This window comes from Nocardioides albus (assembly GCF_014648255.1).
Classification (GTDB): Bacteria; Actinomycetota; Actinomycetes; order Propionibacteriales; family Nocardioidaceae; genus Nocardioides; species Nocardioides albus.
In genome coordinates, this window is sequence record NZ_BMQT01000005.1 from 324748 (window position 1) to 381239 (window position 56492).

Consider the following 56492-nt stretch of genomic DNA (forward strand, 5'->3'; position numbering starts at 1 on the left):
GCCGTTGTCGGAGCCCCGGACCATCTTGTAGACCCGCACCGCGATCCAGGCCACGACCGCGAGAGCCACGACCACGATCACGATGTTCTGGAAGCGCCCGACGATCGGCTCGACCTTCTCCCAGTTGTCGCCGAGCTGGTAGCCGGCGACGACGAAGATCGTGTTCCAGATCGCGGAGCCCACGGTGGTGAGGAGCAGGAACTTCCAGATCGGCATCCGGGTGACGCCGGCCGGCACCGAGATCAGCGACCGGAAGATCGGGATGAAGCGGCCGAAGAAGACCGTCCAGGCGCCGTACTTCTCGAAGAACGCCTCGGTCTTCTCCAGGTCGGTGGTCTTGATGAGCGGCAGCTTCTCGCCGATCCAGTAGACCCGCTCGCGGCCGATCAGGGCACCGACGAGATAGAGCGCGAGCGCACCGACGACCGAGCCGAGCGTGGTCCAGATCAGCGCCTCGGCGATCGTGAAGCGGCCCTGCGCGGCGGTGAAGCCGGCCAGCGGCAGGATGATCTCCGAGGGCAGCGGCGGGAAGAGGTTCTCCATCGCGATGCCGAGCCCTGCCCCCACCGGGCCGAGCTTGTCCATCAGATCGACCGCCCAGCCGGCGACGCCGGTGAGCTCCTCGGGCTGGGTGGAGGTCAGGATCATGAGGCTCTCTTCGAAGTGTGTGGGTGGGCCGGGCGGCCGAAGCCTAGGAGGCTGCGTTGACCGCGTCCAGGTCGGCCCGGGTCAGCACCGACCGGATCTCCAGCTCGACATCACGCAGCGACTCGCCGGGCGTCGGCGACCGGTCGATCGCACACACCACAGTGTCCACGACCGCACCAAGCGGACGGAGCGCATTGACCGCGTCGCGCACGGCGCCGCCGGACGTGATCACGTCCTCGATCAGCGTCACCCGCTTCCCGGAGAAGGAGGGCCCCTCGGCGAGCTTGGCCGTGCCGTACTCCTTCGCCTTCTTCCGGATGAAGATCGCCGGGATGCCGGTCTTGGCCGACACCATGGTCGCGATCGGGATGCCACCGAGCTCGAGGCCGCCGAGCAGCTCGGTCCCCTCGGGCAGCAGCTCGACCATCTGAGCGGCGACCCGCTCCAGCAGCGCCGGGTTCGCCTCGAAGAGATACTTGTCGAAGTAGGTGTCGCTGACCTGACCCGAGCGGAGCGTGAACTCCCCGTGCAGGCGGCAGGTGGCGTCGATGTCGGCAGCGAGGGCGTCGTCCGTGGTCACGGGTCCTAGCCTAAGTCTTATGACTGCAGCACGACTTCATGGCATCCCGCCGACGATCTTCGCCGAGATGTCGGCGCTGGCCGCTGCCACCGGCGCGGTCAACCTCGGTCAGGGTTTCCCCGACGTGGACGGCCCCGAGAAGATCATCGAGGAAGCCGTCTCAGCGCTGCGGAGCGGCCGCAACCAGTACGCTCCGGGCCCCGGCATCCCGGCGCTGCGGGAGGCGGTCGCGGCCCACCAGGAACGCCACTACGGCCTCACCTTCGACCCGGCGCGCGAGGTCGCGGTCACCACCGGCGCCACCGAGGGGATCGCAGCGGCGATCCTCGCGCTCGTCGACCCCGGCGACGAGGTGATCCTCGTGGAGCCCTACTACGACAGCTACCCGGCCATGGTGCAGTTCGCAGGAGGCGTACGCCGCCCGGTGACCCTCAGTCTGGACCCGGCCGCGCCCGGCGGCAGGCTGCCGCGCGCAGCCCTCGAGGCCCAGGTCTCCTCGAGGTCCAAGGTGCTCCTCCTCAACTCCCCGCACAACCCGACCGGCACCGTGCTCACCCGCGAGGAGCTGGAGACCGTCGCGGCCTTCGCGCGAGACCACGACCTGACGGTCGTCTCGGACGAGGTCTACGAGCGCCTCACCTTCGACGGGACCCCACACATCCCGATCGCCACTCTCCCCGGGATGCGTGAGCGCACGCTGACCCTGTCGAGCATCGGCAAGTCCTACTCGTTCACCGGCTGGAAGGTCGGCTGGGCGACCGGCTCCGAGCACCTGGTCCAGGCACTGATCGGAGCCAAGCAGTGGCTGACCTTCACCTCGGGAGCACCGTTGCAGCCCGCCGCGGCGTACGCGCTGGAGCATCTCGACCACTGGCCCAAGGAGCTCGCTCTCGACCTGCAGGAGCGGCGCGATCTCCTCTGTGCCGGATTGAAGGGGATCGGTCTGGACGTCACGATCCCGGAGGGCACCTACTTCGCCGTCTCCGACATCGCCGATCTCGGCTGGAGCGACGGGCTCGAGTTCTGCCGGGCGCTGCCCGAGCGTGCCGGGGTGGTGGCCATCCCGCTGCAGGGGTTCTACGACGGCGACGCCGGAAAGCACCTGGTCCGGTGGACGTTCACCAAGCAGCGGGACGTGATCGAAGAGGCCCTGGAACGACTCGGCAAGGGTCAGCTGGCCCGTTAGGGCCTAATGCTCGGCAGGCGTCTCGGCGTCATCCGCTGGTTCACGAGGGCGGACCGACATTCCGGTGATATCGCGGTCCGGCTGTCCGTCGTGGTCGACGTCCGCGGCCAACGGTGAGGTCGTACGCCGCCGGCGCCACCACTCGACCACCGCCGGCGCGAGCGCGAGCGCGAAGAGCAGCAGGATCAGGTAGTCGATGTTGTCGGCCAGCCAGGGCCACCGGGATCCGACGAAGAAGCCGAACAGCGTCACCGCGAGCACCCACAGCACGCCGCCGACGAGGCTCCAGAAGTAGAACCGGCGCCGGTCCATGTGGGTGACCCCGGCGATGACGGTGACGTAGGTGCGGACGAACGCGATGAAACGCCCGATCACCAGGGCCTTGTTGCCGTGCTTGTCGAAGAACGCGCGGGTCTGGTCGATGTGGCGTCGCTTGATGAAGCGGTTGTTGCTCTCGTAGAGCCGCGGACCGATCCGCCGGCCGATCTCGTAGCCGGTCACGTTGCCGGCGAAGGCGGCCGCGACGAAGAAGAGCATCGCGATCACGATCTCGACGCCGCGCGGGCCGGGGAAGATGTCGATCTTGCCGGTCGCGATGAAGATCCCGAGCGCGATCAGGAGGCTGTCGCCTGGCAGGAACGGGAAGAAGAGACCGCACTCGATGAAGATGATGATGAGGCTGATCCAGAAGAGCGGCTCGCCGAAAGTGACCAGCAGAAAGTCCGGACTCATCCACTCCAAACCGGCCATCATCGGCGCAAATGTCCCCGCACCTGTCACGGCCCCTACGGTACCCATAGGTAACAACTATTGTTGTCGAATATTCTGATCGGGCGATGAACGAGACACAGCCGTCCAAGGGTGATCCCCGAGCACCGTACGACCCGATGCCCCACGGCCAGCCGGAGGTCGGCGTGGGCCCGTGGCCAGGCGAGTGGCCCGAGGGGGACCACTGGGACCCGGAGCTGCTCGCCGGCGGCGACCGCCGCAACGTGGTCGACCGCTACCGCTACTGGACCCTCGAGGCCATCGTCGCCGACCTCGACCAGCGCCGCCACGGCTTCCACGTCGCGATCGAGAACTGGCAGCACGACTTCAACATCGGCACCATCGTCCGCACCGCCAACGCCTTCCTCGCCGCCGAGGTCCACATCGTCGGCAACCGGCGCTGGAACCGCCGTGGCGCGATGGTCACCGACCGCTACCAGCACGTCCATCACCACCCCGACGTGCCCGCGCTCGCGGCCTACCTCCACGACCGCGACGTACGCCTCCTCGGCATCGACAACCTGCCCGGCTCGCTCCACCTGGAGACCATGCAGCTCCCGGAGAAGGTCTGCTTCCTGTTCGGGCAGGAGGGTCCCGGCCTCTCGGAGCAGGCCCGCGAGAGCGTCGACGGCACCTTCTCGATCGCGCAGTTCGGCTCGACGAGATCGATCAACGCCTCCGCCGCCGCAGCGATCGCGATGCACTCCTGGGTCGTCCAGCATGCCGATCTGGGCTCAGACGAGGCCTGGCGCGGTTGATGTCGTAATCCATTTACGGACCGGTGTCATGGGTGCGGCAGCGGCCCGCTAGAGTTGACCTCGGGTCGCCCGGATGTATCACCCCTACCAGGGTGCATCGGCCTCGGGGCCGGGCGACAGCGGGGCTCATGGCCTCCCGTCGACCGCGAGCCTGATCCGGCCCCGACGCCGTCTGCTGACCGGGCTCAGGCGATCTCGGAGGCCTCCAGCCGTCTCCGGAGCGCGTCCAGGCCGCGCGAGGAGTGGCTCTTGACGGTGCCCTCGCTGATCCGCAGCTCGAGTGCGGTCTCGGTGACCGAGAGCTGCAGCCAGTGGCGCAGGACGACCACCTTGCGCTGCATCTCCGGCAGAGCCTGGAGCACCTCGAAGAGCTCGGACCGCTCCTCGATCTGTGCCATGGGACCAGGCCGTTCCGGCAGGTCACCCGAGCGCTCCCGCTTCCACCACGGCCGCCGGGTCTGGTCGATGTGGGCGCGGACCAGGATCGTCCGGACGTACGCCTCCTCCGACCCGGGCTCCACGCGCCGCCAGGCGACGTACAGCTTCAGCAGGGCCGTCTGCACCAGGTCGTCCGCCCGGTGCCAGTCGCCGCACAGGGCGAAGGCGGTACGCAGCAGGTGCGGGCGTCGTGCGGCGACGAACCCGGAGAACTCCTCATCGCGTGCGCTCACGGGAACAACGACCTTCCGCCACCCGTCTCGTCGTCGGTCTCGGTGGCCTTGACCATGGCCAGCACGTCCTCGAGGGAACGTGCAGCGCGGTCCTCGGCTCGGGGTTCGGCTGCCACCTCGATGACGTAGACGAGCGTGAGGCCGTCCTTCTCGCGAGCGATGGCGAAGCGTTCCTTCCCCTTGACGGTGATCCGCGCGGCTGCGGACCGCGTGGCGCCTTCGGCGAACCCCTTGCCGAGATCGGGGTCGGCGACCTGCTCGACGATCTTCACCCCCTTCTCGGCCGGGACCAGCTCCGAGCCGCCCCCGAACTCGACCGCCTCGGAGGTGCCCGCGCTGTAGCCACCCGTCGACGCGGTCATCTCCGCGTCCATCTGCTCGTTCCGGTGAGCGACGTATTCGTCGATGCTCTGTCCCGGAGCGGCGTACGCCACCCCGTAGCCTTCACCGCCGCCACCGCTCTCCGGCTTGTCCCCGGAGAAGAGGATCCAGACCGCCATGCCCTCGCGCTCGGCCACGGCTGCCTCCGAGTCCCAGGGCAGGTCATAGTCGAGCGGGTTGTCGATCCTGCGGGTGATCGTCCAGCCGTCGCCGACCCGGATCGACCCGCCGACCGACCATCTGGGCTCGACGTGGTGCGTGGCCACGTCCTGGGCCCATTCGCTGAGGTTCTTCCCGTTGGTCCGAGCCGCGTCGGCGTAGGCGATCTCGGTCGGGTTCATGAAGTTCGCGTAGATCGTCTTCTCCCCGTCGGTCGCGGCGAGGAACAGCTGGGAATAGTCGGGTCCGAGGAGCTGGCTGATCTCCTTCCGCCCGAGCCGGTCGGCCTCCTCCCAGCCGTCGTGGAAGGTGACCTCCTTCGACTCGAAGTCGTACCTGAGTGGGGAAGCATCGCTCAACGGTGGCTGTGTCGGATAGACCTCAGGCACCTCGTCGGCCTTCGACTGGGTCGCGATCGGTGGGGTGGGTGCCGCCCGGTCGCGCCACGGCGCATACCCGGAGCCCAGGCCGATCACCCCTGCGACGATGAGCGCTGTCCCGGCTGCGGCGAGGGCCTGCCGGCGGCGTACGGCCTTCTTCCCGGCTGCCACCAGGGCAGCCGGATCCGCGGACCCGGGTGGGGGGTGCGGGATCGCCCGCTCGAGCGTGTCGTGCCAGTCCATGGTGCCTCCAAGGTGAGTGTCACCCGTGGATACGGATCTCGTGGCTGATCGGTTGTCCTGGTTGATCGATCCAACCCCGAGCGTTGGGCGGGGTGGCCCGGGGGCCCATTACGCTGGCCACCAGCGCACCGGTCGACAACGGATCTTCAAGGAGACCCCCAGATGCCCATCGCCACCCCCGAGAAGTACGCCGAGATGCTCGCGACCGCGAAGGAGAAGGGGTTCGCCTTCCCCGCGATCAACGTCTCCTCGTCGCAGACGCTCAACGCGGCGCTGGCAGGCTTCGCCGAGGCCGGCTCGGACGGCATCATCCAGATCTCCACCGGCGGCGCGGAATACCTCTCCGGCCCCACGGTCAAGAACATGGTGACCGGCTCGGTGGCCTTCGCGGCGTACGCGACCGAGGTCGCCCGGTCCTACGACGTCAACATCGCGCTCCACACCGACCACTGCCCCAAGGACAAGCTCGACGGCTTCGTACGTCCCCTGCTCGAGCTCTCCGCCGAGCGCGTCCAGCGTGGCGAGGCGCCGCTGTTCCAGTCGCACATGTGGGACGGGTCCGCAGTGCCGCTGGACGAGAACCTGCAGATCGCCTCCGAGCTCCTGGCGTTGGCCAAGGCCGCCCACATCGTGCTCGAGATCGAGGTCGGAGTGGTCGGCGGCGAGGAGGACGGCATCGTCGGTGCTATCGACGACAAGCTCTACTCGACCCCTCAGGACGCCATCGCGACCGCCGACGCGCTGGGCACCTCGGGCTATCTGACGGCGCTCACCTTCGGCAACGTGCACGGCGTCTACAAGCCGGGCAACGTCAAGCTCCGTCCCTCGATCCTGCGAGACGCCCAGGACGCGGTCGTCGCCAAGCTCGGCCTGCCCGCCGGATCGAAGCCGTTCGACCTCGTCTTCCACGGCGGCTCCGGTTCTTCGGCCGAGGAGATCGCGGAAGCGGTCTCCTACGGCGTGGTGAAGATGAACATCGACACCGACACCCAGTACGCCTACACCCGCGCGGTCGCCGGCCACATGCTCGCCAACTACGACGGTGTACTGAAGGTCGACGGCGAGGTCGGAAACAAGAAGCAGTACGATCCTCGCGCGTGGGGCAAGCTCGCTGAGGCCGGAATGGCCACTCGGGTCGTCGAGGGTGCCCAGCACCTCGGTTCTGCGGGCAACTCCATCGGCTGATCGACATGCCGAGGAAGGCCAATGGTCCCGATTCGGAAAACGTTGTGGCACACGGCATAGCAAATACGCGCTTATGTCGTTGTGCCGGTCATTGGTAAAGCGATTCAATGCCCTAGCTGGACGGCGACCCTCGGGTAGGCAGGTCGAACCGTCCCTTCGGCGTTGATTCTTGGGAGGGACATCCTCGGTATGGAAACCACTGCGCGAAACCGCACAATCGGCGGGATCGTCATAGGCGCGATCATCCTGATCCTGCTGCTCGTCTTGTTCTCTTGCACCGTGAGCGGCGGCGACCCGAACAGCTCGCCGCAGAAAGACCCGACAGCAGGGGAGTCTTCTTCGCTCCCCAGCGACCCGGACACCATCGAGCCCGACGAGGACCCGTCGGAGTCCGAGTCGGACGAGCCGGAGGAGATCGACGACGACGACATCGTCCCCGCGGCCAACACCGGCGTGACCTTCATCCCGGCGGGCAACATCCCCTCGGGCAGCACCCCGACGTGTGAGCTCGACCCGAGCGCTTGCGAGCCCAACCGCCCGCCGGGTGCCGGTGTCGACATCTGTGAGATCCGTCCGGATCTGGCTCAGTGTCAGGTGCCTGACCCGACGCCGACCACGCCGGGAGATGGTGACGACGGCGACGGAGACGGCGATGGCGACAACGGCGGTCCCATCTGTGGCATCTGGCCACTTCCCGATTGCGACAATGGTGAGACGGTCCCGCCTGCCTGCCCGACCGTTGATGTGAACAAGATCGGGAGCAAGGGCGCAACCGTTACTTGGTCGCGCGTGGCCAAGGCCGATGCGTACGTGGTCGTGGTTGATCCTGGACTCTTCGAGCGGCGTGAGACCTTCGGCCCCGACCAGTTCGGCACGCGACTTCGATTCAACTTCGCGGGTGGAACGCATGACGTGGCCGTCCGCGCGGTCAACAACGGCGTGTCAAGCGAGAACTGCGGTTCCAAGACCTTCACCCTCAAGCCGGGCGAGGACAACGAGCCGCCGGCACAGCCGCAGCAGTTGACCTGCGTGACCGGTAAGGAGACGACCACTTCGATCGACCTCGATTGGGCGGATAACACCGAGGACGACTTCGCGGACTACAGCGTGAGCGTGTCCGGTCCGGGTCAGGACGACAGGACGGAAACTGGGCTCAAGAAGTCCGAGGCGAAGATCGACAACTTGCTTCCCGGTTCCGACTACACCTTCACGGTGAGGGCATGGGACGAGAACGACAACGGGTCCCAGGCCAGCGAGATCGAGGAATGCTCGACTCTCGAGGATGTGGAGAAGCCCACCGTTCCGGAGATCATCTCGGTTGGTAACGCCACTGGCGACTCCCTGACAGTTACTTGGAAGCCCTCGACGGACGACTCGGCGATCGCCGAGTACATCGTCCGCCGCGATGGGGTTGAGGTCGAACGCACCAGCGAGACCGCGTTCGTCGACGAGAACCTGGAGCCGGAGACGCCCTACAGCTACACAGTGGAGGCGGTGGACATCGCGGATCCGCCGAAGCTGTCCGGTGAGTCCGCAGCTAAGTCTGGGACCACCACGAAGGACGAGGCGCCGTCGCAAGCACCGACCGAATTGACGGTAAGTGGTGGACTGCTCGGCAGGTACACGGTTTCCTGGAATGCGGGTGAAGACCGGGAAGACTCTGCGGATGAACTGCGCTACCAGGTGTTTGTCGACGGAGACACGCTGACGGCGACAACCGCCGCTGGCGACACGGAGTGGAGTTCGGCGATCGGCCAGACCGGTGAGCACACGGTCTACGTCAAGACTCTTGACACTGAGGACCAGGCGTCCGCAGCGTCGGAGCCGCTGAAGTTCGACGTCACTCTGTTGGGCACCACCGAGGAACCCGCTGGCAACCCTGCTGTTCGCTCGAACGCCCCGGGCGAGGCCACGTCCGACGCTCCTGCCGACAAGCCGGGCCTGCCCGAGGCGCCGGTAGAGGCGCCCTCGGACAAGCCGAGCGACGAGAAGTCGCCGGAGCTCCCGGGTCTGGACGACCTGCTCCCGGGTGGCGAGGACGCCGCCGAGGAGCCGGCACAGCCCGAGGCTGAGCCGAGCGAGTCGGAGGCCCCGGCTGAGCGGCCGGTGACCGAGGAGCCTGCTGAGGCCCCTGCCGAGGAGCCCACGGAGAAGTCGACCGAGGACGCTCCGGCTGAGGAGGAGAAGGACGGTCTGCTGGAGAACATCGGTGACGCGCTGACCAGCGCCGTAGCCGCGGTGTTCTAGCCGACACACGCCGAGAGACAGGGCGGGGAGAGCCGAGAGGCTCTCCCCGCCCTGCTGTGTCTTCTGAGGTGGTGGCACATGCCCGACTGGTCGGAGGAGTCGCGGCCGGTAACCCGGGCCGTTGAGCCCCAGCGAGATCGGACCGCGGGTGATGGTTCCGATCGGCCGAGTTACCTCGGTGAGCATGCACTCACGTCGCGGAGTTCGCCGAGGTCGGTGACCGAGTTACCTCGGTGAGCGCACTCCTACTTCGTGGAACTCCACGAAGTCAGTGATCGCTGACCGAGTTACCTCGGTGAGCATGCACTCACGTCGCAGAGCTCGCCGAGCTCGCCGAGGCCGGTGACCGAGTTACCTCGGCGGGCACGCACCCACTTCGTGGAATTCCACGAAGTCAGTGATCACTGACCGAGTTACCTCGGTCTGCATCCACCACCCGGCCCCCACAACGACCCCAAAACAAGGAGTCGGATGCCCAGCGCCCCCCACAAGCCCTGGACATCCGACGTTCTTGGGTGACCGACACCAAGTCTGCGTCAGCCGTGCGCACAGGTTAGGCATAGAAACGCCCGTAGATCCAGATAGTTAAGCCGAAGTTCATGAAGTTCCTGCGCCGATTCGAACAGATTCGAACAGACCTGAAGGGTCAAATCATCTAGATCCATACATTAGGATTTCGGCGTGCGTGTGATGACGTCCCGAGCTCGCGCGGCCATCTTCGCCCCGATCGGCGACGAGGGCCGGGCAGCGCGCGTCGAGAATCGGCTCGCCGAGGCGATCCGTTCCGGCGTGCTCGCGCACGGCGAACGGCTCCCGAGCGAGCCTGAGCTGGCCCAGATGCTCGGCGTCGCGACGGTCACGGCGCGGGAGGCACTGGTCGCGCTGCGCGCCAAGGGGCTGGTGGTGACGACGCGCGGGCGTGGCGGCGGCTCGTTCGTACGCGCCCCGGAGAGCGCCGACCTCGTCGAGGACCGGCTCGCCGCGATGTCGCGGATCGAGCTGCGCGACCGGGCGACCGTCTACCTGGTGGTGCTGACCGGGTGCGCGGAGATCGCTGCGGAACGTACTGACCCGGATGAGGTCGAGGACCTGCGCGATCTGCTGATCCCGCTCAACGTCAGCGACGTGGCCCGCTGGCGCAGCGCGGACAGCGAGCTCTACCTGTCGGTGGCGGCGCTGACCCAGTCGGCCCGGATGACCCGCGAGGTGGTCCGCCAGGAGGCCGAGTTCGGTGCGCTGCTCCGGATCCCGCTCAACGAGCCGGGCTTTCGAGAAGCCACCGCGACCCGCCACCAGGAGCTTGTCGAAGCACTCGCGTCGGGAGATGCTGTCAGGGCCCGGGAGAGCGTACGCGAGCACATCACCCACTCCCTTGAACGCTTGGCCGAGATCCATGAGGCGGTGCGACGATGACCAAGACCGTGACCCCCATCGACTGCGTGAGCCAGGTCGAGCAGCATTTCGGCCCGATCGTGGCCCATCTCGAGCGCGTACGCAGCGAGGTGGCCGCGCTCTTCGAGGCGGGACCGGTCACCTCCGGGTCTCTGCGGGAGCGGCTCGAGCCCGGGTCCTTGGAGCTTCTGCGCAACCCCAACCTCATCGGTGGTGGCTTCGTGGTCGCGCCGGACGTGCTCAGCGACCGTCGGCTCTACCTGGTCTGGTGGCAGGGCGAGGACCGAGACTTCCTCGGCGACGCCGACGCCCCTGCCACCGGCGAGGCGATCGACTACACCCGTCAGCCCTGGTATCGGACGCCGGAACGCACGGGGGAGCTGACGCTCGTCGGGCCGTACGTCGACTTCGTCTGCACCGACGAATACGTCATGACCACGACGATGCCGGTCTACGCCGGGGGCCGCATGGTCGGCGTCGCGGGGGCGGACACCCTCGTCGAGACGCTCGAGACGATGCTGCTGCCCGGGTTGCGCGAGGCCGGCGCCACGCTGGTCAACGGCCACGGCAAGTCGATCGTGTCGGCAGACCCGCAGCTGGCCACCGGAGATCCGCTGACCACCGCGCGCGACATGATCCCGTGCCGGGGTCTGCCGCTCTCGGTCGCGCTCTCCTGAGCCTAGGCAGCCGAGGGCTTCGCCATGTGTCGCGGCGTGGTGAAGAAGAGCACCGCCACGAACCCGACCGCGAGCGCGGCCGCCGGCAGCAGCATCACCTCCGACATCGCCTCGGCGAACTGGGAGACGACGGCGGGCGGGACCGACGAGCCGGAGGCGGTCTCGTGGTTGCCCGAGAGCGACTCGCCCAGACCGTGGGCGTTGAGCCGAAGGTCGATGAGCACGGCGACCGCCGCGGAGCCGACGACGGAACCGACCAGCCGGGTGGCGTTGTAGATGCCCGACCCTGCCCCGGCCTGCCGCATGGGCAGGTTGCGGGTGGCGGTGGCGGCCAGGGGTGACCAGACGGCAGTTGAGCCGAGGCCGAAGAAGGCCATCGGCACGAGCAGCTGCCACAGCGGGGAGTCGACGGTCATCGGCACCGAGACCCAGAAGAGCGAGACCGAACAGAGCAGGAACGCGACCCCGGTCAGCAGCCGTGGGTGCATCCGGTCGGTCATCCTGCCCACGATCGGCGCGGCGAAGAAGGAGACCAGGGCCATCGGCACCAGCAGCATCGAGGCCTCGAGCGCGGTGTAGCCGCGGACCAGCTGGGCGTACAGCATCAGCGGGAAGCCCATGGCGACCGCGGCGAAGCCCATGCACGAGATCGCCAGGCTGGAGACGGAGAAGTTGCGGTCGGCGAAGATGTGCAGCGGCACCAGCGGCTCGTTGCGGTTGCGCGCCTGCCACCAGACGAAGAGCCCCATGATCGCGATGCCGCCGATCACGAGCGCCCAGGTGACGGCGTCCCAACCCCGCTGTTCACCGTTCTGCAGCCCGAAGACCACACAGAACATCCCGACGCCGCTGAGCCCGACGCCGAGCCAGTCGAAGGAGTGCGAGTGGGTCTCCAGGACCGGCACCAGCCACCAGTTGAGAGCGATCGCGACGATACCGATCGGTACGTTGACGAAGAAGATCCACTCCCAGCCGCCGATCGCGACCAGCGCGCCGCCCGCGAGCGGGCCGACGAGCGTGGCCAGGCCTGCGGTCGCGCCCCACAGCGCCATCGCCGAGCCGCGCCGCTCGGACGGGAAAATCCGGGTGATGGTGGCCATCGTCTGCGGCGTCATCATCGCCGCGCCGAGGCCCTGCACCGCCCGCGCGGCGATCAGCGATTCGATGCTCCCGGCGAGCCCGCACCACAGCGACGAGACCGTGAACACGGCCAGCCCGGCGAGGTAGACCCACTTCGGCCCGATGCGATCGCCGAGCCGACCCATGATCAGGACCGGCACGGCGTACGTCAGCAGGTAGGCGCTGGTCACCCACAGCACCGCGTTCGCGCTGGCGTCGAGGTCGGCCATGATGTCCGGCGTCGCGACGGTCACGATCGTCATGTCGACCAGCAGCATGAAGAAGCCGATGCACAGCGCGAGCAGCGCGCGCCACGGGTGCTCGGTCGGGACTGCCGAGGACGTGGCCGTGGGCTGGGTCATGACACACAGTGAACACCTGTCGGTGCAGGCAGGCACAATGGCTCACATGACACACCAGGACCTGCTCGCCGGACCTCCTCCCACCCATCTTCCTGTCGACCCGGCCAGGGCCGAGCTGGCCGCCGGCGCCGAGCCCGCCGACGTCGTCCGCCGTCACCCGGCATCGCCCGTCGCCTGGGCCGCCCTCGCCACCGGTGCGAAGGAGACCGGCGCGGACGATGTGACCATCTACGCCTACGCCCGCGTCGGCTACCACCGCTCGCTCGACATGCTGCGCCGCAACGGCTGGAAGGGCCACGGTCCGGTGCCGTGGGAGCACGAGCCCAACCGCGGCTTCCTGATCAGCCTCGCGGTCCTCGCCCAGCAGGCCAAGGCGATCGGTGAGACCGAGGAGTGGGAGCGCTGCTCGGAGTTCCTGCGCGACAGCAGCCCGACGGCGTACGACACGCTCCTCGGCTGAATTACCGAATCGCGTCGCACCAGCGATTTCGCCTAGCCTTGCCCTGTGACTGAGCAGACCACCGCCAACGCCCCCGAGCCGGACCTCAACGAGCAGATGTTGGTCCGGCGCGAGAAGCGTGAGCGACTGCTGGCCGAGAAGAAGAAGGCGTACGCCATCGGGGTCGGCCGCACGCACACGCTCGCCGAGGTGCGCGAGGCGTACGAGGACAAGCTCGAGGCCGGCGAGGAGACCCAGGACGTGGTCACCGTCGCCGGTCGGGTCATGTTCGTCCGCAACACCGGCAAGCTGGCCTTCGCGACGCTGCAGGAGGGCATCGGCACCCGCCTCCAGGTGATGCTCTCGCTGGCCGAGGTGGGCGAGGAGGCGTTGGCCGAGTGGAAGGCGCTCGTCGACCTGGGTGACCACGTCGCCGTCACCGGTCGGGTGATCTCCTCGCGCCGCGGCGAGCTCTCCATCATGGCTTCGAGCTGGGAGATGGCGTCCAAGGCGCTGCGGCCGCTGCCGGTGCTCCACAAGGACCTCTCCGAGGAGGCCCGCGTGCGGCAGCGCTACGCCGACCTGATCGTGCGCCAGGAGGCGCGCGACATGGTGCGTACGCGCGCGAAGATCACCCAGGCGATCCGCCGCCGTCTCGAGGACGACGGCTACCTCGAGGTCGAGACGCCGGTCCTGCAGCTCATCCACGGTGGTGCGCACGCGCGGCCGTTCAACACCCACATGAACGCCTTCGACCAGCCGATGACGCTGCGCATCGCGCTCGAGCTCAACCTCAAGAAGGCGGTCGTCGGCGGTGTCGACAAGGTCTACGAGATCGGCCGGATCTTCCGCAACGAGGGCGTCGACTCCACGCACAGCCCCGAGTTCACGATGATCGAGGCCTACCAGGCCTACGGCGACCAGTTCACCATCGCCGAGCAGATGCGGCAGATGTATCTCGCCGCCGCCGACGCGGTCGGCTCGCGTCAGGTGGAGACGGACGCCGGTGTCATCGACCTCGACGGCGAGTGGAAGTGGCTGCCGGTCTACGAGGGTGTCTCCGAGGCCGTCGGCGTCGAGGTCACCCCCGACACCGACGTCGAGACGCTCAAGACGCTGGCAGACAAGCACGACGTCGAGCTCGACCCGGCCTGGGGCGCCGACAAGATCGTCATGGAGCTGTGCGGTGAGCTGGTGGAGCCCCACCTCATCCAGCCCACCTTCCTGTGCGACTTCCCGGCGATCGCCCAGCCGCTGGCCCGGATCAACGACGAGGAGCCGGGCAAGGTCCTCGCCTGGGATCTGATCATCGGCGGTGTCGAGCGCGGCACCGGTTTCACCGAGCTGATCGACCCGGTGGTCCAGCGCGACGTGCTCACCCAGCAGTCGCTCCTGGCCGCCGGCGGTGACCCGGAGGCGATGCAGCTCGACGAGGACTTCCTGCGCGCGCTGGAGTACGGCGCGCCGCCGATGGGCGGCCTCGGTCTCGGTCTGGACCGGGCGATCATGCTCTTCACCGGCGCCGGAATCCGCGAGACGATCCTCTTCCCGCTGCTCAAGCCGGAAGCCTGATCCAACCGCTGGTCGAGCCGCCGGAGCCGCTAGGCGAAGGCGTGTCGAGACCAACACGGTCCCCTCGAGCGCTGACGGGACCGTGTTGGTCTCGACACCCGCTCGCTAGCGCTCGCGGGGCTCGACCGACGGGGCGGGCACTAAGGTGCCAGGTATGGAGAACGGCCGGTCACAGACGCTGATGACCGCGCTCGGGTTCGACCCGGGCGCGGCGCAGCTCTACAGCCGTCTCCTCCCGCTCAACGGATGGCCGCTGGTGGTCGTGGCGGCCACGCTGTCGACCTCCGAGGAGGAGCTGAGGCAGGAGGCGGCGCCGCTGATCGAGAGCGGCGTCATCTGCATCAACGAGACCTTGACCGTGCGCAGCCCGACCGCAGTGGTGGCGCACATGCTGGAGCGGGCCGCGACCAGAGCCCAGGACGCCCACGACCACCTCCTCAAGATCTCCCAGTCGGTGCCGTACGTCGCGGGCACCGCCGCGCGCCTCCCCGCGACGATCGGCGAGGAACATCCGATCGACGGCGAGGTGATCGCGACCGAGTTCACGCCGGAGACCTTCGAGCGGCTCGTCTCGACCACCTCGGGGGAGATGGTGTGGCTGCGGCCGGTGGTGACCGTCCACCCCTCGGAGATGCGGTTCATCTCGGCGATCGAGACCGCGATCCGGTCGGGGCGCCGGTGCCGTGGCATCTACCCGGTGGCCGCCCTGAAGCACTCGCCCGACGTGCTCCGGATGCGGATCGAGGTCGGTGAGGAGATCCGCATCCTGCCGCGCGTCGCCACCCACATGATGGTCGTCGGCAGCACGCACGCGATGTTCCCGGACCCGCTCGGTCCGGTCGAGCAGCCGATGATCAACGTCCGTCAACGTGGCATCGTCGAGGTGGTCACCAGCTACTTCGAAGAGCTGTGGCGCCGCGCCCTGCCCGCGGCCGAGCTCGAGGATCTGCCGAACGCCGAGCGCCGCCTGCTGCTCGCCGAGCTGGCCAGCGGAGCCCAGGACGAGCAGATCGCCCGGAGGCTGGGTGTCTCGCTGCGTACGGTCCGACGGCGGGTCGCCGAGCTGCTCGAGGAGCTCGGCGCGACCTCTCGGTTCGAGGCGGGAGTCGAGGCTGCGCGGCGCGGCTGGCTGTGACGTACGGCCTCGGATTTGCTAGCGTGTGGTCGCAAGAGCCCTGGTCTTGCCAGGGTTTTCTGCATTTTTAGATGGAGCACACACTAGGTATTGGTGCGTTGAGCAGCCGCCTCAGGGCGGAGGGACTCCGTCCGGAGCGAAGGAGCAACACATGCCCGCGATCACGATCATCGGCGCCCAGTGGGGCGACGAAGGCAAGGGCAAGGCAACCGACCTTCTCGGCGAGCACGTCGACTACGTCGTGAAGTTCAACGGCGGCAACAACGCCGGCCACACCGTCGTCATCCGCCAGGAAGACGGGCAGAGCGAGAAGTACGCCCTCCACCTGCTGCCCAGCGGCATCCTGACCGCAGGTGTGACGCCGGTGATCGGCAACGGCGTCGTCGTCGACCTCGCCGTCCTCTTCGAGGAGCTGACCGGTCTGGAGGAGCGCGGCGTCGACATCTCCAAGCTGAAGCTGTCCGCCAGTGCCCACGTCATCGCCGACTACAACCGCCAGCTCGACAAGGTCACCGAGCGGTTCCTCGGCTCACGCAAGATCGGCACCACCGGCCGCGGCATCGGGCCGACCTACGCCGACAAGGTCAACCGGATCGGCATCCGCGTCCAGGACCTCTTCGACGAGTCGATCCTGCGCGGCAAGGTCGAGGGCGCGCTGGAGCTGAAGAACCAGCTGCTCTCGAAGGTCTACAACCGTCGTGGCTTCACCGTCGACGCGGTCGTCGAGGACCTGCTGTCCTACGCGGACCGGATCGCGCCGATGGTCTGCGACACCGGCCTGCTGCTCAACGAGGCGCTCGACCAGGGTGAGACCGTGCTGCTCGAAGGCGGCCAGGCGACGCTGCTCGACGTCGACCACGGCACCTACCCGTTCGTGACCTCCTCCAACGCCACCTCGGGCGGCGCCTGCACCGGTTCCGGGATCCCGCCGACGCGGATCGATCGCGTCGTGGCCATCGTCAAGGCCTACACCACCCGCGTGGGGGAGGGGCCGTTCCCGACGGAGCTCTTCGACGCCTCGGGCGCCTACCTGCGCGACAACGGTCACGAGTTCGGCACCACCACCGGGCGGCCGCGCCGCTGCGGCTGGTACGACGCGGTCATCGCCCGCTACGCCGCCCGTGTCAACGGCGTCACCGACTTCGTCCTCACCAAGCTCGACGTGCTCGACGGCCTCGACGAGATCCCGGTCTGCGTGGCCTACGACGTCGACGGCGTCCGCCACGACGAGATGCCCGTCAACCAGACCGACTTCCACCACGCCAAGCCCATCTACGAGATGCTGCCGGGCTGGAAGGAAGACATCTCGGGCGCGCGGTCGTTCGACGACCTCCCCGCCAACGCGCAGGCCTACGTGAAGTACGTCGAGGAGATCTCCGGAGCCCCGATGTCCGTGATCGGCGTCGGCCCCGCCCGCGACGAGACGGTCATCATCAACTCGCTGACCTGATGGGTGAGCTGAGAGTGGTCCCACGGGCCACTCTCAGCTAGGTCATGAGCGGCGGATCGTGACCCGCCCGGCCTTCAGGTCCACCCCGTAGGGCGGGTCGTCGCCGTCTGGAGATGGGACGACATGACCGACGTTGTCCTGCTCCTTGAGGTCGCGCGCGGCGCGCGCGTTCCCGGGGTCGAAGACGTCGATGAAGTTGCCGAGCCCGTCGCCGATCCCGGAGGAGACGCCGCGTCGCGAGGAGCGCAGCGCCTTGTTGCAGGCCGCGATGATCAGGCCCAGCACGACAACGACGGCGACGCCGAACACGACCCAGGTCATGTTCGGCAGATTACGCCCAGGCTCAAAGCAGCGACGCGCCCTCGACCACACCCAGCGGCTCGGCCGCGATGTCGGAACGCCGCTGGAGGCCGTCGAAGCTGATCAGGTCGGCGGCGGCGTACGCCCGCGAGCGCGCGTCGTCGATGTCGTAACCCTTGGCGCGCACCGCCAGGACGCGGCCGCCAGCGGTGACCAGGTGGCGGTGGGCGGGCTCCTCGGGGGTGGAGGCGTCGATGATCGCCGTGCCGGCGTGGATCACGTCCACGTCGTTGATCGAGTTGGCGTTGCCGGCGCCGGTGATGACGTCGCCCTTCGAGGAGGACTCCGGATAACCGGCCGAGGCCAGCACAACCGTCACCGAGGCACCATCGGAGAAGGACGGCGCCTCGACCGTGTCCAGCGAGCCCGTGGCCGCCGCGAGAAGCAGTTCGCCGAGGGAGGACTCCAGCAGAGCGAGAACCGGCTGGATGTCGGGATCACCGAATCTGCAGTTGAACTCGATCACCTTGGGACCCTTCGCGGTCAGCGACAGCCCGACGTAGAGGCACCCGACGAACGGCGCGCCACGCTTCTCCATCTCCGCGAGGGTCGGCTCGACGACCGTCTCCAGCACGACCGAGGCCAGGTCTGGCTGAGCCCACGGGAGCGGTGAGTAGGCACCCATCCCGCCGGTGTTGCCGCCCTTGCCACCGTCGAAGATCCGCTTGAAGTCCTGCGCCGGCTGCAGCGCGTGGGCCCGGGTGCCGTCGCAGATCGCGAACAGCGAGACCTCGGGGCCGTCGAGAAACTCCTCGATGACGACCCGTTCGCACGCGGCCGCGTGCGCCAGGGCCTCAGCCCGGTCACGCGTCACGACGACGCCCTTGCCCGCGGCGAGAGCGTCGTCCTTGACGACGTACGGTGCCCCGAACTCGTCCAGCGCCGCGGCCGCCTCCTCGGGAGTGGTCGCCACTCTCGAGCCGGCGGTCGGTACGCCGGCGACCGCCATCACGTCCTTGGAGAACGCCTTCGACCCCTCGAGCTGTGCGGCAGCCTGCGACGGCCCGAAGACAGCGATCCCGCTGTCGCGGACGGCGTCGGCGACCCCGGCCACGAGCGGCGCCTCGGGTCCGACCACGACCAGGTCGATGCCGAGCTCGCTCGCGAGCGAGGCGATCGCGGGGCCGGACATGATGTCCACGTCCCGGAGCGTGGCGAACTCCGCGATCCCGGGGTTCCCGGGTGCGGCGTACACCTCGTTCCCTTCCTGAGAGAGCTTCAGAGCGAGCGCGTGCTCACGACCACCGGTGCCGACGACGAGGATCTTCACGGAGCCACCTTATGCCGCGACCTGGTTGTGAACCTGAGCGTGGTCCATAGGTCACTCTCGGCTTCACAACCGGGGCGCTCACTCCGGGGTCGGCGGAGTGACCGCCTCGTCGGGGCGGTGCTGGAGGACGTCGGCGTAGTAGGACTCGGCGGCGTTGATGAGCTTGACCCACTCGCCCGCGAACTGGGAGAGCACCCAGCGGTGCTCGAGGATCTCGTGGAACATCTGCGCCGGGGTGAGCTTGGCGGCGGCGCCGGGCGGACGCATCGCGACGATGGGCTCGTAGACCTCGCGCAGCCAGCGGCCCGCGGCGACCTCGATCGGCAGGTCGCCGATCTCGCGGGTGGCACGGAAGGCGGAGATGTCGTTCAGGATCCGCCTCGCCTGGGCGTCCTGGACGTCCAACCCGGTCAGCGTACGCAGCTCGCGACGGTGGTGGCCGAGCTCGACCACCCGCGGGCGGAGGGCGACGGTGTCGCCGTCCTCGCTGGTGGTGATGTCGAGCTCCTCGACGTCGAAGCCGAGGTCGTGGAGACGCTCGATGCGCTGCTCGATGTGCCACATCTCCTCGGCGGAGAAGACCTGCTCCTCGGTGAGCTCGCGCCACAGCGCGTCGTAGCGGCTCTGCAGCCGCTCGACGATCGCGTCGATCGGGAAGGCCTCCGGCAGCGCCTCGCTCGCCTGGAGGTCGAGCAGCTCGCCGAAGATGTTCTGGCAGGCGACCTCGATGTCGTACTCGCGTAGCCGGTCGGAGAGCTCCGCCTTGAGCTCCCCGGTCTCGGCGTCGACCAGGAAGGCGGCGAAACCGGCCGCGTCGCGCACGAACAGGACGTTCGACAGCGAGACGTCGCCCCAGTAGAAGCCGGCCAGGTGGAGGCGGACGAGCAGGACGACGAGGGCGTCGATCAGGCTGGGGAGGCGGTCGGCGGCCAGGCCCCGCTCGAAAAGCGCCCGATAGGGGAGCGAGTAGGTCAGGTGGTCGGTCATCAGCGCGGCGTTGAGGTCGTTGCCGTCGTGGTCCTTGCGGCCGGTGACGACGCTCTTGGCGACAACCGTCGGCAGGCCGAGACGCTGCAGCTCGCGCAGCATGTCGTATTCGCGCTGGGCGATGTCGGCCTGGGTCTCCTTGACCGCGTAGACGTTGTTGCGCACCCGCACGATGCGGACGACGTGCCTGCTGAGGCCACGGGTCAGCGGCACCACGACGTCATCCGGCCACTCCTCGAGAGGAATGGACCAGGGGAGTGTGTAGATCGCCGGGTCGGGTCGACTGGCGAGGATCCGCAGGGCCATACCGCCACGTTAGTGGGGTGAGAGATCGCGCGGGTAGGGGCGTCGCTCGTGACGGCCGCCCCTACCCGCGCGATCTCTACGCCTCCGACGTGGGAGGATGGCGACCGTGACTGTGGTGCCCAACGTCCTCGCCAACCGCTACGCCGCTGCCGACCTTGCAGCGATCTGGAGCCCCGAGCACAAGATCGTGCTGGAGCGACAGCTCTGGATCGCGGTGCTCAAGGCCCAGAAGGATCTCGGCATCGAGGTCCCCGACGGTGTCGTGGAGGCGTACGAGAAGGTCGTCGGCCAAGGCGAGGCCGGCGTCGACCTCGACTCGATCGCGGCCCGTGAGCGGGTGACGCGCCATGACGTGAAGGCGCGGATCGAGGAGTTCGCCGCGCTGGCGGGTCACGAGCACATCCACAAGGGCATGACGAGCCGCGACCTCACCGAGAACGTCGAGCAGCTCCAGGTGCTCTCGTCGCTGAAGCTGATCCGCGACCGCGCCGTCGCGACGCTGGCGCGCCTGGCCCGGCTGGCGACCGAGCACGAGGCGACGGTCATGGCCGGCCGCAGCCACAACGTCGCGGCTCAGGCTACGACGCTCGGCAAGCGGTTCGCGACCGTCGCCGACGAGATGCTCGTCGGGATCCAACGGCTCGAGGAGCTCATCGCCCGCTACCCGCTGCGCGGGATCAAGGGCCCGATGGGCACGGCCCAGGACATGCTCGACCTGCTCGACGGCGACGCCTCCAAGCTCGCCGCGCTCGAGGAGCGGGTCGCCGCCCACCTCGGCTTCGACAACGTCTTCACCTCGGTCGGCCAGGTCTACCCGCGCTCCCTCGACTTCGACGCGATCTCGGCGCTGGTCCAGCTCGTCTCCGGCCCCTCCAACCTCTCGACCACGATCCGGCTGATGGCCGGCAACGAGCTGGTCACCGAGGGTTTCAAGGAGGGCCAGGTCGGCTCGAGCGCGATGCCGCACAAGATGAACTCGCGCTCCACGGAGCGGGTCAACGGCCTCGCGGTCGTGCTGCGCGGCTACCTCTCGATGATCTCCGAGCTCGCCGGCGACCAGTGGAACGAGGGCGACGTCTCCGACTCGGTCGTGCGCCGCGTCGCGCTCCCGGACGCGTTCTTCGCCGCCGACGGCCTCTTCCAGACCTTCCTGACGGTGCTCGACGAGTTCGGCGCCTTCCCGGCCGTGATCCAGCGTGAGCTCGACCGCTACCTGCCGTTCCTGGCGACCACCAAGGTGCTGATGGCCGCCGTCCGCAACGGTGTCGGCCGCGAGGAGGCGCACGAGGCGATCAAGGAGGCCGCCGTCGGCACCGCGCTCTCGATGCGCAAGGGCCAGGCTGAGAACGACGTCTTCGCCAAGCTCGGCGCCGACTCCCGCCTCGGTCTGACCGAGGAGCAGATCCAGTCGCTGGTCGCCGAGCCGATCGAGTTCACCGGCGCGGCCGTCGCGCAGGTGCAGGAGGTCGTACGCCGCGTGGAGGCCGTCATCGCCCGCCACCCCGAGGCCGCTGCGTACGCTCCTGGCGAGATCCTCTGAGCATGGTTGCGGGCCCCGTCATCACCGTCGCGGCGGTGGTCTTCAGAGATCGTGACGGGCGGATGCTGACCGTCCGCAAGAACGGCACCACGAAGTTCATGCTCCCCGGCGGGAAGCTGGAGCCGGGGGAGTCGGCCGCGGAGGCGGCCGTCCGCGAGGTGGTAGAAGAGCTCGGCGTACGGCTCGGGGTCGAGGACCTCGCGCTGCTCGGTGAGTTCGAGGCCGACGCCGCCAACGAACCGGGTCACCTGGTGCGCTCGACGGTCTTCACCTGGGCCGGCGAGGTCACGCCGGACGCCGCTGCCGAGATCGCGGAGCTGCGCTGGGCGACCCTGGCCGAGATCACCGAGGGCGCGGAGTTCGCTCCGTTGACCAGGGAGTACGTCGTCCCGGCTCTCGAGCCCGCCTGAACCCTCGCGGCCGGCCGCCGTGCGGTGTCAGACTGTCGGTGTGTCCGGGTACTTCGCCGCCGACTCGATGGTCGTCCGTGCCATGCGTCAGCGGGTCGTCGGGCTGAGCTGGGGACAGCGGGCGCTGGTGATCGGTGGCCTGCACCCGCGGCTCTTCGTCGGCACCGCGCAGCACACGGTGCACCGGGCGACGCCCTACACGCGTCTCGCGCTGACCGCTCGGCTGATGGAGACGGTCTTCCTCGGCACCAAGGAGGAGGCCGACCGGGCGCTCGCCTTCACGGCGAAGCGGCACGTTCCCGTCGAGGGGACGATGGAGGTCCCCGGCGGCCCCGCGCACCCCGTGGGCTCGCCCTACTCCGCCGCCGACCCCGGGCTGATGTGGTGGACGGCGGCGTTCGCGCTCGACTCGGTCGAGTTCATGTACGACGCCCTGGTCCGCCCCCTCCGCCCGGACGAGCGCGAGGAGCTCTTCGACGACTTCGTGACCTGGGCCGGTCTCTTCGGCATGCCGGCCTCGGCCGCGCCGGCGTCCTATCCCGACTTCCGCCGCCGCTTCGACGCCTGGCTCACCTCGGACGAGCCGTATCTCGTGGACGAGGCGCGCCTGGTCGGCCGCCACATCGCCGGCACCGCCGGCTACCACCTCCCCGGCGGGCCTCCGACCTCCGAGACGCTCCGGACCGTCGTCCAGGGCAGCCTCCCGGCGCTCGTCCGCGAGCACTACGGCATCCCGTGGTCGGCCGCCGCCGAGAGGAGGTGGCGGGCCGTACGCACCGCCAGCCGTCTCGCCCACGGCCGCCTGTCGCTCCTCGGACCCACGCCGTTGCTGCGCGGGCGGAGCGAGCACTTCTACAAGATCGTCCAGCAGGGCGAACAGGCGTTGGTGCGTCGAGGAGGCGTCAGCATCCCCGGCGTCTCCGACGTCTCTGCTCTCAGGCGGGCTTGACGTCCAGCACGACCTCGAACTCCAGCAGGTCGGCGCCGGTGGCGACCGGCTTGCGCGGCGCCTCACCCGGCGGGGTCGCGTGCGCGGCTCGAGCGTCCCCGTCACGCCAGGCCGCGAAGGACTCCTCGGAGTCCCAGTGGGTCACGACGAAGTAGCGGTCGTCGCCGGAAACCGGGCGCAGCAGCTGGAAGCCGAGGAACCCCGGCGACTTCTCGACCGACCCGGCCCGCGCCGCGAACCGCTTCTCGAGCTCGGCGCCCGCCTCGGCCGGAACCTGGATTGCATTGATCTTCACCACAGACATGCCGTAAACCTATGCGAGGGCTGGGGAGCCGGCGTACGTGGCTGAGACGATGGACGGCATGTCCGATCCGGTAACCGTGACCATCGCCCGTCGAGTCTCCGTGGAGCGCCGCGACGAGATGGTCGCCTGGATGCAGGCGGGGATCCGGCTGGCCAGCGAGTTCCCGGGCTTTCTCGGAGCGGGATGGGTACGGCCGGCGCCGGAGTCCGACCAGTGGCACCTGCTCTACCGCTTCGACTCCCACGAGACCCTGGGCAGGTGGGACAACAGCCGCCAGCGCGGCTGGTGGCTGGGCGCGGGGGAGCCGTTCGTCGAGGAGACCCGGATCGAACGGCGTACCGGCATCGAGGGTTGGTTCGACCCGCCGAGCACCTATGACGTCGAACAGATCTCCGGGGTCGCGACGGCGCCGCCGCGGTGGAAGCAGACGATCACGATCTTCCTGATGTTCTACCCGGTCAGCCTGCTCGCCAACTGGCTGATCGGACCGCTCACCGTGGACTGGGTGCTGCCGCTGAAGGTGCTCGGGGTGATGGTCGTGACGCTGCCGTTCATGACCTACTTCGGGCTGCCGTGGATCACCCGCAACATGGAGTGGTTCCTGCACGGCCGCCCGGCGCCCTGGCGCCGAGGCTAGGACTTCGGCGCGCCGTCCTCGGCGGAGAGCACGGCGTCGAGGAGCCCGGGGAACCGCGCGTCGAGATCCTCGCGACGCAGCGAGAGACGCCGGGCGCGGCCGTTGGCCTCGTTGCGGACCACGCCCGCCGTACGCAGCACCTTCATCAGGTGGGACTTCGTCGACTTCGGTACGTCCGGGTTGCTCAGGTGGCACTCCGCCATGTCGAGAGGTCCGTCGACCAGCTGACGGGCGATCGCCAGGCGCTCGGGGTCGCTGAGTGCGAAGAGCACGGTCGTCAGTGAGAGCTCTGACCGATCAGGATGCGGAAGGTCCGGGGAAGAACTCATGGTTCGATAATAGTTGCACAGTCAGCGGAAGGCACGTACTCTCCACAAAAGGTTCGAAATAATTCGAACGATGGATGGAGTGGTGATGTCGGTAGAAACGGTGAGCGCGACGACGACGACGGACGCCGTCGCCGGGCGGCGGCTCGGCGCGGGCGTTGCCCTGGTGGCGGTCGTGCTGATGATGGCCGGGGCCAGCGCGCCCTCGCCCTTCTATCCCGACCTCCAGGTGGGCCTCGGCCTCGATCCCTGGGTGATGACGGCCGTCTTCGCCGTCTACGCCGTCGCGCTGCTCGCCACCCTGCTCGTCTTCGGCTCGGTCTCCGACCACGTCGGCCGACGCCCGGTGGTGACCGTCGGATTCCTGCTGCTGGCGGCCAGCTTCGCGCTCTTCCAGGGTGCAGACACCGCCGCCATCCTCTTCGAGGCCCGGATCCTGCAGGGGATCGCGAGCGGTCTGCTGCTCTCGACCCTGTCGGCCGCCATCGCCGACTTCGAGCGGCCCTCGCGGCCGGGCTCCGCAGCGGTCGTCAACGCCATCGCTCCGATGGTCGGACTGGCGATCGGTGCCATCGCCGCCGGCGTGGTCCTGCAGGTGGCGGCGGACGCGCAGCTCATCGTCTTCGACGCCCTCGTCGCGCTCTCGCTCCTCCTCGCGGCCGGCGTGTGGCTGGTCCCGGAGACCGCGCCCCGTCACGAGGGGCTGCTCGCCTCGCTGCGTCCGCGGATCGCCGTCCCGCCGGCCATCCGGGGCCTGCTCGCCCGCAGCGCCCCGGCGATCTTCGCCGGCTGGGCGACCGGTGGACTGTTCCTCTCCCTCGGCGCTGCGATCGTACGCACCGAGCTGGGCGCCACCAGCCACGTTCTCCAGGGGCTCGCGATCGGTGCCCTCGCCGGGTCCGGTGCGGTGGCTGCGTACGTCTTCCGGAACCGCTCGGCACGGGCGACGACGCTCTACGGCACGGCCGCGCTGGCCGGCGGCACGGTGCTGAGCCTGCTCGCTCTCCCGACCGGCTCGGCGCCGGCGTACCTCGTTGCGGTGGTCGTCGCCGGCTCCGGCTTCGGGACCGCCTTCTTCGGCATCCTGCGCACGATCATGCCGCTCCTTCCCGCGGATGAGCGGGCGGAGGTCTTCGCGGTGATCTTCATCGTGTCCTACCTGGCCTTCGGCATCCCGGCTGTCGTCGCCGGGCTGCTGACGCCGCAGATCGGCCTCACGACCACGACGTACGTCTACGGCACCGCCGTCGCGGTGCTCTCCGCCGCGGCCGGGTTGCTGCGCTGGCGTAGCGGCGACTGATCCGTCAGGCCAGCGCCTCGCCACCGTGGGTGGCGAGCTTGCGGGCGACCTCGGCCAGATCTGCGCGCCAGACGTCCTCGGGGCCGGGCGGCAGGATGTCGTCCCAGTCGGGCGAGAAGCTGCCGCGTACGGAGGGCAGGTCCTTCGGTCGGGCCAGGAACCACATGTGCAGGTGCTCGGCGCCGTCGCCGATGCGCATCGCGTGACAGCGGGCGATGTTGGGCAGGCTCTCCACGATCCGGGCGAGCCGCACGGTGAGGACCCCGAACTCGGCCGCCTGGTGCTCATCGAGGTCGGGTAGGTCGTAGTGCTCGAGCGGCTCGAGGACCAGCACCAGCGGCAGCCCCGACTGCGCCAGGTGCTTGACCCGCCAGCTCTCGTCGCGCCAGATCACGCCCGGCAGGTCGGCGCCGCACAGGCTGCAGTCCGCCCCGTCCTCGCCGCTGCGGGGCTCCTCCGGCGCCGGGGGCGCGAGCGGCTTGGGCGCGATCTCCCCGTCGCGTACGACCCACGGGAACACATCCCACTCCGTCACCCTCGGTGCGGGCAGCTCGCCGGCGGCCTGGACGCGGGCGTAGATCTGATCAGCTGTCTCGGCCATGGCTGGAACGATGCCACAGCGAGCAAGCGTGTAACACGCTGTTTGTGGGTCTATCCGGTCGTTATAACAGGCGAGAAGAACTACGAACGACGTGTTACATGTCGTGGGGCCACCGCGCGGCCTACTTAGTCGAGTGAATGACTCGACTATCATGGCCTCCATGACCATCGCCGCGCTCTCGTCCCTGCCTTCCTACGACGGTGCTGAGCTGGTGATCCCGGCGCCGGGGGCGGGGCCGGGCAACTGGGCGGGCGCAGCGAGTGCGGTCCTGGTCGACGGGGTCTTCTGGCTGACCTGGCGCAACCGGCGGCCGCTCTCCGACGGACGTGGAGTGACCGTCAGCGTCGCCCGGTCGACCGACGGGGTGCGGTTCGAGACGGTGACCGAGGTCCACCGCGACCAGTTCGGCTGCGAGTCGCTGGAGCGGCCGGTGCTGGTGCCGCTGCCCGAGGGCGGCTGGCGGCTCTACCTCTCCTGCGCCACCTGGGACTCCAAGCACTGGTGGGTCGACAGCCTCACCGCCGACACGGTGCCCGGCCTTCCCGAGGGAAACCGCCAGGTCATCCACCCCGGCAGCGACGCTGTCGCGGTGAAGGACCCGGTGATCGCGGTCGACCCGGTGACCCAGACCTGGCAGATGTGGCTGTGCTGCCACCCGCTCACCGAGCCGGGCCACGAGGACCGGATGACGACCCGCTACCTCACCTCGACCGACGGCCTGGAGTGGCACGACGGCGGTGAGGTCCTCGCCGGACGGCCGGGCCGGTGGGACGCCCGTGGGGCCCGGGTCACGACGGTCGTCTCCCGTGACCCGCTCGTCATCCTCTACGACGGTCGCGCCGACGCCGAGTCCAACTGGTACGAGACCACCGGCGTCGCCCGCTGGGACGGGAGCCGACTGGTCGCCGACGCCGAGGCCGCCCCTGTCACCAGTCCCCACTCCGACGGCGCCTTCCGTTACGCCAGCGCCGTGCCCCTTCCCGACGGGGGGACCCGCTACTACGTGGAGGCCGCCCGCGAGGACGGCGCCCACGACCTGATCACGCTGGTTCGCTGAGGCGCTCGGCGCGCTCCTGGAACGAACCACGGCTCGAGGTGGAGAGCCAGTCGGAGAAGTCCTGCCCGCTCACCTTGGTGAGCAGCTCGATGTCCTCGGCGAACGCCGGCAGGAGCTGCTCGCGCTGCTCCGGAGTCAACCGGGGCCGATGGTGGTCGCCCGGTCCGGAGAGCCGCCGCAGCAACGGCGGGTAGCTCTTGCGCCAGACCTCCGGCGGCGCGAACTGGGCGAGCCAGGCACCGCCCCTGACCACAGGCCCGAGCACCTTGGGCCGCCAGCCGGGCTCGACGTACGTCCTGCTGTTGTCCTTCGGGATGTGGCCGACATGGCCCTGCTCGATGCCGAGGAAACGGCAGGCGCGGTCGACGGTCGCGGCGGGCTCGTCGACGATGTCCCGGTAGCGCACCACCAGCACGCGGTCCTCGCCGACCAGCCCGTAGAGGTGGTCGAGCTGCCGGCCGTAGAGCCCGAGCTCTCGGTAGCGCCAGAACGGCGCCCAGCCGTCGTGGGCGCGCTTGTCCTGGAGGCGGAACGCGGTCGGGAAGTCGGCGACCGGCTCCAGGCCGTCGCACCACAGATGCATCCAGTTGGAGTACGCCCGGTCGATCGGGTCGCGCACGACCGCGATCAGCTTCACGCCCGGAAGCTCCTGGGCGATCCGCCGCTGGGCGCTGGTGGAGTAGAGGTAGAAAGGCGTGCTCTCGCCCCTGATCGCGTGCGCGGGGGCGACTTCAAAGAGCCGGTCGTAGTCCGTACGCCGCCAGACCCACTCCTTCTGGGAGTGCTTGTCGCCCGGCCCGCGCCAGTGCGGCGGGGGAGCGTCGTCGCAGAGCCAGTACTTCGGCTCCTTCGGGGTCGTGGCGAACACCTGCGGATGCTGCGCCAGCGCAGAGTGCAGGGCGGTGGTCCCAGCCTTCGGGGCCCCGATGATCAAGAAGTCCGGTTGTGGCCGGCGTCGCTCCATGGACACCCTCCTCGCATAAGTTGATCAAAACAGTCTACTTAAGCGAGAACGCGATCCGGAAGGCCATCTCTTAGGCTGATCCTCGTGGCTGACCTCAACATCCCGCCGGCGCCGGCGATCCCGGGCGCGAAGCACCTCCACTCCGGCAAGGTGCGCGACCTCTACGTGCTCGAGGAGGGTCCGTACGCGGGCCAGCTCCTGATGGTCGCCAGTGACCGCATCTCGGCCTTCGACCACGTCTTCGACACGGTCATCCCGGACAAGGGTGAGATCCTCACCAAGCTCTCGCTGTGGTGGTTCGAGCAGTTCGAGGACCTGGTGCCGACCCATGTGCTCTCGACCGACGTCCCCGAGTCGGTGGCCGGTCGGGCGGTGGTCGCGCAGAAGCTCCACATGCTGCCCGTCGAGTGCGTCGCGCGCGGCTACCTGACCGGCTCGGGCCTGCGGGAGTACGAGACCACCGGCGAGGTCTGCGGCATCCGACTGCCGGCGGGCCTGGTCGACGGCTCCCGGCTGACCCCGCCGATCTTCACCCCGGCGACCAAGGCGGAGCTCGGCGACCACGACGAGAACGTCACCTACGAGTACGTCTCGAAGCTGATCGGCGAGGACGACGCCGCCGCGGTGCGCCGGCTGACCCTGGCGGTCTACCAGCGCGCCGACGAGATCGCCCGCGGCTGCGGCCTCATCCTGGCCGACACGAAGTTCGAGTTCGGCGTACGTCAGGACGACCTGGGCATCCGCACGATCGTGCTCGCCGACGAGGTGCTCACCCCGGACTCGTCGCGCTACTGGGACGCGAGCCAGTGGCACCCCGGCAGCGCGATCCCCAGCTTCGACAAGGACGTCATCCGTCGCTGGCTGCTCTCGCCCGAGTCCGGCTGGGACCGCGCCGCCGGTGGTCCGCCGCCGGAGCTGCCCGCGGAGATCGTCGAGCGGACGAGGGCGAAGTACGTCGAGGCGTACGAGAAGCTCACCGGCCACCGCTTCTGAGCGGTTTCTGGGCGGTCCAGGTAAAGGTTCGATGACACGTGTCGCACTAAATCGTGACCTGGTTCACGGAGAAGGCTACGCGCGGGTAAGTTGTGACGCGTAACACGCACATAACTGGAGGCCACGTGTCCACGTACAACCTTGCTTCGCTGCTGGAAGACTCCACGGCGAACTATCCCGAGCGCACTGCGATCGTCATGGGCGACACCCGTCTGAGCTACGCCCAGATCAACGGCGCCGCGAACCAGGTCGCGAACCTGCTGGCGAGCAAGGGCATCGGCGCAGGCGACCGGGTTGCCCTGATGAGCCCGAACCTGCCCTACTTCACGATGATCTACTTCGGCATCCTCAAGGCCGGTGCCACCGTCGTACCTCTCAACGTGCTCCTCAAGGGCCGCGAGGTGGCCTACCATCTCAAGGACTCCGACGCGAAGGCCCTCTTCGCGTTCCAGGGCACGCCCGAGCTGGCCATCGGAGCCGAGGCGCACGCCGGTGCGCAGGAGGCCGGTGTCGAGGACTTCTTCCTGATCACCGCCGACCCGGCCGCTCCGTCGCCGATCGAGGGCGTCACCACGCTCGGCCAGGGCATCGGGACCCAGCCGCCCACCTTCGAGACGGTGGCGACCGACGAGGACGACACCGCTGTCATCCTCTACACCTCCGGGACCACCGGGCAGCCCAAGGGCGCCGAGCTGCGCCACCGCAACATGCGCGACAACGCGATGGCGGGTGCTGACCTCTTCGCCGCCGACGCCGAGCGGCCGGACACCTACCTCGCGGTGCTGCCGATGTTCCACGCCTTCGGCCAGTCCGTCGTGCAGAACGGTGCCTTCGCCTTCGGTGGCACCGTCGTGCTGCTGCCGCGCTTCGACGCCGCGGCCGCGCTGGCGACCATGATCAAGGAGAAGGTCACCTTCTTCGCGGGCGTCCCGACGATGTACTGGGGCCTCCTCGGCGCCCTCTCCGACGACGTCGACGTCGCCACCCTCGCCGAGAACCTCCGGCTCGCCGTCGCCGGCGGTTCCGCGCTCCCGGTCGAGATCCACAAGGAGTTCGAGAAGCGCTTCGGGGTCTCCATCCTCGAGGGCTACGGCCTCTCCGAGACCTCGCCGGTGGCGTCGTTCTCGGTCTACGGCCAGCCGGTGCGTCCCGGCTCGATCGGTGTCCCGATCCCCGGCGTCGAGATGAAGCTCATCGACCCCGCGTCCTGGGACGAGGTCGACTGGACTCCCGACACCATCGGCGAGATCGCGATCAAGGGCCACGCCATCTTCAAGGGCTACTACAACCGCCCCGAGGCGACCGCCGAGGTCCTCACCGAGGACGGCTGGTTCCGCTCCGGCGACCTCGCGAAGCGCGACGAGGACGGCTGGTACTACATCGTCGACCGCGCCAAGGAGCTCATCATCCGCGGCGGCTTCAACGTCTACCCGCGCGAGATCGAAGAGGTCCTGCTCACCCACCCTGCGGTCTCGCTGGCCGCCGTCATCGGCGTCCCGCACGACTCCCACGGCGAGGAGATCAAGGCCGTCCTCGTGCTCAAGCCCGGCGCCTCCGCGACCCCCGAGGAGATCGTCGACTGGGCCAAGGAGCAGATGGCGGCCTACAAGTACCCGCGCATCGTCGAGATCGTCGACGCCCTGCCGATGACCGCCACCGGCAAGATCCTCAAGCGCGAGCTCAAGTAGTTCTTTTCGTACGCCGGCGGCAGCCGTAGCTCGAAGATCGCAGTCACCAGGTGGCTGCGATCTTCGAGTTTGTGAAGGTCCGATCTGGGGTAGAACGGTTTCGTGAAGCACTCGGGGGACGCGAAGCAACCGTTCGACCAAGACGGCATGGTGCGACTGCGCGATGAGATCCAAGGCGGCGTGATCTCGCGGCGACAGCTGCGCGAGCTGCATGCCCGCGACCATGACATCCGTCGCCTCGTACGCAGCCGTGAGGTCGCGGTGATCCACCCAGGCGTCTACGTCAATCACACCGGCAACCCGACCTGGGGGCAGCGAGCCTGGGCGGCGGTGCTGGTGTGCTGGCCGGCGGCTCTCACAGGACGCTCGGCGCTGCCGAGTCCCCCGGAGCGAGGTCCGATCGAGGTGATGGTCCCGATGAGCCGCACCGTGCGCGCGCCCGGCGGTGTAGTCATCCGGCGTCGCGCTCGATTCGACGGGTACGTCGACTGGGCCGCCTACCCTCCGCGACAGCTTCTCGCGGAGGCAGCGATCGATGCGGCTGTCGACGCGGGCGATGCTGGGGAAGCGTTCTCGATGCTCGCCGACCTCGTTCAGACCAAGGTCGTGCGGACGTCGGCGCTGCTGGAGGCGCTGCGTCGTCGCCCGAGGATGCGCGACCGTCGCCTTCTCAGAGAGCTTCTCGAGGACCTCAAGGACGGCGCCTGCTCCGTGCTCGAGCGCGAGTACCTCCGCCGCGTCGAGCGCGCCCACGGCCTGCCGGCGGGGGAGCGGCAGGTCGCCGACTCGATCGCGGGGGTATTCGTCGAGCGGGACGTCACCTATGTGGCGTACGGGGTGGTGGTGGAGCTCGACGGCCGCGCATTCCATGGCAGCGCTGCCGCTCGGGACGCCGACCATGCTCGCGACCTCGACGCCGCCGTCACCCGCAACCTTCGGACCGTTCGGCTCACCTACGGGCAGGTGCTCGGTGATCCGTGCCGGACAGCCACCCGAATCGGTGAGCTGCTCGGTCACGGCGGCTGGCCGGGCAAGGTGACACCGTGTATCGACTGTCTGGCCGATCGTGACTAGCTCGAAGATCGCAGTCACCTGGTGGCTGCGATCTTCGAGTCAAGCGGCCGCGCGGTCCGTACGAAACGCGAGCATCTGGCGCGAGGTGGCGCCGACGGCGGCCAGGGCGAGGAGGCAGGTGATGCCACCGCTGACCAGGGCGAACGAGCCCGAGGTCAGCTGGGCGACGGCGCCGCCGCGGAGGTTGCCGACCTCCGGGCCGCCGGCGCCGACGATCATCTCGATGGCGGCAGTGCGGCCGCGCAGGTCGTCGGGGACGGCGAGCTGGATCAGGGTGCCGCGGGTGACCACGCTGACCGAGTCGGCGGCGCCGGCGATCGCGAGGAGAGCGAGGCACAGCCAGGCCGAGGTGGCCAGTCCGACGGCACCGAGGCTGGCGCCCCACACGGCAGCGGCGGCGATGGTGATCACCCCGGGGCGGCTGCGTCTGGTGAACGAGCCCGAGACGAGCGAGGCTGCCACGCCGCCGACCGCGATCGCGGTCAGGAACAGCCCGAGCGTACGCGGGTCGCCGCCGAATCGCTCCTCGTTGATCAGCGGGAACAGGCTCACCGGCATCGCCAGGACGGTGGCTGCGAGATCGACGAGGAGCACGCCGCGTACGACTGGTTGGGTGGCCGCGAAACGCAGCCCTTCGAGGACGCCGCCGCCGTTCGTCCTGGTCACGGGCGCGAGGCGGGGCAGGCCGGCGACGCCGAGGAACCCGACGACGAAGGTGAGGGCGTCGACGGCGTACGCGATCTCCAGACCCGCATAGCCGATGATCAGCCCGCCCAGCGCGGGGCCGAGGAGCATCGACCCCTGGAAGCTCAGCCGGTTGAGCGCGAGCCCCGCGGCGACCTGGGCGGCGGGGAGCAGGCGCGGTATCACTCCCATGCCCGCGGGGGCAGCGATCGAACCGGCGGTGGCCATGAGCGCGACCAGCACGAGTACAGGCCCGAGCGAGGCCGGCGACGTGCCGAGCCAGAGCGCCTGCGCTGTCAGCAGCAGCGCCAGCACGAGCTGGATCAGGTTGGTGGCCATCAGGATCGAGCGCCGGTCCGCCCGGTCGGCCACCGCGCCGCCCCAGAGCCCGGCGACGAGCATCGGGACGAGCTGGGCGAAGGCCACGCTGCCGGACCAGAACGGGCTGTGCGTCGTCTCCCAGACCTGGAACATCACCGCGACGACCGAGATCTGCCCACCGAGCGCCGAGACCGCCCGCCCGATGAAGAAGCGGCGGTAGGCCTGAGACGTACGCAACGGCGTGATGTCGATCAGCAGGTGGCGCACGAGGTGACACGGTAGAGGCGAGGGGCCTGGGTGTGAAACGGATATCCGTCCGTGGGCGCGGTCAACGTCGACGCGACCAAGTGCATGGGTCGAAAACTTTCAGCCACCGGGTGGCTGTGAAGTTCGAGCGTGTGATGGCTTTCGGTCAGGAACGTTTGAGATGTCGCTCGGGGTCCTCGCCCAGCGCACGGAGAGCCGACTCGACCCTGCCGACCTCGTTGAACATGCCCACCGAGTCGTCGGCGGGCAGGAAACGTACGGTCTGGGCTCCATCGCTGATGAATATGCCGAGCGCGGAGGCCTTGCCGTTGCGTTGATAGCCCACCGCGACCTCGGCCTTCGTGCGATCGATCGTCCAGCGTGGGGCGGCGTCCCCACGCGACCAGACCTCGATCGTCTGTGGCAACAGGGCGATCACGAGGGGGCCGCCACCGATGCGCATGCCCCGACGGCTGGCGCCTATGGGGGCGTCGATCTTGGTGTCTGCCGACGCATTTCCGGAGATGACCATCGAACCTGGTCTGGCCTCACTGACCCGCCTAGCGAGCCGCCGCCTCTCGCCGTTGAGTATTGGCATGATCACGGCGACAATCGCGATGACGATGGCGAAGACGATCGCCCAGGTCATGGCGGCCTCGGCACCACCGTCGAGTACTCCGTCGCTGTCCCGCGATCCAACGAGCACGACGACGACGAGCGTGACTCCGGCGACACCCGAGAGCAGCCTTCGCCTCCAGCGGTGCTTGGCAACGTCGAGCTGAGGGGTCGGGTCGGACATGTGGGGGAGCCTCCCGGGTGCGCAGGTGGGTGAGGGATGCTGCCATCTCAGCCCTGGCCGCGTAGTCATTTGGCAAGATTCGACCCAACTCGCACACGAGCCCATCGCCGGAAATCCGCTTCCGGATGACCCGGCGCTTAGACTGCGGCCATGCCTCGCGTTGTCGTTGACGTCATGCCCAAGCCCGAGATTCTCGACCCGCAGGGGAAAGCCGTTCTCGGTGCCCTGCCGCGGCTCGGGTTCACCGGTGTCACCGAGGTCCGTCAGGGCAAGCGGTTCGAGCTGGAGATCCCCGAGATCACCGACGACGCGCTCGCCCAGATCGAGAAGCTCGCCGAGACCTTCTTGGCCAACACGGTGATCGAGAACTTCGTGGTCCGCGTGGAAGAGCCGGCCAAGTGAAGATCGGCGTCATCACTTTCCCTGGCACGCTCGACGACGTCGACGCGCAGCGCGCCGTCCGCGTCGGCGGCAACGAGGCCGTTGCCCTGTGGCACGGCGACCACGACCTGCAGGGCGTCGACGCGGTGATCCTGCCGGGCGGCTTCTCCTACGGCGACTACCTGCGCTGCGGTGCCATCTCCCGCTTCGCCCCGATCATGACCGAGGTCATCGAGGGCGCGCAGAAGGGCCTGCCGGTCCTCGGCATCTGCAACGGCTTCCAGATGCTGGTCGAGTCCCACCTGCTCCCCGGCGGCCTGCTGCGCAACGACCACCTCAAGTTCATCTGCCGCGACCAGAAGCTGCGCATCGAGAACAACTCGACCGCCTGGACCTCTGCCTTCGCCAAGGACCAGGAGATCGTGGTCCCGCTGAAGAACGGCGAGGGACAGTACGTCGCCGACGCCGACACCATCAAGCGGCTCGAGGGCGAGGGTCGGGTCGTCGCGCGCTACCTCGACGTGAACCCCAACGGCTCGGTCAACGACATCGCGGGCATCACCAACGAGGCCGGCAACGTCGTCGGCCTGATGCCGCACCCGGAGCACGCGGTGGAGACCCTCACCGGGTCCGGCATCGACGGCCTCGGCTTCTTCACCTCGCTGGCCGAGAAGGTCCTGGCCCGCTGACCGACCACGGGTGACCGGGCTGGACCGAGGCGATCAGCTCGTCCCAGGCTCTGCTCGCAGCGAGAGTGAGCGCGCCGGTCAGGACGGCACGGTCGGCCGGGACCAGCAGCGCGAGCTCCGGCGGGACCAGCGTGAACCGCGGCAGGTGCAGGCGTAGCTGGTCGACCAGGAACTCGCCGGCATTGGCGATGCCGCCGGTGAGGACCACGACGTCCGGGTCGATCGCCAGGAAGACCGGGGCCAGCCGCTCCACCATCTTCGTGGCCACCGCCGACACCGCTGTGAGGGCCGCCGGGTCACCCTCTGCGGCTGCGGCGAAGACCTGCTGGGCCGTGAGGGAACGGTCGGCAGGCAGCGCCCCGCCAGGGTGCTTGGCGGCCTCCACCCTGGCCAGCTCGGCGATCCCGGCGCCGCCCAGGGCGTGCTCCAGCGGGCCTCGGCCGTGCTCGTCGAACTGAACGCCGTCGGCGGAGACCGGGATCAGACCGACCTCGCCGGCGGCTCGGTGCGCCCCGCGATGGAGGGAGCCATCGATCACCACTCCGGCCCCCAGTCGCTCGCCCCAGTGGATGACGACCAACGTACGGCCCGGGTGCGCGGCGCTTGCCGCGATGGCGGCTAGGTTGGCGTCGTTCTCCACCAGCAGCCGTGACGGGAACCGACGGGCGAGGTCGGTGAACAGGCCGGCCTCGGTGTTTCCGGGGGCCGACGGCGCCATCGTCACCCTGCTCAGCTCCGGCCCGACGACGCCGGGCGAGCCGGCGACCACCGCCCCGATCCGGTCGGGTGGCAGGTCTGCGGTCCGGAGGGCGCCGTCGACCAGCGTGCTGACCTGACGTCGGACGGCGGCCGGATCGGAGCCAGATGGCACCTCGATCGCCTCGTCCGCGAGCGTCTCGCCCTGGACGTTGGCGATGGATGCCGCGACTCGGTGGGGTCCGATGTCCAGACCGAGCACCGGCAGCAGGCCTTTGCGCAGAACGTACCGGGTGGCGGGACGGCCGGCCCCGGACGGCTCCGCGGGTGCCAGCGGCTCGACTACGGCGGCGGAGGCCAGCTCGTCGATCGCCTGGGAGACGGTCGGCCGGGTCAACCGGGTGTCGGTCGCGAGCTCGGTGATGCGTGCTCCGTCCGCCCCGGCGGCGCGGACGCCTTCCAGGACCGCGGTCGTGTTGAGCCGCCGCAGGACGCGGTTTCCGCTCGACTCTCCCTTCACAGCCTGCCCCGGATTCTGTCCATGACGACCAAGTTACCGGCTCGCCCGCCTCTGCTTGCATCTCTCAAAACCCTTGACCGGCGCGACGTCCGGGAGGACTATGAGGCACATTACGAAAAGGTTCTTCATAATTTGGGAGGCGCGATGCCGAAACGCCAGCGACGCAGTCAACTGGCTCACCTGATCGTGGCGATGCTGCTCGGGCTGATCGCCGCCACCATGCCGACCATCGCCGCGTCGGCCGACCCGACGGAGCCTGTGTCCGAGGAGCCGTCGGAGGCCTTCGCGGGCCCGGCTGCCACGCGCCCGGCCCGCGAGGCTCTCGTCAGAATTCTCGGCCACCGGCACGCGGCCCGATTCGATCTGTCGGTGAACCAGGGTGGCAGCGACCGCTATCGAGTCAGCGCCCGCGGGAGCCGGATCGTGGTGGAGGGGACGAACGTCCCAGCAGTCCTGATGGGCGTCAACGCCTACCTGAAGAAGGTCGCCAAGGCGGACGTCTCCTGGACCGGGACCCAGGTGCAGGTCAAGGGCTCCCTGCCGGTGCCTTCGGAGCCGATCGAAGCCACCTCTCTGGTGGCGCACCGGTTGTCCGGCAACGACACCGAGGACGGCTACTCCGGCCCGTTCCGCACCTTCGAGGACTGGCGTGACCTCGTCGACATCAACGCCATGCACGGCGTCAACGAGATGTTCCTCCCGGTCGGCTCCGAGATGGTCTACTACCGGCTGCTGCAGGACTACGGCTACTCCGAGGCCGAGGCGCGTGCCTGGATCCCGTCACCGGTCTATCAGCAGTGGTGGCTGATGCAGAACATGTGGAACTTCACCGAGCCGGTCACCCCCGAGCTCCTCGAGAAGCGTGCCGACCTCGGCCGGCGTATCGCCGACTACATGCGTTCGATGGGCATCACGCCGGTGCTCCCGGGCTACTTCGGCACCGTCCCGACCGACTTCGAGGTCCGCAACCCCGACGCCGTCACCGTCTCGCAGGGCACCTGGTCCGGCCTGCGACGGCCGGACTGGCTGGCCCCCACCCACGAGCTCTTCGGCCAGGTGGCCGACCGTTTCTACGAGATCCAGGACGACGTCCTCGGAGCGTCGACGATGTACAAGATGGACCTGCTGCACGAGGGTGGGACCCCCGGGTCCATCCCGGTCGGCAAGGCGTCCGCGGCCGTCCAGGACGCCCTGGACGCGGCGCACCCGGGCGCGACCTGGGTCGCGCTCGGCTGGCAGAGCAACCCGCGGCCGGAGACCCTCGACGCGATCGACCGCGGCCGGATGCTCATCGTGGACGGGCTGTCGGACCGCAACCTCGACCCACAGCGTGAGACCCAGTGGAAGGGCACGCCGTACGCCTTCGGCTCGATCTGGAACTTCGGTGGCAACTCGACCGTCGGCGCACCGATCAAGGCCTGGAACGAACGGTTCTGGGACTTCCGGTCCCGGCCGAACAGCGCGCTGAACGGCATCGCCATCCTCCCCGAGGCCAGCTACAACAATGCCGTCGCGATGGAGTTCCTCGCCGAGCTGCCCTGGCAGACCGGCCCGGTCGACCTGGACGCCTGGTTCGCCGAGTACGCCGACGCCCGCTACGGCGCGACCGACCCGGCCGCCCGCGCGGCCTGGAAGACCCTGCAGGACACGGCCTACTCGATCCCGCCGAACAACAACCGTTCGGCAGGCACCAGCGGCCTCTTCGCGGCCGTACCGGCGCTGACGGCCACCAGGGCCAGCAATTACACCGCCCCCGGGAACCGCTACGACCCGACGGACTTCGCGGCAGCGCTCCCGTCGCTCCTGAAGGTGAGGTCGTCGCTGCGCGCCAGCGACACCTATCGCCACGACCTCGCCGAGATCGCCCGGCAGGTGGTCACCGAATACACCCACCCCTTGCTGGTCCAGATCCGACAGGCGTACGCCGAGCGTGACATCGCCGAGTTCGACCGGCTCACCGACGCGTGGATCGAGGCGATCGACACCGCCGACCGGATCAGTGCCACCCGTGCCGATCAGATGGTCGGCCCCTGGCTGGCGAAGGCTCGCGCCTTCGCCTCCTCACCTGAGGAGGCCACCGCCCTCGAGCACGATGCCCGCCGCGTCCTCACCTCGTGGACCCTGACGCTCTCGCTGACCGACTACGCCTACCGCGACTGGTCCGGCCTGCTCGACAGCTATTACGCACCCCGCTGGGAACGCTACTTCGACTCGCTGCGCGACTCCCTGCGCACGGGCGAGGAGCCGGCGGCGATCGACTGGCTGAAGGTCGCCGACGAATGGTCACGGGCGACGGATCCCTACCCGACCGAGCCGGAGGGCGACACGTACGCCGAAGCCGCTCGGGCCCTGGAACAGCTGTCGGCCGCGGACTTCGGCGCGGCGGTATCGCTCCGTCCGACCGGGACGATCGGCGAGGACCCTGGCACGGTCGCCCTGACCGTGGTCAACAACAACCCGTTCGCCGCGCTGGAGAACCTGTCCGCCCACGTCACCGCACCAGACGGCATCGTGACCACCGCGACCGGTGAGCTGCCGTCCCGGATCGAGCCCGGTGGCTCGGCGACGGTGAGCTGGACCGTGGCCGCGGGCAGTGGCCTGCCGTCGGAGGCCACCGAGGCCGCGATCGGTGTCGAGGTGACGTACGACCAGCAGGCCGGGACGAAGCAGAAGACGGCCCGTGCGGTGCTGCCGGTCGACAGACCCGGCCGGATCCAGCTCAGCGACGTGCCGTTCTCCTCCTCGCGCAACCACGACGGGGAGCAACCGGTCGCCCGCGACACGGTGACCCCGGCGACCCCGTCCGGCAACGGCGCGCCGATCCTGCTCGACGGCACCGCCTACTCGAAGGGTCTGGGCACCAACGCCGCAGGCGAGGTTCGGTTCGAGCTGGGGCAGGGGTGTCAGCGGTTCACCACCCTCGTCGGCATCGACGATGCGATGAACCATGCCGCCGACGGCGACGTGGTCGTCGAGGTGTGGGGCGACGGCCGCCGGATCCGCACCACGCCGGTGCTGCGCAGCGGGCTGGCCACCACCAGCACCGAGGCGATCCGCCTCGACGTCGACATCACCGGGGTACGTCAGCTGCGGATCGTGATCGATCGGGCCGACGGCAACCGGTCCTTCGACGCGGCCTCGTTCGGGCTACCGACCCTGACCTGCTCCGGCACGATTCCGACGCCGCTCAGCGAGGGCAAGCCGGCCACCGCATCCAGCAGCGAAGGTGCTGCGGCGCCGGCCCGGGCGGTCGACGCCAAGCTGCACACCAACTGGCTGTGCAACCCGGCACAGTGCGCCGGCAAGCCGGCGTGGTTGCAGGTCGATCTCGGTGCCGAACGTGAGGTCTCCGGGATCAGGGTGACGCCCTACTACGCGGACCGGCGGTCCTACCGCTACACCGTGGAAGGCAGCGTCGACGGCATCACCTTCACGCCGATCGCCGCCAAGACCGTCGACTCTCCGCAGACAGATGTGGGGGACTGGTATCCGGTGAGCGGCAGCTTCCGCTACGTCCGGGTGGCCGGCACGGGCAACACCAGCAACGTCTACACCCTGCACCTGCAGGAGCTGGCGGTCTACGGCAGCTGACCCGGCACACGATATGGCCCCGGTTCGCGACCGCGAGCCGGGGCCGCCCGTGTCTGTCTCACGGGTCGAGACGATCGCGCCGTATGTGTGTAGGAGCGCCTCGGGCGGGAAGAACGACTGTGGAGACAGGAGATCCGGATGTCATCTCAGATCAACGTACGTCCCGACGAGCTGGTCAGGGTCGCGGATCGTTGCATCGACTGGGCCATGGACCTGACCGGAGCGACGGCCGACAACGCCGGTGCTCTCGAGGTCGCCACGGGCGATGCCGGCAACACCCAGGGCGGCTTCGACACGATGGCGGCCCACGGTCCGCTGGTCGAGGCCGCTTCCAGCGCGCTCGAGTCCTTCGCGGCGGTCTTCGAAGCCGACGCCGATGCCCTCATGCTGTGTGCGTTCGACATCTCCTCGACCGACGAGGAGATCGCCAAGGCCGCCGAGTCGAGCACGTCGCTGGAACCGGGGCCGACGCCGCGTCCGCCGGAGCCTTCCCCCGGCCCGACCCAGCCGCCTGAACCGTCCCCGTCGCCGAGCCCGTCGCCCGGCCCGTCCCCGACGCCGCCCCCGCGCTGAGGAGTATCGAGATGTCCGAAGGCACCTGGAAGCTGTGGGACGACGCAGCCTCGATCGATGCGGCGTCCGCCGCGTGGACCAAGATCGGCGCGAAGATCGAGTCGGTCACCGAGTCGTTCATCAGCGGCTCGAAGAACGTGGTCGCCGACTGGGAAGGTCAGTCGGCGGAGTCGTACGAGGCTCATCGCAAGCGGCTGCTGACCGATCTGGACAAGGCCCAGGATCTTGCCGAGAAGGCGGCCTCGGCGATGGCACAGATCGCCGGGACGGTGCGAATCGCCCAGGGCCACCTCGACCAGTCATGGGCGACCGTGGCCCACATCCCGCACCAGGGCAGCCCCTCGGGCGACATCCGCTTCCAGCCGGATGACGAGGCCGACAGCAAGCTCGTCACCGATGCGATCGCCAGAGCCTCCGAGGTCCGGAGCGGTCTCGACCGCGACCTCGCCGCGGACCGGCAGGTGCTGGTCGACACCACCGCCACCTGGCAGGCGCTGTCGCGCAGCATGGCGGCCGTCGCCGAGTCCGGGCAGGACCCGTTCCACGTCCCCGCCGACGTCGACTCGGTCGGCATGATCAACGTCGACGGGAAGACCTACATCAACACCGGCAGCGGCGACGACACGGTCACGGTCGGGACCAACCCGTTGACCGGCGAACCGGTGGTCATCGTCAACGGCACGATGTATGACGTGCCGCCCGGGAACGAGATCGTCATCCGTGCAGGCGAGGGCAACGACCAGATCAACGTGCCGTCCGGTTCCACGGTCGATGTCACGCTGCTGGGCGGCCGGGGCAACGACCAGATCCGCAGCGGCGGGGGCGAGGACCGGATCCTCGGGGGCCAGGACAGCGACAAGATCTTCGCGGGTGACGGCGACGACCAGGTGTCCGGCGGCACCGGCCGTGACTACCTCGACGGGCAAGGCGGCGATGACCTGGCCACTGGCGCTGCGGGTGATGACACCGTCTACGGCCTGGGCGGAGACGACCGGATCGCAGGCGGTCGCGGGCGTGACTATCTCGAGGGTGCGGATGGTGACGACGTACTCCTCGGTGGTGAGGGCGACGACATCGCCTCCGGTGGTGACGACGACGACCAGATCCATGGCGGCGACGGCGACGACGTGACGTACGCCGGGCGAGGCACGGACACCACCTACGGGGGTTCCGGCGACGACAAGTCCCACAGCGAGTCGGGTGACGATGCCGAGGGCGTCGAGCAGCGCGTGACGGTTGAGATCAAGGCGGTGCCCGACTGGATCAAGATCGAGGGCTCGCCGGAGTTCGTCGAGCGGGTCAGGGCCGATCTCGAGATGCTCGCGGCTTCGCCAAACGGCGCGAAGATGTTCGAGAACTACCAATACAACCGTGACAACTCCGGCTTCCTCGGCGCCGGCAAGGAGGGTCTGACGATCACGGAGTACACCGGCGACAACAACACGGCCAGCAACGGTGCCTTCGGTGGCAACGAGATCGAGTACAACCCGAGTCGAGACCACTCCACCGACGACCGTCCGCCGGTGGTGGGCCTCTTCCACGAGATGGCCCACGTGTATGACTACATGAACGACACCTACCGGGGTGACGAATACACCGGCGACGACTCGGTGGACGCGAACAGCGACATCAAGGAGGCCGAGCGCCAGGCGGCCGGGTTGCCGATCGACCACGACGACGATCCCAGCACCCCCGAGATCATCGACCCCGACCACCCGGTCGAATACACCGAGAACGGCCTGCGAGAGGAGCTGGGATGGGACGAGCGCGAGCACTATCGCGGGTGATGGGCGCGGCGGTCCTGGTCGCGGCCGGAGCGGCCCTGGCGGGGTGCTCCGACCTGGCGTCGGACGAACGGCCCACCGGTGAGGCACCTGCCCCCGACGCCGAGTTCGAGGTCTCGGTCGAACCGACCGCGTCCCAGGTGACGGTGCACTACACGCTGACCAACAGGACCGACAGGCCCCTGCGGGTGATCGACAAGCCCGCGGTGGCCGCCGGAGCCGGGGTGCGCTATCGAAACGACGTCGCCTACGCGACCGGCGACGGTGAGGGCGGTGTGATGCTCTCGCAGGCGTTGTTCGGCATGCCCGATGTCGACGTCGAGTTCGAGTCGATCCCGCGGGTCGGGATCACCGACCTGGCCGCGGGGGAGACCCTGGAGGCCGACGTGGTCGTCCCGCGGCCGATCGCCTGGAACCACCCCTGGGGCGATCTCGGCGAGGACGAGATCGAGCTGCCGGAGGATCCGGAGTCGATCAGGTTCTGTCTCGGCGTGGTCTCGCCGCCGTTCCCCGAGGCGATGCTCGCGGAGGCGGAGGACGACGGGGTCACGACGGTCACCCACGCGAGCGCGGACCAGCACCTGTTCTGCTCCGACCCGGCCACGCTGTGAGGCCGTGCCGGAGCAGAATCGGCTGCGTGGTCAGTCGACCTCGACCGCTGCCCGCCCGGTGACGTACGAACGGCCTCGGGAGGGTCGCCGGAGCACCACGGTGAGCGAGGCGATGATCCCGAGCGAGCCGAGAGCGGCCGCGGCGTAGAACGCTTCGCGCATCCCCGGGACGGCTTCGCCGGGGGTGCCGTTGGCGACGTAGACCGAGGCGATCACGGCGAGGCCGATGGCGCCACCGAGCTGCTGCATCGTCTGCACCAGACCCGAGGCCGTGCCCGCGTGGGCGGCGTCGACACCTTCCAGGCCGAGGGCCGTGGTGGAGGTGAAGACGAGCGAGGCGAAGGCGCCGTTGAGGAGGAACGGGGCCAGTACGGCGCCGGCATACGTGCTGGTCTCGGTGAGCGTGCTCAGCCACAGGAAGGACGCCGTGAGACCGGTGGCGCCGAGGAGCAGCACCCGTGTCATCCCGATCCGGGCCGCGATGCGGGGCGCCACCCGGGACATCGCGAAGATCATCAGGGTGAGCGGCAGGAACGCCAGGCCGGAGGCGAGCGGGCCCATGCCCAGCGCGCCCTGCAGGTAGATCACGGTCAGGTAGAACGTCGAGAACTGCGCTCCGACCAATCCGACTGCGGCGATGAAGGCGGCGACCCGGCGGTGGCTGTTGAAGAGGTGGAGCTGCAGCAGCGGATGGGCGACCCGGCGCTCGGTGAGCACGAGGGCGACCAGCAGGAGCAGGCCGACGGCGATGCCGCCGAGCGTGCGCGCCGAGGTCCAGCCGTGCTCCGGGGCGCCGATCAGCGACCAGACGATCGCGGCGGCGCCGCCGGTGGCCGTCACCGCGCCCACGATGTCGAAGCGCCCCGGTCGCGGAGCTGTCTCGGCGACGAGACGGCCGACGAGGGCGAGCACGACGAGCCCGATCGGTACGTTGATGAACAAGGTCCAACGCCACGACGCGATGTCGGTCAGGATGCCGCCGAGGATCAGACCGATCGAGGCGCCGCTGGAGGAGACGGCGGCGAAGAGCGCGATCGCCTTGGCGCGGCCGGCCTCGTCCTTGGCGGACGTGGTCAGCAGCGCGAGCACCTGAGGGGCGGCGATCGCGGCCCCGAAGCCCTGCAGGGCGCGGGCGATGACCAGCAGGTCGTCGGTCGGCGCGAGACCGCCGGCCAGGGAGAAGAGAGTGAACACGGCGAGACCGGCCACGAACGTACGCCGCCTGCCGAAGACGTCGCCAAGGCGACCGCCGAGCAGCAGCAGGCCGCCGAAGGCGAGGGAGTAGCCGTTGAGCACCCAGGTCAGTGCCGCGGGGGTGAACTCGAGGTCGTCGGCGATCTGGGGGAGTGCGACGTTCACGACGGCCGAGTCGAGCACGATCATCAGCTGGGCGATCAGGACCAGGGCGATCCCGGCGCCGCCGGCCGCAGTGGCGGCGGGTGGCTTGGGTGGTGCCACGGTGGATGTCATTCGAGAGCTCCTGTTGGAGACGGAGGAGGAGTACAGTGAAACGGAGTAAGTCTCCGCTTGATGATGACATTAACGGAGGGTGCCTCCGGTTAGCAATGCCTTTTTGGATGCGCGCAGTGCCGATGTGGCGGGGCCTGCTGTTAGCCTGAGGCGCCCGCAGCGAGGCGGGAGCCACTGAGGAGGTCCGGATGAGAGCCGACGCGCAGCGCAATCGCGACCGGCTGATCGAGGTCGCCCACGAGGTCTTCAGGGAGCGCGGTCTCGACGCGCCCCTGGACGAGGTCGCCCGACGTGCCGGCGTCGGTCCAGGCACCCTCTACCGTCACTTCCCCACCCGCGAGGCGCTCCATGAGGCGATCATGGCGACCTGGATCGAGGAGGTCGCCGGCCAGGTCGAGAAGGCCATGGCGACCGAGGGCGGCTGCCGGGAGAAGCTGCTCGCCTGGTTCGAGGAGTACGTCGCCCTGCTGACCCGTCACCAGGGCGCCGCCGCCAAGATCACGGCCTCCCTGGGCTGTCAGGACTCCCCGCTGCGCACCAAGTGCCAGACCTACGCCGACGCCAACGAGAGCGTGCTGGCCGAGATGGCCGACAACGGCGTGCTGCGTGAGGGCGTCGACAACCTCGACGTCTGCCGCCTCCTCGGCGGTGTCGCGACCATGGCCGACCAGTCCTCGCTCGCCCCCGAAGACGTACGTCCCATGCTCGACGTCATCGCCAACGGCGTGCTCAAGGCCTGACTCTCCGGCGGTGGGGCACACTGGGGGCATGTCCTTCAACTCGCCGGTCCGCAACCCGCAGAACCCGCTGAAGCTGGAGTTTCCGCAGTCGCTCGCGACCTATGACGACTACTCGGCCGCACAGAAGACGGTCGACTTCCTCGCCGACCACGAGTTCCCGGTCGAGAACTGCATGATCGTCGGCACCGAGCTGAAGCAGATCGAGCGGATCACCGGCCGACTCACGTGGAGCAAGGTCGCCCTCGCCGGCATCCTCTCCGGCGCCTGGCTCGGTGTCTTCGTCGGCCTGATCATGTCGCTCTTCGGCGACGACAACTTCCTGTTCATCCTGCTGTCGACGATGCTCCTCGGCGTCGTCTTCGGCCTCGTCTGGTCGCTGATCGGTTACGCCGCCACCCGCGGCGCCCGTGACTTCTCGAGCGTCAAGGTCATCGTGCCGACCAAGTACGAGGTTCTCGTCGAGCACAAGGTCGCTGCTCGCGCCCGCGAGCTCCTCGCCGACCTCCCGGGTGCGCTCCCCAACCCCTTCTCCTGACGACCACCTGCTGGGTTGTGAAGCTGAGAGTGACCTATAGGCCACTCTCAGCTTCACAACCCCGGGCTCAGCGGCCGTGCGCCAGGTCGTACCAGGTGACCTCGGTGGCCATTCCGGTCGGGGTCCGGCCGAGGCGCTTCTGGTAGGCGACGAGGGCGACGTGGGTATTCCAGTCGAGGACGCCGGTGACCTTCGCGCGCTCGGGTGCGGAGGTGGCGTTGAGGGCACGCTGCAGGTCGCGGACCCGTTCGCCGGCGGATCCGCGCTTGAGGAGCGGTCGGCTGTTGGCCGCCCACAGCGTCTTCCAGGCAGCCCGGGTCCAGGTCTTTCGCACCGCCAGCCCGTGCGAGCGCTGCCAGGCGTTGATCGACCTGACCAGGCCTGCGTCGTACGTCCCGTCGATGGCGCCGTCGAAGCCCCCACGCTCGCGGAGCATGCACTCGAGCGCCTTCGTGTAGATCGGCGACGGGGTGTAGGAGCTGGTGCGCGGCTTCAGGTCGGGATAGCTGGTGAAGCTGACCGGAACGCCGCCGCAGTGGGTGACCGGACGGGCGGAGGAGCCTCGGCCGAGGTCGACATAGTTGGAGTCGATCTCGATGGTGGTGCCGCCGTGGGTCTCCTTGTGCGGGCCGCGGTACTGCTTGACCCGCCGGTGCGGGTTCCAGGGCGTGTCGGGGATGTACTTGGTCGAGGTGCCGGCGCGACCGTCCCAGTCGGCGATCCACAGGTCCGCGGGGTAGACGAAGCCGCGGGGCTGGGCCTTCCAGACGGCGTACATCGCCTTGATCCCGGACGCTGCGCTCGAGTACATCGCGGGGCGGTAGCCGAGCTTCTTGATCCGGTGGCTCCAAGCCGAGACGAACCACATCGCCGACTCGCGGCAGCTCTCGTTGCCGATGTCGAAGCCCTCGAGGTCGTAGAACATCGTGCTCCCGGCGGCGATGCCGTAGCGCTTGGCGGCGTCCACGGTCGCGTTGGCCTGGCTGAGACCCTGGCGCTTGGCAGCGGCGTACTGGTTGGACCGGTTCGCGCTGATCCGCGGGTCGTCGCGGTAGCGCGGGAAGCTCGGGTTGCACGACGCCTGCGGCCCGAGCGTGATCGGCAGCAGCCGCCAACCGCGGGCCTGCTGCTTGCGCACCCAGGTCGCGCTGAGGTTGGTCTGGTTGCGGCAGCCGCGTGAGTTGCCGGCGATGTAGATGCCGACCGCGCCGAAGTTGGAGTGCTTCCACCAGCGGTCCATCGCCGTCTGCGACGGCGCCTGGCACTGGTCGAAGCCGAAGCCGGTGAAGTTGCCCGGCGTGACTGGGTTCGCGGCGGCCGCGGGGCTGGGTGCAGCGAGCCCCGCGACCCCGACGACGCCGGAGATCAAACCGATTCCCAGTGCCCGTCTGACGTACCTGAACCTAGTGAATGCCCCCATAGTTTCGTCACGGTAGTCACAACAGTCACAGCAACACCAGAGGACTCGCCTGGTCGCCGCTGTTTGGTTGTCCTGACATCAGGTCGACCAGACCTACGTCAGGAGTATGCAAGCAACGTCTCATCGATCCTCTCCCAGGCCGTACGGAGCTCCGCCAGGTCCTCGGGCCGTCTCCGGGCCAGGTCGGCCTGCTCACGTACGTCCTCGCTCAGGTCGTAGAGATGGTCGGTGCCGTCGAGCTGCAGATACTTGAGCGAACCGCGGCGCAGCGCACGCTCTCCGCGCATGCGCCAGAAGAGGTCCTGGGTCTCGCGCGGTCGGCCGCCGAAGAGGAGCGGAACCACGCTGGTGCCGTCGAGCGGATAGTCCGGCGACGGCGTCGCGCCGGCGAGCTCCAGGAAGGTCGCGGTCCAGTCGGTGGTGACCACCGGCTCGTCGCTGACCTGGCGACCGCGCAGGGTGCCGGGCCAGCTCAGGATGGTGGGCACCCGGATGCCACCCTCGTTGAGGCCCGATTTGGCGCCGGTGAACGGCCATACGTTGGAGAACCGCTCGCCGCCGTTGTCGCTGGCGAAGAAGACGACGGTGTCGCGGAGCTGGCCGGTGCGCTCGAGGGCCTTGATGACCTGGCCGATCGACTGGTCGAGGTCCTCGACCATGGTCTTGTACGTCGCCAGCGAGCCGCCGTCATTGTGGAAGAGCACGCCCTTCTCCCCGCCCTCGATCCGGGCGGTCAGCTCGTCGCTCACCGCCTTGTCGTCGGGCCCCTCCCAGGGCCAGTGCGGCGTGGTGAAGTTGAGGTTCAGGAGCCAGGGAGCGTCGTGGTCGCGCTCGATGAAGCCGACGGCCTTCTCGGTGACGATCTCGGTGTAGTAGCGAAGGTCCTCGACCTCCACCTCGTCCTCGTAGAGGTCGTGGTCGCCGTTGTGGTTGATCTTCGAGAAGTAGTCGAGGCCGCCGGAGAAGTTGCCGAAGAACTCGTCCCAGCCGACCCGGGTGGGGCTGTACCAGGGCAGGAAGCCGCAGTGCCACTTGCCGAAGAGCGCCGTCGCGTAGCCCTGGTCCTTGAGCAGCGAGGCCAGCGTCGGGTGGTCGAGCGGGATGCCATGCAGCTCGTTGGGCGAGCTGATCGGCTCCGGAAGGCCGCCGGGGAGGCGGCCGGGGTAGCGCCCGGTGTAGAGGCCGAAGCGGGTGGGGGAGCAGACCGAGGAGGCGGAGTACGCATCGGTGAACCGCACCCCTGAGGCCGCGAGCCGGTCCAGGTTTGGCGTCTTGATGTCGGGCGCGCCGTAGGCGGACAGATCCGCCCAACCGAGGTCGTCGCCCAGGATGACCAGGAGGTTGGGCTTGCGCCCGGGCCGGCTGACCTTACGTGGCTTGAACGGCTCTTCGGCGGCGGCGTTGGCGGGAGCAGCGAGGCCGGTCGCGGCCACCGCACCGGCGCCCGTGGCCAGGAGTCGGCGTCGGCTGAGCTTGCTGGGGGAGGTCACTGTCTTGCCTTTCTTTATTGAATAACTAGTAATAGAAGGGTATGAGAATGCCCGGTCCGTGGTCCGGGATCTCGGGTTGCGGACGCGGCAGGGACTTTTGTCCCTGGTTTATTGGCCCTAACCAAAGCCGCGATCTGGCGTTACCTTGGTAAAGGACGGACTGCTAGGGGGTGGGACCTGTGCAGAGAAGACGTGACCGGATCACGCCGGTCCTCTTCGCGATCACCGTCATGCTCGCGCTGGCGGTCGCCGGGATCATCCATCTCGCCCACGGTGGTGAGGTGATCGGTCCGTTCGCGGTCGCCGACCAGGTCAGCTCGACCACCGAGCGGACCAACACCCCCTACGTCTGCTGGGACGGGAACGGGGCTGGATCGCTGACCCGCTGCCCCGACCCGCGGGGCGAGGACGGCATGCAGTGGGTCTTTCCCGGCCATGACGACGCTGCCCGACGCGGCGGGTGCTCCCGCAGCGAGACCGGCGCGCGCGACCCTTCGACAAGCTCAGGACAGCGCCTCTTCGTCGAGTGCTCGATGTCCTGGCGAGGCCACCAGGTCTACCTCCACTACGCCTACTGGGGTGAGTGGCAGACCGGCCGCAAGAAGTACGACGCCGCCGGCTCGGCCCCGCGGATCGAGCAGCGCCCCGACGGAGCGATGTCGCTCTCCTGGCGCCCGCGCCGGCTGCCCACCCCCCACGGCGAAGCCACCTGGGTCACCGCCCAGATGGTCGAGGGCCACGGCTGGAGCGTCGCTGCGTACGCCGGGGATGCCGAGATCGCCCGGGCGGCCCTCGAGGAGTTCGGCGAGATCCGCGACCTGCGGGAGTGGCGTGGGCGGCCCCGATGATCGGACCCAGATCATCGGCCCGGGGTGACGACTCGGGGGATCCGGCACTTCTGACGTAGATTTCTGCCCGTGACCGAGACTTCGTCCGCTGCCGTTGCGTCCGATCTTCCGCTCCTGGACACCGTGCACCACGCTGCCGGTGACCCCGACCGAGAGCAGCCCTGGGCTGAGCTCGGTCTGAAGGAGGACGAGTACGCCGAGATCAGGCGCATCCTCGGCCGCCGGCCGACCGGCGCGGAGCTGGCGATGTACTCGGTGATGTGGTCCGAGCACTGCTCCTACAAGTCCTCCAAGGTCCACCTGAAGCAGTTCGGCGAGATCCCGCAGGAGACCCCGGCCGGCAAGATGCTCGCCGGCATCGGCGAGAACGCGGGCGTGCTCGACGTCGGCCAGGGCTACGCGGTGACCTTCAAGGTCGAGTCGCACAACCACCCGTCCTACGTCGAGCCGCACCAGGGCGCCGCGACCGGCATCGGCGGCATCGTCCGCGACATCCTCGCGATGGGTGCCCGCCCGGTCGCCGTCATGGACCCGCTCCGGTTCGGCCCGCTGGCCGAGGAGGACACCCACCGGGTGCTGCCCGGCATCGTCTCCGGCATCGGTCACTACGGCAACTGCCTGGGCCTGCCCAACATCGGTGGTGAGGCCGTCTTCGACGCCTCCTACCTCGGCAACCCGCTGGTCAACGCGCTCTGCGTCGGCGTGCTGCGGCACGAGGACCTCCACCTCGCCAAGGCGAGCGGTGCCGGCAACCTGGTGATCATGTACGGCGCGCGCACCGGCGGCGACGGCATCGGCGGCGCCTCCATCCTCGCCAGCGTCGAGTTCGACGAGGACGGTCCGGCCAAGCGCCCGAGCGTGCAGGTCGGTGACCCGTTCATGGAGAAGCTGCTGATCGAGTGCACTCTCGAGCTCTTCGCCTCCGGCATCGTGCGCGGCATCCAGGACTTCGGTGCGGCCGGCATCTCGTGCGCCACCTCCGAGCTCGCCGCCGCCGGTGACGGCGGCATGCACGTACACCTCGAGCGGGTGCCGCTGCGCGACTCGACGCTCGCTCCGGAGGAGATCCTGATGAGCGAGTCCCAGGAGCGGATGATGGCGGTCATCGCGCCCGAGGACGAGGCGACCTTCATGGACATCTGCGCCAAGTGGGACGTCGAGGCGGCCGTGATCGGCACCGTGACCGGCGAGGGCCGGCTGCGCGTCGACTGGCACGGCGAGACCATCGTCGACGTCGACCCGACCACCGTCGCCCACGACGGCCCGGTCTACGAGCGCCCCTTCGCCCGCCCGTCGTGGCAGGACGCGCTGCAGGCCGACGTCGCCGAGAAGCTCCCGCGGGCAACCTCCGCCGACGAGCTCCGCGAGACCGTCCTGAAGCTGGTCGCCTCGGAGAACCTGTGCGACAAGTCCTGGATCACCGAGCAGTACGACCGCTACGTGCGCGGCAACACCGTCCTCTCCCAGCCCGCCGACGGCGGCATGATCCGCGTCGACGAGTCGACCAACCTCGGTGTCGCGCTCGCCACCGACGCCAACGGTCGCTTCGCCAAGCTGGACCCGTACGCGGGCGCCCAGCTGGCGCTGTCCGAGTCCTACCGCAACGTGGCCTCGGTCGGCGCCAAGCCGCTGGCCATCTCCGACTGCCTCAACTTCGGCTCCCCGGAGGACCCCGACGTGATGTGGCAGTTCGCTGAGGCCACCCGTGGTCTGAAGGACGCCTGCCTCGAGCTCGGCATCCCGGTCACCGGCGGCAACGTCTCCCTCTACAACCAGACCGGCGAGACCGCGATCCACCCCACGCCGGTGGTCGCGACGCTCGGAGTGATCGAGGACGTCACCACGCGTACGCCTTCGGACTTCCAGGCGGCCGACGAGGTCGTCGTCCTGCTCGGTGAGACCCACGAGGAGCTCTCCGGCTCGGAGTGGGCGCATGTCGTACACGGCCACCTCGGCGGGCTGCCGCCCAAGGTGGACCTGGCGGCCGAGAAGGCGCTGGCCGAGCTGCTGCTGGAGGCGCGTTTCGTCACCTCCGCCCACGACCTCTCCGACGGCGGCCTGATGCAGGCGCTGGCCGAGCCGGCGATGTCGTCGGGGATCGGCGTCTCGGTCACGCTCGCCGGCGACCCGTTCGTCGCGCTCTTCTCGGAGTCGGTCGCCCGTGCCGTCGTCACCGTGAAGGCCACCGACGTCGAGCGGCTCACCTCGCTGGCCGAGCGTCACGGGGTCGCGGCGACGAAGCTCGGCGTGACCGGCGGTTCCGCCTACCAGATCGCCTACGACGGTGGGACCGTCGAGATCCCGCTCGAGGAGCTCACCGGCGTCTGGCGCTCGACTCTGCGGGACGCGCTGGCCTGATCGGTGCGTCGCCGGCGCGGCTTGCGGTGGATGATCCACTCGGCGATCAGCAGGTTCACGACCCAGCTGACCCACGCTGAGGCCGCGGCGGCGCTGGCGAGGGTGGGGTCGTCGGTGCCGAGGTCGGCGCCGTTCATGAGGTCCGGCACGAAGATCATGATCAGGACGGTGCCCCAGAAGCGGTTGGCGATGATCGAGAACGCCATCGCATAGCTGCGGTACATCCATTCGCGGTGGTCCTTGAAGCGACGCTGCCGCGCGGCCCGGTAGCCCTGCACGGTGAACAGCAGGAACAGCACGGCCAGGAAGGTGTTGCCGACCTGCTGGGACGGTCCTGCGGCGGGGAACTGGCTGGTGACCAGCGCCCCCAGGCCGGTGGGGATCGCGGTGACGACATAGGTGCGACCGGTCCAGCGGTGCACCTTCGGATGGTTGGCGCGCAACCACGGCCACAGCTGGAGTACGCCGCAGCAGAGCATCACCGAACCGAAGAAGATGTGCGTCACCAGTGCGGGGTAGAAGGCCGGCCCGCGGTCGGTCTCGACGAGCGACTGTGACGGGTCCAGTCCGACGTACCGCGGCAGCGCCGTCACCAGGAAGATCACCGTCGCGGCGGCCAGCGGGAAGACCCACCACTGGCGCGCCAAAGGTCGTTTCAAAGTGCTCATGAGCCGTCCGATCTAATCGCGTACGTGATTAACAGTTTATAGAGTACGCAGAAGAAAGTGCCGGTCAACCCGTTTCTGGAGGGAGCAGGGCATGATGGAGGTGATGAGTTCCGACCTGATCCCTCGTCTGTGGGGCAAGTCCCCGCCCGGCCGGCGCGGCCCCAAGCCGGCGCTGAGCGCCGCCCAGATCGTCGAGGCCGCGTACGTCATCGCTGATGAGCAGGGTCTTGCTGCCGTCTCGATGGCTCGGGTCGCCGAGGCGCTGGGCTGCTCGCCGATGGCGCTCTATCGGCACGTGAAGAACAAGGACGAGCTGCTCATCCTGCTCGCCGACCGGCTCTGTGCGGAGCTGGTGGAGCCGGCGCGTGACCTGGGCTGGCGCGATGGTCTGGCGGCCTGGATGCGCGCGCAGGTCGACCTGTCTCTGAGTCGGCCGTGGTTCCTCGATCTGCCCCTTGTCGGCACGCTTCCCGGACCGAACCGCCTCGCCTGGATCGATCTCGGGTTCTACTACCTCCGAGAGGTGACGCTGCCCCCGGAGGAGAAGATGGCGATTCTCGGCATCATCTCGCAGTACGCCTTGGGTGAGGCGAGGATCGAGGTCGAGTCTGCCCGGTTCGAGGACAACCCCTATGCGAGGTTCGAGGAGATGCTCGTGACGTACGCGGATCCGGAGCGTTTCCCGAACCTGATGGAGTCGATGGCCGCCTGGCGGCCTGCTGGGCCTGGCGCGGAGTCCGACTCTGACGACCCGTCGGCTTTTGGGCAGAGCCTGCTGATGGCCGGGATCGCGGCCCACATCGAGCGCCACCTCGGACGCAGCACTCCCAAGTAAAGGTAGATACCCTGGCGGGGATGTTCCCCCACCTGCATCGCCCCGTGTCCTATGTCCTCGCTCTGCTGTTGGCTGCTGCCGCGCTGCTCGTCAGCGCTGGTCCGGCGTCCGCGGGGGAGGGCGGAACGATCAAGCGGCTGGCGAACTCCGCTCGTGCCGACGCGGGCCTGGACCCGCTGACGCGCGACTCCGCCCTCGACGGTCTGGCGCGGAAGTGGGCCTACAAGATCGCTGCCGACCGGGCGCTCTCGCACAACCCCGACCTCGCCGAGCAGGTGCCGGAGGGGTGGCAGGGAGTCGGCGAGAACGTCGCCATGGGCTATCGGACTGGCGCGGAGATGCACCGGGGCTGGATGAACTCCGATGGGCACCGGGCCAACATCCTGGGCGACTACACCCACATCGGGATCTCCTTCGTGGAGGTCGACAACACCACCTGGGGCGTCCAGGTCTTCGCCAAGTACCCGCCGGGCGTGCGGCCGACTGAGAAGCCGAAGGCCACCGGTGCGCCGGCGCCGACCGCCCCAGCGGAGACCAAGGCCCCGACTCCCCGGCAGACCGCGAAGCCCAAGAAGTCGGTGACGGCTTCGCCCAGCCCCTCGCGTACGCCCTCAGCGTCCGTTTCCGCGTCGCCGTCGACGTCGCCTTCGGCGTCAGCCTCCGAGTCGGAGTCTTCCTCGGCCCCGCCCGTGGGCGACTCGGAGACGGCGGGCCCGGTGACGTTCACCGACGCCTCGGACGGTCCGACCCCCGCCTCCAGCGGGCTGTTCGGGATCGGCTTTGTCGAGATCGCCGTCGGGCTGCTCGCGCTGTCAGGGCTGGGGCTGCTCATCTCTCTGCTTCTGGCCCGGCGCCGGCGCCGCGAACCGCCCCGGCCTGACATGCAGGGCCCTCGGCACGCCCGGCCCGTCGGGCCGTACCCCGGTGGCGGACCGGTCTATCGGGGCCAGGTCCATCCCGCCGGACCCGGTCCCGGTCACCCCAACCCGGGTTACCCGAACCCTGGTCGCCCCAACCCGGGCGGCCCCAAGCAGTATCCCGGCGACCGCCGCCCCTGGTAGGAACTAGTCGGCGACCGCGGCGGGGACAGGCCGCGGGCTGCCGACGGAGACGCTCCGAGCTGACGGCGTACGCCGGAAGGCGAGGAACGCGACCACGCCCGAGATCGCCATCATCGTGACCGGCAGCCAGAACGCGACCTGCAGCGCCTCGGCGGCCAGTGGCGCGACCGCTGCTCGCTCGGCGGGAGCGAGGGAGCTGAGCGCTCCGATGCCATCGCTGCCCAGTCCGGGAAGGCGGGACGAGAGCGCGGCGGCGAGGAGCACCGAGACGCCGGCGGTGCACAGCGCAGTGGCGACCTGGTTCAACACGTTGATCATCGTCGAGCCGGCGGGGATGGCGCTGTCCTCGAGGTAACGGGTGGCGATGGTCATGGTCGGCAGCATCACGAACCCGGCGCCCGCGGTCGCGACGGCGTGGGTCGTGGCCAGGGCCAGCATGGGTGCGTCCGCGCTCAGCTGGAGCGCCAGGGCGCCGAAGCCCAGGGTGGAGACCACGATCCCCGAGCCGATCACCGGCAGCGGCGGGAAGCGGTCGATGAGCCGGCCGGAGATCTGGATCATGATCCCGGCCGCGATACCGGCGGGAGCCATCAGCAGACCGGCAGTGGTGGCCGACTCGCCGCGGACGACCTGCCAGTAGAGCGGCACCAGGATCATCGAGCCGAAGTAGCCGCCGGCGAAGCAGACCAGCAGCGCGGCACTGCCGCCGGTCAGGCGCCGCTCGAGCAGCCGGACGTCAAGGAGCGGCGCCTCGACACGGAGCGCGTGCCGGACGAAGAGCGCCACGAGGACGATCCCGGCTGCGATCGGGAGCAGCACCTTCGCGGAGACGAGCGTCCCTTCGGCGAACGAGGTGCCCAGCACGAGGAGCGCCATCGCGGGCGGAAGCAGGAGCAGGCCGCGTACGTCCAGGCGGGCGCTCGGACCGTTCTCCAGGCGCGGCAGGTTGCGCAGCCCGAGGATGATGCCGAGCAGGCCGAGCGGCAGGTTGATGAGGAACATCCAGCGCCACGACATCGTGTCGAGCAGCCAGCCGCCCAGCACCGGCCCGAAGACCGGACCGACCAGCACCGGCAGGCCCATCAGGGCCATCAGCCGGCCCCGCTCCGCCGGCGGCGCCGAGCGTAGGGTCAAGGTCATCGCCGCCGGCATCACGAAGCCGCCGCCGAGTCCCTGCAGCACCCGGAACGCGATCAGCGACTCCACGTTCCAGGATGCGGCGACCAGGCCTGAGCCGATCGTGAAGACCGCGATCGCGGTGATGAACACCTGGCGGGCGCCAAACCTGCCGATCGCCCAGGCCGCCGCCGGGATGACCGTTGCCAGGGCGAGCGTGTAGCCGGTGGCGACCCATTGGATCACCGGTAGCGAAGCGCCCGTCTCCTGGGAGAGACGGGCGATCGCAACCGCGACGATCGTGATGTCGATCGGGATCATCACCGTGCCGGCGATGACGGTGAGCACGATCGTGGTCGGGCTCGGAGCCGTGCGGGGTCTGGGTGTCATGCGCCCAGTCTGGAAGCTAAAGTGAACTTGAGGTCAAGGGTCTCGACGGGCTCAGTTCGACCTCTCCATGGTTCGTACGCCGACGAGCACCCCGACCGCGGCGACGGCTGTCGCCGCGACGAAGCCGCTGAGGACGACATCGGCCGGGAACTCGCCGGCGAAGAGCGCTCGGGCCGCCTCCACGACGTACGTCATCGGGTTGATGTCGCTGAGGAACCGCAGCCAGCCGGGGGCACCATCGAGGGGGAGAAGCACGCCGGAGAGCAGCAACAGCGGGAAGATCAGCATCTGCTGGACCGTCCAGAAGACCCAGTCCTGCTCCTTCGCGGCGGTGGCGAGGGCGAAGCTGAACGCGCCGAGGCCGATCGCGAAGAGCGAGACGATGACCGATCCCACCAGCGCCCCGCCGAGGTGGAGGTCGAAGCTGAACGGGGTCACCACTGCCAGGATGACCGCCGTCTGGAACAGCACCGGCACGACCTCCTTCAGGGCCCGTCCCACCAGCAGGGACGGCCGGGAGAGCGGCGAGACCAGCAGGCGCTCGTGGG

At 69.0% G+C, this 56492-nt stretch carries 53 protein-coding genes (2 of these 53 only partly in view); 31 read left to right on the forward strand and 22 right to left on the reverse strand.

Features of this window, described 5'->3' with window-relative positions:
• Both IEY84_RS12820 and pyrE read right to left on the reverse strand, forming a co-directional pair.
• A protein-coding gene (locus tag IEY84_RS12820; RefSeq protein WP_183547911.1) for a DedA family protein crosses the window boundary here: on the reverse strand, positions 1 to 648 show its 5' portion. It extends 27 nt beyond the left edge of the window; only the first 648 of its 675 coding nucleotides appear in the window; the start codon lies at positions 646 to 648; the stop codon falls past the left edge of the window.
• Between the two features lie 43 nt (positions 649 to 691).
• Entirely contained in the window at positions 692 to 1228 is a 537-nt protein-coding gene (gene pyrE / locus IEY84_RS12825) for an orotate phosphoribosyltransferase (protein WP_183547913.1), read from the reverse strand.
• A gap of 19 nt (positions 1229 to 1247) precedes the next feature.
• On the opposite strand from pyrE, the gene IEY84_RS12830 reads away from it, so the two are divergent.
• Complete coding sequence (locus IEY84_RS12830; protein ID WP_183547915.1) at positions 1248 to 2414, forward strand: aminotransferase class I/II-fold pyridoxal phosphate-dependent enzyme; 1167 nt, start codon at positions 1248 to 1250, stop codon at positions 2412 to 2414.
• A gap of 3 nt (positions 2415 to 2417) precedes the next feature.
• Here the strand turns inward: IEY84_RS12830 and IEY84_RS12835 are convergent, their stop codons facing one another.
• Positions 2418 to 3146, reverse strand: coding sequence for a DedA family protein (locus tag IEY84_RS12835; protein ID WP_229788624.1), 729 nt, complete (start codon positions 3144 to 3146; stop codon positions 2418 to 2420).
• Positions 3147 to 3250: 104 nt separating this feature from the next.
• Here IEY84_RS12835 and IEY84_RS12840 point away from each other — a divergent pair, with 104 nt between their 5' ends.
• Positions 3251 to 3940, forward strand: coding sequence for a TrmH family RNA methyltransferase (locus IEY84_RS12840; RefSeq protein ID WP_183547919.1), 690 nt, complete (start codon positions 3251 to 3253; stop codon positions 3938 to 3940).
• A gap of 185 nt (positions 3941 to 4125) precedes the next feature.
• On the opposite strand, the gene IEY84_RS12845 is transcribed toward IEY84_RS12840, so the two are convergent.
• On the reverse strand, positions 4126 to 4611 hold the full coding sequence (locus IEY84_RS12845; protein WP_183547921.1) for a SigE family RNA polymerase sigma factor: 486 nt from the start codon (positions 4609 to 4611) through the stop codon (positions 4126 to 4128).
• Complete coding sequence (locus IEY84_RS12850; protein WP_183547923.1) at positions 4608 to 5774, reverse strand: hypothetical protein; 1167 nt, start codon at positions 5772 to 5774, stop codon at positions 4608 to 4610. The genes IEY84_RS12845 and IEY84_RS12850 overlap by 4 nt, the downstream gene beginning before the upstream one ends.
• A 162-nt stretch (positions 5775 to 5936) precedes the next feature.
• On the opposite strand from IEY84_RS12850, the gene fbaA reads away from it, so the two are divergent.
• The 4 genes from fbaA (at position 5937) to IEY84_RS12870 (ending at position 11275) form a co-directional block, all read left to right on the forward strand.
• Positions 5937 to 6959, forward strand: coding sequence for a class II fructose-bisphosphate aldolase (gene fbaA / locus IEY84_RS12855; RefSeq protein ID WP_183547925.1), 1023 nt, complete (start codon positions 5937 to 5939; stop codon positions 6957 to 6959).
• Between the two features lie 189 nt (positions 6960 to 7148).
• Positions 7149 to 9206, forward strand: coding sequence for a fibronectin type III domain-containing protein (locus IEY84_RS12860; RefSeq protein WP_183547927.1), 2058 nt, complete (start codon positions 7149 to 7151; stop codon positions 9204 to 9206).
• Positions 9207 to 9896: 690 nt separating this feature from the next.
• On the forward strand, positions 9897 to 10619 hold the full coding sequence (locus tag IEY84_RS12865) for a FadR/GntR family transcriptional regulator (RefSeq protein ID WP_221209052.1): 723 nt from the start codon (positions 9897 to 9899) through the stop codon (positions 10617 to 10619).
• Positions 10616 to 11275, forward strand: a complete 660-nt coding sequence (locus tag IEY84_RS12870) for a cache domain-containing protein (RefSeq protein WP_183547929.1) — start codon at positions 10616 to 10618, stop codon at positions 11273 to 11275. The genes IEY84_RS12865 and IEY84_RS12870 overlap by 4 nt, the downstream gene beginning before the upstream one ends.
• A gap of 2 nt (positions 11276 to 11277) precedes the next feature.
• On the opposite strand, the gene IEY84_RS12875 is transcribed toward IEY84_RS12870, so the two are convergent.
• Positions 11278 to 12756, reverse strand: a complete 1479-nt coding sequence (locus IEY84_RS12875) for a DHA2 family efflux MFS transporter permease subunit (protein ID WP_183547931.1) — start codon at positions 12754 to 12756, stop codon at positions 11278 to 11280.
• A 46-nt stretch (positions 12757 to 12802) separates the two neighbouring features.
• On the opposite strand from IEY84_RS12875, the gene IEY84_RS12880 reads away from it, so the two are divergent.
• The 4 genes from IEY84_RS12880 (at position 12803) to IEY84_RS12895 (ending at position 17352) form a co-directional block, all read left to right on the forward strand.
• Complete coding sequence (locus tag IEY84_RS12880) at positions 12803 to 13216, forward strand: DUF3151 domain-containing protein (protein ID WP_179659952.1); 414 nt, start codon at positions 12803 to 12805, stop codon at positions 13214 to 13216.
• 45 nt (positions 13217 to 13261) lie between these two features.
• Complete coding sequence (lysS, locus tag IEY84_RS12885) at positions 13262 to 14767, forward strand: lysine--tRNA ligase (protein WP_183547933.1); 1506 nt, start codon at positions 13262 to 13264, stop codon at positions 14765 to 14767.
• A gap of 154 nt (positions 14768 to 14921) precedes the next feature.
• On the forward strand, positions 14922 to 15902 hold the full coding sequence (locus IEY84_RS12890; RefSeq protein ID WP_183547935.1) for a helix-turn-helix transcriptional regulator: 981 nt from the start codon (positions 14922 to 14924) through the stop codon (positions 15900 to 15902).
• A gap of 151 nt (positions 15903 to 16053) precedes the next feature.
• Positions 16054 to 17352, forward strand: coding sequence for an adenylosuccinate synthase (locus IEY84_RS12895; protein WP_183547937.1), 1299 nt, complete (start codon positions 16054 to 16056; stop codon positions 17350 to 17352).
• A gap of 42 nt (positions 17353 to 17394) precedes the next feature.
• Here IEY84_RS12895 and IEY84_RS12900 read toward each other — a convergent pair whose 3' ends face one another.
• The 3 genes from IEY84_RS12900 to IEY84_RS12910 form a co-directional block, all read right to left on the reverse strand.
• Positions 17395 to 17673 carry a hypothetical protein gene (locus tag IEY84_RS12900; protein ID WP_183547939.1) on the reverse strand — a complete coding sequence of 93 codons (279 nt, stop codon included), beginning with the start codon at positions 17671 to 17673 and terminating at the stop codon, positions 17395 to 17397.
• Between the two features lie 22 nt (positions 17674 to 17695).
• Positions 17696 to 18982, reverse strand: a complete 1287-nt coding sequence (gene purD, locus IEY84_RS12905; RefSeq protein ID WP_183547941.1) for a phosphoribosylamine--glycine ligase — start codon at positions 18980 to 18982, stop codon at positions 17696 to 17698.
• Between the two features lie 78 nt (positions 18983 to 19060).
• Positions 19061 to 20275 carry a DUF4032 domain-containing protein gene (locus IEY84_RS12910; protein ID WP_183547943.1) on the reverse strand — a complete coding sequence of 405 codons (1215 nt, stop codon included), beginning with the start codon at positions 20273 to 20275 and terminating at the stop codon, positions 19061 to 19063.
• Between the two features lie 112 nt (positions 20276 to 20387).
• Between IEY84_RS12910 and purB the strand changes: the two genes are divergently transcribed.
• The 3 genes from purB to IEY84_RS12925 are packed head-to-tail and all read left to right on the forward strand — an operon-like array spanning position 20388 to position 23174.
• Positions 20388 to 21815, forward strand: coding sequence for an adenylosuccinate lyase (gene purB, locus IEY84_RS12915; RefSeq protein ID WP_229788642.1), 1428 nt, complete (start codon positions 20388 to 20390; stop codon positions 21813 to 21815).
• A 2-nt stretch (positions 21816 to 21817) separates the two neighbouring features.
• Positions 21818 to 22225 carry an NUDIX hydrolase gene (locus IEY84_RS12920; RefSeq protein WP_183547947.1) on the forward strand — a complete coding sequence of 136 codons (408 nt, stop codon included), beginning with the start codon at positions 21818 to 21820 and terminating at the stop codon, positions 22223 to 22225.
• Between the two features lie 40 nt (positions 22226 to 22265).
• Positions 22266 to 23174, forward strand: a complete 909-nt coding sequence (locus IEY84_RS12925) for an oxygenase MpaB family protein (RefSeq protein WP_221209012.1) — start codon at positions 22266 to 22268, stop codon at positions 23172 to 23174.
• Here IEY84_RS12925 and IEY84_RS12930 read toward each other — a convergent pair.
• Positions 23161 to 23478, reverse strand: a complete 318-nt coding sequence (locus tag IEY84_RS12930; protein ID WP_183547950.1) for an antibiotic biosynthesis monooxygenase family protein — start codon at positions 23476 to 23478, stop codon at positions 23161 to 23163. The genes IEY84_RS12925 and IEY84_RS12930 overlap by 14 nt on opposite strands.
• A gap of 58 nt (positions 23479 to 23536) precedes the next feature.
• Here IEY84_RS12930 and IEY84_RS12935 point away from each other — a divergent pair, with 58 nt between their 5' ends.
• Positions 23537 to 24115, forward strand: a complete 579-nt coding sequence (locus tag IEY84_RS12935) for a putative antibiotic biosynthesis monooxygenase (RefSeq protein WP_229788626.1) — start codon at positions 23537 to 23539, stop codon at positions 24113 to 24115.
• Here IEY84_RS12935 and IEY84_RS12940 read toward each other — a convergent pair.
• Positions 24112 to 24444: an ArsR/SmtB family transcription factor gene (locus IEY84_RS12940; RefSeq protein WP_183547952.1), complete on the reverse strand. Its 333-nt coding sequence runs from the start codon at positions 24442 to 24444 to the stop codon at positions 24112 to 24114. The two genes, IEY84_RS12935 and IEY84_RS12940, sit on opposite strands and share 4 nt — an antisense overlap.
• 85 nt (positions 24445 to 24529) lie before the next feature.
• Between IEY84_RS12940 and IEY84_RS12945 the strand changes: the two genes are divergently transcribed.
• The gene (locus IEY84_RS12945) at positions 24530 to 25741 is read left to right on the forward strand and encodes an MFS transporter (RefSeq protein ID WP_229788628.1); all 1212 of its coding nucleotides are present in this window, start codon (positions 24530 to 24532) and stop codon (positions 25739 to 25741) included.
• Between the two features lie 4 nt (positions 25742 to 25745).
• On the opposite strand, the gene IEY84_RS12950 is transcribed toward IEY84_RS12945, so the two are convergent.
• The gene (locus tag IEY84_RS12950) at positions 25746 to 26342 is read right to left on the reverse strand and encodes a hypothetical protein (protein WP_183547954.1); all 597 of its coding nucleotides are present in this window, start codon (positions 26340 to 26342) and stop codon (positions 25746 to 25748) included.
• Positions 26343 to 26502: 160 nt separating this feature from the next.
• Here IEY84_RS12950 and IEY84_RS12955 point away from each other — a divergent pair, with 160 nt between their 5' ends.
• Positions 26503 to 27399 carry a hypothetical protein gene (locus IEY84_RS12955; RefSeq protein WP_183547956.1) on the forward strand — a complete coding sequence of 299 codons (897 nt, stop codon included), beginning with the start codon at positions 26503 to 26505 and terminating at the stop codon, positions 27397 to 27399.
• Here the strand turns inward: IEY84_RS12955 and IEY84_RS12960 are convergent.
• The gene (locus IEY84_RS12960; protein WP_183547958.1) at positions 27383 to 28363 is read right to left on the reverse strand and encodes a sulfotransferase family protein; all 981 of its coding nucleotides are present in this window, start codon (positions 28361 to 28363) and stop codon (positions 27383 to 27385) included. The two genes, IEY84_RS12955 and IEY84_RS12960, sit on opposite strands and share 17 nt — an antisense overlap.
• Before the next feature lie 84 nt (positions 28364 to 28447).
• Here IEY84_RS12960 and IEY84_RS12965 point away from each other — a divergent pair, with 84 nt between their 5' ends.
• The 3 genes from IEY84_RS12965 to IEY84_RS12975 all read left to right on the forward strand — a co-directional run bounded on the left by IEY84_RS12965 (position 28448) and on the right by IEY84_RS12975 (position 32118).
• Entirely contained in the window at positions 28448 to 29356 is a 909-nt protein-coding gene (locus IEY84_RS12965; RefSeq protein ID WP_183547960.1) for a phosphoribosylaminoimidazolesuccinocarboxamide synthase, read from the forward strand.
• 125 nt (positions 29357 to 29481) lie between these two features.
• Positions 29482 to 31044: a long-chain-fatty-acid--CoA ligase gene (locus IEY84_RS12970; RefSeq protein ID WP_183547962.1), complete on the forward strand. Its 1563-nt coding sequence runs from the start codon at positions 29482 to 29484 to the stop codon at positions 31042 to 31044.
• Positions 31045 to 31146: 102 nt separating this feature from the next.
• Entirely contained in the window at positions 31147 to 32118 is a 972-nt protein-coding gene (locus IEY84_RS12975; RefSeq protein WP_183547964.1) for a type IV toxin-antitoxin system AbiEi family antitoxin domain-containing protein, read from the forward strand.
• 39 nt (positions 32119 to 32157) lie between these two features.
• Here IEY84_RS12975 and IEY84_RS12980 read toward each other — a convergent pair whose 3' ends face one another.
• On the reverse strand, positions 32158 to 33390 hold the full coding sequence (locus tag IEY84_RS12980; protein WP_183547966.1) for an MFS transporter: 1233 nt from the start codon (positions 33388 to 33390) through the stop codon (positions 32158 to 32160).
• A 145-nt stretch (positions 33391 to 33535) separates the two neighbouring features.
• Positions 33536 to 34168, reverse strand: a complete 633-nt coding sequence (locus IEY84_RS12985) for a hypothetical protein (RefSeq protein WP_183547968.1) — start codon at positions 34166 to 34168, stop codon at positions 33536 to 33538.
• Between the two features lie 150 nt (positions 34169 to 34318).
• Between IEY84_RS12985 and purS the strand changes: the two genes are divergently transcribed.
• Both purS and purQ read left to right on the forward strand, forming a co-directional pair.
• Positions 34319 to 34570 carry a phosphoribosylformylglycinamidine synthase subunit PurS gene (gene purS / locus IEY84_RS12990; protein WP_183547970.1) on the forward strand — a complete coding sequence of 84 codons (252 nt, stop codon included), beginning with the start codon at positions 34319 to 34321 and terminating at the stop codon, positions 34568 to 34570.
• Positions 34567 to 35238 carry a phosphoribosylformylglycinamidine synthase subunit PurQ gene (purQ, locus tag IEY84_RS12995; protein WP_183547973.1) on the forward strand — a complete coding sequence of 224 codons (672 nt, stop codon included), beginning with the start codon at positions 34567 to 34569 and terminating at the stop codon, positions 35236 to 35238. The genes purS and purQ overlap by 4 nt, the downstream gene beginning before the upstream one ends.
• Here purQ and IEY84_RS13000 read toward each other — a convergent pair.
• Positions 35204 to 36454, reverse strand: a complete 1251-nt coding sequence (locus IEY84_RS13000; protein ID WP_183547975.1) for an ROK family transcriptional regulator — start codon at positions 36452 to 36454, stop codon at positions 35204 to 35206. The genes purQ and IEY84_RS13000 overlap by 35 nt on opposite strands.
• Before the next feature lie 144 nt (positions 36455 to 36598).
• Here IEY84_RS13000 and IEY84_RS13005 point away from each other — a divergent pair, with 144 nt between their 5' ends.
• The 4 genes from IEY84_RS13005 to IEY84_RS13020 all read left to right on the forward strand — a co-directional run bounded on the left by IEY84_RS13005 (position 36599) and on the right by IEY84_RS13020 (position 43013).
• Positions 36599 to 40045: an alpha-N-acetylglucosaminidase TIM-barrel domain-containing protein gene (locus IEY84_RS13005; protein ID WP_183547983.1), complete on the forward strand. Its 3447-nt coding sequence runs from the start codon at positions 36599 to 36601 to the stop codon at positions 40043 to 40045.
• A gap of 138 nt (positions 40046 to 40183) precedes the next feature.
• A complete protein-coding gene (locus IEY84_RS13010) occupies positions 40184 to 40618 on the forward strand; it encodes a hypothetical protein (protein ID WP_183547985.1) in 435 nt (144 codons plus the stop codon).
• Positions 40619 to 40629: 11 nt separating this feature from the next.
• Positions 40630 to 42405, forward strand: a complete 1776-nt coding sequence (locus IEY84_RS13015) for a M91 family zinc metallopeptidase (protein WP_183547987.1) — start codon at positions 40630 to 40632, stop codon at positions 42403 to 42405.
• Entirely contained in the window at positions 42375 to 43013 is a 639-nt protein-coding gene (locus IEY84_RS13020; RefSeq protein ID WP_183547989.1) for a hypothetical protein, read from the forward strand. Before IEY84_RS13015 ends, IEY84_RS13020 begins: the two co-directional genes overlap by 31 nt.
• Before the next feature lie 30 nt (positions 43014 to 43043).
• Here the strand turns inward: IEY84_RS13020 and IEY84_RS13025 are convergent, their stop codons facing one another.
• Positions 43044 to 44483, reverse strand: a complete 1440-nt coding sequence (locus tag IEY84_RS13025) for an MFS transporter (RefSeq protein ID WP_183547991.1) — start codon at positions 44481 to 44483, stop codon at positions 43044 to 43046.
• 188 nt (positions 44484 to 44671) lie between these two features.
• Here IEY84_RS13025 and IEY84_RS13030 point away from each other — a divergent pair, with 188 nt between their 5' ends.
• Positions 44672 to 45223 carry a TetR/AcrR family transcriptional regulator gene (locus IEY84_RS13030; protein WP_183547993.1) on the forward strand — a complete coding sequence of 184 codons (552 nt, stop codon included), beginning with the start codon at positions 44672 to 44674 and terminating at the stop codon, positions 45221 to 45223.
• A 28-nt stretch (positions 45224 to 45251) separates the two neighbouring features.
• Positions 45252 to 45758, forward strand: a complete 507-nt coding sequence (locus IEY84_RS13035) for a YflT domain-containing protein (protein WP_183547995.1) — start codon at positions 45252 to 45254, stop codon at positions 45756 to 45758.
• Between the two features lie 67 nt (positions 45759 to 45825).
• Here IEY84_RS13035 and IEY84_RS13040 read toward each other — a convergent pair whose 3' ends face one another.
• A complete protein-coding gene (locus tag IEY84_RS13040) occupies positions 45826 to 47127 on the reverse strand; it encodes a glycoside hydrolase domain-containing protein (RefSeq protein ID WP_229788630.1) in 1302 nt (433 codons plus the stop codon).
• A 149-nt stretch (positions 47128 to 47276) separates the two neighbouring features.
• Positions 47277 to 48668, reverse strand: a complete 1392-nt coding sequence (locus IEY84_RS13045) for a sulfatase-like hydrolase/transferase (RefSeq protein ID WP_183548000.1) — start codon at positions 48666 to 48668, stop codon at positions 47277 to 47279.
• Between the two features lie 179 nt (positions 48669 to 48847).
• Here IEY84_RS13045 and IEY84_RS13050 point away from each other — a divergent pair, with 179 nt between their 5' ends.
• Positions 48848 to 49516, forward strand: coding sequence for a hypothetical protein (locus IEY84_RS13050; protein WP_183548002.1), 669 nt, complete (start codon positions 48848 to 48850; stop codon positions 49514 to 49516).
• A gap of 69 nt (positions 49517 to 49585) precedes the next feature.
• The gene (gene purL / locus IEY84_RS13055; RefSeq protein ID WP_183548004.1) at positions 49586 to 51874 is read left to right on the forward strand and encodes a phosphoribosylformylglycinamidine synthase subunit PurL; all 2289 of its coding nucleotides are present in this window, start codon (positions 49586 to 49588) and stop codon (positions 51872 to 51874) included.
• Here the strand turns inward: purL and IEY84_RS13060 are convergent.
• Positions 51793 to 52542 (reverse strand): DUF2306 domain-containing protein, encoded by a 750-nt coding sequence (locus IEY84_RS13060; protein ID WP_183548006.1) that lies wholly within the window; start codon positions 52540 to 52542, stop codon positions 51793 to 51795. The genes purL and IEY84_RS13060 overlap by 82 nt on opposite strands.
• A gap of 103 nt (positions 52543 to 52645) precedes the next feature.
• Between IEY84_RS13060 and IEY84_RS13065 the strand changes: the two genes are divergently transcribed.
• Together IEY84_RS13065 and IEY84_RS13070 are read left to right on the forward strand one after the other, a co-directional pair.
• Positions 52646 to 53377, forward strand: coding sequence for a TetR/AcrR family transcriptional regulator (locus tag IEY84_RS13065; RefSeq protein WP_229788632.1), 732 nt, complete (start codon positions 52646 to 52648; stop codon positions 53375 to 53377).
• Between the two features lie 20 nt (positions 53378 to 53397).
• Entirely contained in the window at positions 53398 to 54438 is a 1041-nt protein-coding gene (locus IEY84_RS13070) for a CAP domain-containing protein (protein WP_183548010.1), read from the forward strand.
• A 3-nt stretch (positions 54439 to 54441) separates the two neighbouring features.
• Here the strand turns inward: IEY84_RS13070 and IEY84_RS13075 are convergent, their stop codons facing one another.
• Positions 54442 to 55944, reverse strand: a complete 1503-nt coding sequence (locus IEY84_RS13075) for a DHA2 family efflux MFS transporter permease subunit (RefSeq protein ID WP_183548012.1) — start codon at positions 55942 to 55944, stop codon at positions 54442 to 54444.
• A 51-nt stretch (positions 55945 to 55995) separates the two neighbouring features.
• Positions 55996 to 56492, reverse strand: the 3' portion of a protein-coding gene (locus tag IEY84_RS13080; protein ID WP_183548014.1) for an ABC transporter permease. It continues 310 nt past the right edge of the window; only the last 497 of its 807 coding nucleotides appear in the window; its start codon lies off the right edge, out of view; it ends in the stop codon at positions 55996 to 55998.

Coding starts and splice junctions, on each gene's coding strand:
- IEY84_RS12850 (WP_183547923.1), bottom strand. CDS start 5,774: ATGGACTGGCACGACACGCTCGAGCGGGCGATCCCGCACCCCCCACCC.
- IEY84_RS12870 (WP_183547929.1), top strand. CDS start 10,616: ATGACCAAGACCGTGACCCCCATCGACTGCGTGAGCCAGGTCGAGCAG.
- IEY84_RS12950 (WP_183547954.1), bottom strand. CDS start 26,342: ATGGCCGAGACAGCTGATCAGATCTACGCCCGCGTCCAGGCCGCCGGC.
- IEY84_RS12910 (WP_183547943.1), bottom strand. CDS start 20,275: ATGGCCCTGCGGATCCTCGCCAGTCGACCCGACCCGGCGATCTACACA.
- IEY84_RS12890 (WP_183547935.1), top strand. CDS start 14,922: ATGGAGAACGGCCGGTCACAGACGCTGATGACCGCGCTCGGGTTCGAC.
- IEY84_RS13065 (WP_229788632.1), top strand. CDS start 52,646: ATGAGTTCCGACCTGATCCCTCGTCTGTGGGGCAAGTCCCCGCCCGGC.
- IEY84_RS12895 (WP_183547937.1), top strand. CDS start 16,054: ATGCCCGCGATCACGATCATCGGCGCCCAGTGGGGCGACGAAGGCAAG.
- IEY84_RS12935 (WP_229788626.1), top strand. CDS start 23,537: ATGTCCGATCCGGTAACCGTGACCATCGCCCGTCGAGTCTCCGTGGAG.
- IEY84_RS13060 (WP_183548006.1), bottom strand. CDS start 52,542: ATGAGCACTTTGAAACGACCTTTGGCGCGCCAGTGGTGGGTCTTCCCG.
- IEY84_RS13020 (WP_183547989.1), top strand. CDS start 42,375: ATGGGACGAGCGCGAGCACTATCGCGGGTGATGGGCGCGGCGGTCCTG.
- IEY84_RS13005 (WP_183547983.1), top strand. CDS start 36,599: ATGCCGAAACGCCAGCGACGCAGTCAACTGGCTCACCTGATCGTGGCG.
- IEY84_RS12830 (WP_183547915.1), top strand. CDS start 1,248: ATGACTGCAGCACGACTTCATGGCATCCCGCCGACGATCTTCGCCGAG.
- IEY84_RS13025 (WP_183547991.1), bottom strand. CDS start 44,483: ATGACATCCACCGTGGCACCACCCAAGCCACCCGCCGCCACTGCGGCC.
- IEY84_RS12960 (WP_183547958.1), bottom strand. CDS start 28,363: ATGGAGCGACGCCGGCCACAACCGGACTTCTTGATCATCGGGGCCCCG.
- IEY84_RS13015 (WP_183547987.1), top strand. CDS start 40,630: ATGTCCGAAGGCACCTGGAAGCTGTGGGACGACGCAGCCTCGATCGAT.
- fbaA (WP_183547925.1), top strand. CDS start 5,937: ATGCCCATCGCCACCCCCGAGAAGTACGCCGAGATGCTCGCGACCGCG.
- IEY84_RS12865 (WP_221209052.1), top strand. CDS start 9,897: ATGACGTCCCGAGCTCGCGCGGCCATCTTCGCCCCGATCGGCGACGAG.
- IEY84_RS12940 (WP_183547952.1), bottom strand. CDS start 24,444: ATGAGTTCTTCCCCGGACCTTCCGCATCCTGATCGGTCAGAGCTCTCA.
- IEY84_RS12985 (WP_183547968.1), bottom strand. CDS start 34,168: ATGTCCGACCCGACCCCTCAGCTCGACGTTGCCAAGCACCGCTGGAGG.
- IEY84_RS12945 (WP_229788628.1), top strand. CDS start 24,530: ATGTCGGTAGAAACGGTGAGCGCGACGACGACGACGGACGCCGTCGCC.
- IEY84_RS12880 (WP_179659952.1), top strand. CDS start 12,803: ATGACACACCAGGACCTGCTCGCCGGACCTCCTCCCACCCATCTTCCT.
- IEY84_RS12835 (WP_229788624.1), bottom strand. CDS start 3,146: ATGAGTCCGGACTTTCTGCTGGTCACTTTCGGCGAGCCGCTCTTCTGG.
- IEY84_RS13075 (WP_183548012.1), bottom strand. CDS start 55,944: ATGACACCCAGACCCCGCACGGCTCCGAGCCCGACCACGATCGTGCTC.
- IEY84_RS12840 (WP_183547919.1), top strand. CDS start 3,251: ATGAACGAGACACAGCCGTCCAAGGGTGATCCCCGAGCACCGTACGAC.
- IEY84_RS13030 (WP_183547993.1), top strand. CDS start 44,672: ATGAGAGCCGACGCGCAGCGCAATCGCGACCGGCTGATCGAGGTCGCC.
- IEY84_RS12920 (WP_183547947.1), top strand. CDS start 21,818: ATGGTTGCGGGCCCCGTCATCACCGTCGCGGCGGTGGTCTTCAGAGAT.
- IEY84_RS13010 (WP_183547985.1), top strand. CDS start 40,184: ATGTCATCTCAGATCAACGTACGTCCCGACGAGCTGGTCAGGGTCGCG.
- IEY84_RS12860 (WP_183547927.1), top strand. CDS start 7,149: ATGGAAACCACTGCGCGAAACCGCACAATCGGCGGGATCGTCATAGGC.
- IEY84_RS12955 (WP_183547956.1), top strand. CDS start 26,503: ATGACCATCGCCGCGCTCTCGTCCCTGCCTTCCTACGACGGTGCTGAG.
- IEY84_RS12900 (WP_183547939.1), bottom strand. CDS start 17,673: ATGACCTGGGTCGTGTTCGGCGTCGCCGTCGTTGTCGTGCTGGGCCTG.
- purS (WP_183547970.1), top strand. CDS start 34,319: ATGCCTCGCGTTGTCGTTGACGTCATGCCCAAGCCCGAGATTCTCGAC.
- IEY84_RS12930 (WP_183547950.1), bottom strand. CDS start 23,478: ATGTCTGTGGTGAAGATCAATGCAATCCAGGTTCCGGCCGAGGCGGGC.
- IEY84_RS13035 (WP_183547995.1), top strand. CDS start 45,252: ATGTCCTTCAACTCGCCGGTCCGCAACCCGCAGAACCCGCTGAAGCTG.
- IEY84_RS12875 (WP_183547931.1), bottom strand. CDS start 12,756: ATGACCCAGCCCACGGCCACGTCCTCGGCAGTCCCGACCGAGCACCCG.
- IEY84_RS13070 (WP_183548010.1), top strand. CDS start 53,398: ATGTTCCCCCACCTGCATCGCCCCGTGTCCTATGTCCTCGCTCTGCTG.